We start from the raw sequence: 56,495 nt of genomic DNA on the forward strand, positions 1-56,495 counted from the left end.
CGTCCGCGTCGGGCGTCGCGGGGGCCTCCGCACGGGCCGCCGCACGCCGCCGCCACACCGTGACCCCGGCCATCAGCAGCAGGATCGCCCCGATGGACGTGCGCACCTCCGCGTCCCCGGCCCAGAGCAAGAACACCGTGCCCACCACGACCCCGGCCGCGACCGCCGGGAACAGCCGCACCAGGGTCCCCCAGTGGGCGTGCCGTCGGTAGGTGCGCACGGCGAGCAGATCGCCGACGATCAGCAGGGGCAGCAGCACACCGGTCGACTCCCGGGCCGGAAGCACCGCCGCGAAAATCGCGAGGCTGACGGTATTGGCACCGCTGACGGCGGTTTTCGAGAAGCCGACGAGTATGGAGGCCGCCGCGAGCGCGGCGAACTCCCAGAGGGTAACGGTGTACATGCCACCGAATGATTCCAGGCCACCGCAACCCCACCGGAGCCAGGGACCTCAGCGCACCCAGCCCTGGAGCGGCTCGGTGTCGAGCGTGACGCCAATGGGCGCGGGCAGCGTGAGCGGCTTGCCGAACGGCACGGTCTTGGTGCTCTCGTACCGGACCCCGTCGGGCTCGCTGAACACGGTGACCTCACCGGCCTCCCGGTCGACCAGCAGATACACCGGAATTCCCGTCTCGGCGTAGGCGCGCGGCTTCTCCACCCGGTCCCTCCGGTCGGTGTCGGAGTCGTACGAGGTGACCTCCACGACCATCAGGGCGGGATCGGCGTCGGCCCACTCCCCCTGGCCGACGAACGCGTCACCGTGGGCGAGGGTCCCGTCGGGGCGGGCGTGGCCGTTGCGGTACGTCTCGACCTTGAGGCCCTGGTCGTGCAGCCACAGGTCGGGATGGGCCTGAATGCAGATCCGCGCCAGCCACTGGATGATCCGCCCATGATCGCCATCCGGCACCGGCGTGACCCCGATCTTCCCGTTGATGAACTCCCACCGCACTCCCTCCGCCACGCGGGCCGCCAGCCGCGCGTACTCCTCGAACTCCTCCGGCAGCATCTGCGGACGATCGTGGGTCGCGGTCATGACCGGGAGCCTCCTTCGGGTGCGGTGCGCTCTCAGCGTAGTCGTTCTCAGGGCCCACCACCTGTGAGACTAAGGTGCACACATGGTGACAAGGCGAACCCGGGACGGGCTGCTGGAGCTGGTGGATTGGCTCGAGAGGGAGCACGGGCCGGTCACCGAGGAGGAGCGCGCCGCCGCTCAAGCAGAGCTGCGCGAGATCGACGCGGAACATGACCGGCACATGCGGGCGAACTCGCCCGCAGGGTGATACTGGCCGCATGGGCAGCCACGAGTTCGTGCGCGCCGGGGCCGGGCTCGGGTGCGGGCTTGGTGGGATGGTGGTGGGCGCTCACCTCCGAGCTGGTCACCTCCGGGGCGGAGGCGCTGGGAAAGCGGGCCGCCGAAATTCGGGAGCGGCTGTGTGAGCAGCGAACGTGGGCGGACCGGTTCGCCACGCTGGGCACGTATCTGCGGGAGCGCGCGGCGGCGGGCGAGGACGGGGCGCCGGTGCGGAGCGAGGTCGCCGAAGCGTGGACGTGGCTGGCCCGGCGACAGCCATCCGCCCTCATTCGTCCAGGTAGTGGAAGCCCGGCCGGGGGTGCATCAGGAAGTCGTGGTGCGAGATGTTCCACGCGTACGCACCCGCCATCGCGAAGGCGACGCGGTCCCCCACCCGTAGCTCGGGGACCGGGATCCGGCGGGCCAGCACGTCCTTGGGGGTGCAGAGCTGGCCGACCAGCGTGACCGGCTCCGACCGTACGGCCGGGCGCGCCCACGGCCGGGTCCAGGTGTCCCCGGTGTCCCCGGTGTCCATGGGGAGCACCTGGAACGGCTGGTCGTGCTGTTTGGTGGCGGGGGTGCGGAGGTGGTGGGTGCCGCCGCGCACCACCGCGAATGCCTCGCCCCCGCTGTGCTTGATGTCCAGCACCTCGGTGACGTACCAGCCGCAGTAGACGGTCAGCGCCCGGCCGGGCTCGATCCGCAGGGTCAGGCCGGGGTGGCGGAGGGCGAGGTCCGCCATGCCCTGTCCGTAGGCGGCCCAGTCGAAGCGGCGGTCGGGGTGGGCGTAGTCCACACCCATCCCGCCGCCGACGTTCACCTCGGTGAGGCCCAGCGCGTGGCGTTCGGACAGCTTCGCCGCCCAGTCGGCGATCGCGGCGGCCACGGCGACCTGCGCGGGGGCGTCGAGGCCGCTGGCGAGATGGGCATGGATGCCGCGCAGCCGGAGCGGGCCGCCGTCCGACAGCCGGAGCGGGCCGCCGCCCGCGCTCGCTTCGGCGAACAGCGGAAGGCAGCGCTCCACGGCCTCGGGGTCGAGGCCGAAGGGGCTCGGGCGGCCGCCCATGGCGAGCGCCGCGCCGCCCAGCTCGTCACCGGCCACCGGGAGATTGACGCGCAGGAGGACGTCCACGTCAGGGATCGCCGCGTCCTGCGCCGCCCCGGCCAGCAGCCGCAGCTCCTGCTCGCTCTCCACATGGAACCGCTCCACGCCCAGCGTCAGCGCCCGCCGCAGCTCCCCCTCGGTCTTGCCCGGCCCGCCGAAGGCCAGCGGCGCCCCGGGCACGGCCGCGCGGACATGCTCCAGCTCACCGCCGGAGGCCACCTCGTACCCGGTGACGTGGGGCGCGAGGGCCCGGAGGACGGCGGGCGCCGGGTTGGCCTTCGCGGCGTAGTACAGCTCGAGGCCCGGCGGCAGCGCGTCCCGTACGGCCCGCGCGTGGGCCCGGAGCGCGGTCAGGTCGTAGACGTAGGCGGGAAGGTCGTCGCCGGTCAGCTCCGTGGCGAGGGTACGGACGGCAGGGGTGATCAACGGCTGCTCCCGGGGTGGTGGACGACGTGGGCTTCTGGGGACACATGCGCCGCTGCCGACACATGCGCCGCCTCGGACACATGCGCCGCCTCGGACACGTGCGCCGCCTCGGACACGTGCGCCGCCTCGGACACGTGCGCCGCCTCGGACAGCAGGGCGGAGGCGAGCGGGCTGGCGATGCGGACATAGCCCGCGTGGCGGTCGGCCCGACGAGCCCAGCGGGTCAGGAGGTTGGCCTTGGCTGGCAGCGGCACGCCCGCCACGAGGGCGCGCAGCGCGGGCGGGTGGTCATGGGCCGCCGAGCGCTCGCACAGCACCCGGCGGACCGCCGACCACAGCGCGGGCTCCAGACGCGGACAGCGGTCGGCGAGGGCGGCCACCATCTCGGCGATGTGGTTGACCAGCAGGCAGTACACCACCCGGTCCCAGCCGCGTTCGCGCTCGTACGTCAGCGGGCGGGTCACCGCCTCGGGCAGCGCGGCGAGCGCGGCGGTGTGGCGCTCGGGCAGCAGCTTGGTGCCCTCCAGATCGCGGAAGATCACCTGCCGGGGGGTGCCGTCGGCGGGGTCGACGCCGATGACGACGTTCTGGAGGTGGGGTTCGAGGACCACGCCGTGGTCGAAGTAGGCGGCCAGCACGGGCGGTACGAGAAGGTTGAGATACGCCTGCCACCACGCGGAGAGCCGGTCGGGGCCGACATCGGGGAGAAGCCGGGAGATCTGGGCGCCGCTGGTCGGGTACTCATCGGCGACGGCCGCCGCGAGCAGCGCGGTCAGCCCCGGCCACAGCCGGGCGGCCAGCCCCTCACGGACGATCACTCCGAAGCCCTCGATGAGCTGCTGGTCGCCGCCGAGGTCCAGCGTCCGGTAGGCGGGTTCGCGCAGCAGCTCACAGCCGGGGAAGCGGGCGGCGAGGTCGGCGGCGACCGGCTCCAGCAGCCGGGTCAGGGCGACGGCGCCGGACAGCTCGTAGTCGGCGTTCTTGCGCAGGCAGTTGGTGATCCGCACATTGAGGCTGAACTTGAGGAAGTCCCGGCCGTCGTAGAGCGTGCGGACCGACGCGGTCGGCGCGAACTCCGCGCCGCCGGGCCCGAGGTCCAGCACGTCGTCCCGGGCGATGGCCGCCCGCAGCAGACGGTGCTCGCGCAGCATCGCGTACTGCCAGGGGTGCGCGGGCAACAGCCGGTAGCCCTCGGGGACGGCGGCCTGCCGGTCGAGCGCGGCGAGGGCTCCGGGCTCTTGGCCGACCCGTTCCTCGCGTACGTACTCCTCGCGTACGTACTCCTCGCGGACATGCTCCTGGCGTACGGCGAGGTGGTGCAGCGGGAAGCGCGCCCCGGCCTCGGGGGCGAACCGCGCCCAGGAGTCGGCGCTGCCGGTGCGGGCCTTGGGGGTGGGGTGGAAGCGGTGGCCGAAGAGCAGGGACTGCTCGGAGGCGAGGTAGAGGTCCTCGACGCCGCCGCCCACGGGCGGTGTGTCCCGGCCCTCCAGAGCCTCCCGGCCCTCCAGAGCTTCCCGGCTCTCCAGAGCCGCCAGGGCCGCCGTCATGCCCGCGTGGCTGGAGGCGACCTGGGCCAGGAACTCATCGTTGTGCACCCCCGTGCGCAGTCGCAGCTCCCGGCGGATGCGCTCGGCCAGCTCGCGCCAGGACACCTCGGCCCAGCCGCCCTCGCGCTGCTCGCTGACCGGCCCGGTGAAGCGGTGCGCCCCGATGAGGGAGGTGCGCCGCAGCCCGACGCGCAACAGCACCCCGCAGCGCGGCAGCCTCAGCCGCAGCCACCCATCGGCCACGACGGTCTGATGCTCCGGCCCCGACACCTCGCGGAGCAGACAGTTGAGCAGGGTGTGGGCGGTGGCGTGATCGGCGGAGGCCACGGTCGCGGCGGGCGAGGAGGTCATGGGCATGGGGCGGCTCCAGCGGGTGCGGAGGAGAGAGGGGGCAGGAGGGGCCTGGCGGTAACGGCAGGAGAAGCGCGGCGGAACGGCATGAGAAGCGCGGCGGTAACGGCAGGAGGAGCGCGGCGGTCATCTGCCGCTTCCCCGCAGCAGATAGTTGGGCCCGGTGACGTAGTGCTTGTTGACGTCCGCGGCGCCGGAGCGCTCCTTGGTGAACAAGGTGCCGGCGGTGACCATCGCCTTGACCGGCAGCCGGTCCGCGTCCAGCACCCGCCGCCGCAGCAGTGCGGCGGCGGCCCCGGGCCGGGTGACGGCGAGCCGGTCGACGGCGTCGGTGAGCCGGTCGCGCAGCCGCCCCAGCAGGGTGTCGAGCGGGGCCCGGCCGAGGCGGGCGAGTTCGAGGACGGGGGCGGCGGCGCACAGATGGACGGTGATGGTGGTGAACACATCGGCCACCGGCCCGTCGCCGGACGTCAGGATTCTGCGGTCGTCGAATCCGCACAGGTCGGCGGCCGGTCCTCCGCCGACCATGGCGGCGAGCCGTATCGCGTGGACGCGGGGGCCGTCGTGGTCCTTGATGAGCAACCGCAGCCGGGGCACGGCACCACCGTTGTCACCGCCGCTCTCGAAGACCAGGGAGACGTTCTGCTGATGGGACTCCAGCGCGATGCCGTACGCGAAGAGGGCGGTGTGGAAGTCGAACAGCAGGGTGAGGTAGTCGTCGAGCAGGGCGAGGACATCCCCGCCGTAGTGGCGCTCGGCGAGCCCGTCGATGACGAGCGTGCCGTCCGGGGCGCGGGCGAGCAGCCCGGCCAGCGGCACGACCGTGGCGTTCTCCAGGCCGGGCGGGTAGCGGCGGACGAGCGTGGCCAGCAGCTCGTGTCCGGCGTGGAGATGGGTGGTCTCGTCGGCGAGCAGCACGGTCGCGCCGAACCGCGGCTCGCGCGCGATCACCGCCTCCACCAGGCGCTGGGCCACCTCCCCGTCGATCAGCGTGCCGGGTTTGACCGAGCGCCGGTTGCGCATCCCCAGCGTGGAGGTGGTGAGCGGCAGTTTGAGGTGGACGAGGGGGTCATCGGCGACGGCCACGGTCCGCATGGAGAGGGTGGGCCGGACGTCCAGCAGAGGCCGGTCGGCGAGCCGGGCCTCGCCGTCGAGCCCGGCCGCGCGGAGCGCGGCTTCCAGCGGGCGGCCGACGGTGAGCGGATGCACGGGGAAGGCCAGCCGCCGCTCGTCGGAGGGCCGCCGCCCGCTTGCGAGGCCGAGTTGAGCGGGCGTCGGCCACCAGGCGGGCAGCCGCGCCGGGTCACCGTCCACCGCCTCGCGGGGGAGGACGAGCCAGCGCAGCGGGAAGGTGGGGTGGAACTCGGGTGCGTGGGCGCGTAATTGGTCCTCGGTGAAGACGGACCGGCCGCGGCTGGTGGGGTAGACCGGGTGGTCCCGGAAGGCGGCGAGCGTGTCGTACGCGACCGCCCCGGGCATCCCCGTCCACCGCCCCTCGCCGTGACGTGCGGCCAGCTCGGCGACGACGGCGGGGCGGATGCGGGTATGCAGCCGCATGGCGTCGAGGGCCTGTCGGCACTCGGTCACGAAGACGTCGTACAGCGGCCGGTCCTCGTCCGGCACGGCGGACCGGAGACGCGCGAGGACGGGGGCGAGGCCGGTGAGCGGCCGTTCGGCCGGGGCACAGTCCCTGGACACGCCGGCCGGGCCGGACGCGGACGGCGACTCGCCGTCGGCGGGTTCGGCGTCGGCGGGTTCGGCGTCGGCCGATTCGGCAACGGCGCGACCGGCGTCGGCCGGATCGGCAACGGCCCGATCGACGTCGGTCCGACCGGCGGGGGCCGGTTCAGCCGGGGCCGGTTCAGCCGGGGTCCGTTCGGCACCGCCCCGTTCGGCGTCCGCCCGATCAGCACCGCCCGGTTCGGCAACGGCGCGACCGGCGGGGGCCGGTTCGGCATCGGCCCGATCGGCCGGGGTCCGTTCAGATGTCGCGGGGGCGCACAGCCGCAGGGGGCGGCGACGGGCACGGATATCGCACTGGAAGCCCTCGGGTTCCACCGGCAGCAGCACGCTTTCGCCCCCCTCGAGCGCGATGCGCAGCCAGTCACCGTCGCTGCGCCGTTCCGGGGTGGCGCGGCTGCGCAGCTTGTAGGCGTCCTCTCGGAGGAGCGTGTCGAGCACCCGTCCGAGAAGCTCCTCTTCCTCTGTCACACGATCTCCCATCGGTGGGCCGCGAGGTACTGCGCCACCGCCGCGTCGATCCGCCCCTGGTCGGTGCCGGTGGCCCGGAGTACGCCGAGGAAGTCCCGATTGGTGCGGTGGAGCGGGTGTTCCTCGCCGACCCCGCGCAGCGGCCGGTAGTCCAGCCGTACGCCGTCGCGCTCGGTCACGCTCGCCGGAGGGGCGGAGGCGAGCCGCCCGGCGCGATCGGCCAGGACGTACTCCATGCGAACCCTGCCGTCGGTGCGCGCGCCGAGGTCGTCCGGCAGCGGCTCGCCCAGGTGCGTACGGAGGATGTACTCGAAAAGGGGGATGCCGAGGAGTTCGGCGAGGACGAGGTCGCACTGGTCGCCTATGGCACGGTAGTTGACCTCGATGAGGCGGGCCCGGTCACCCTGGACGACGTACTCGGTGTGGCACACGCCGAAGCCGACGCCCAGCGCGCGCAACTGCGCCAGCACCTGATCGGTGTGCGGCTGCGGGGGCGGGGCGGGCAGCAGGTGCAGACGTTCCTCGATGAAGTGCGGGGGCGGCGAGAGCTCGGTGCGGAAGCCGCCGAGGACGTGGAGGGTGCGGCCGTCGCCGAGGGTTTCGAGGGTGCGCAGCTCGCCGTCCAGGAACTCCTCGACGACCAGGGCCGCTCCGGGCCGCCGGGCCCGTATCTCGACGCAGCGCCAGACGAGTTCGTCCGCGTCGGCGACGAGGACGACGTCCTCGCTGGCCACGCCCTCGCGCGGTTTGACCACGCAGGGGTAGGGCGCGTCGAGTCCGGCGAGGGTGGCGGGTTCCTGTCCGGTGGCGAGTTCGGTGGACCAGACGGGGTCGGCGGACCAGACGGGGTCGGCGGACCGGAGAGGGTCGGCGGCGTCCGGGCCCGCGGCGGCGAGGGCGCGGCGCAGCTCGGCCTTGTTCTTGGTGCGCAGCGCGGCGCGCCAGTCCTTGCCCGGGAGGCCGAAGTACTCGGCGGCGAGGGCGGCCTGGGTCTGGAGGTGGTCGCTGTTGGTGAAGACGGCGTCGGGGCGGCCGTCGGCGGCGATACGACCGATGACCTCGGCGAAGTCCCGTACATCGCAGGGGACGATGTCGAGCGCGGGGAACGCGTGGTCCTGCCGTCCGTTGCCGTAGGCGCGTTCATGGGCCTCGGGCTGGTCGGTGAGCAGGGTGACCGCCAGACCGAGCCGGGCCGCCGCGGGGAGGAAGCCCTCGGTGACGGAGTCGGTGGGGTTGAGGGCCAGGAGGTGGAGCCGGGGCGGCGGCGCGGAGGCCGCCCGGGCGGCCGAGGGGGCCGGGACCGGGGCGGCCGAGGAGCCCCCGAGGGCAGGGGAAGAGGACGGCCGTGACGCCGCGTCGAGATCATTCTCGTTCACGGCCCGAGATTAGGTTAGGCATGCCTAAGACCGCTAATTCGACGTGCCGGTCCGCCCGTTTGGCCCTGATTAGCCGTCAACGACCGTCAACGGACGGCGTCAACGGGGTAGTCCGATGCGGCGATGACGGACGCGGCGCGCGGCGAGCCGCTCGTCCGGGTCCTGGGCGCGGAGGGCGGCGAGTTCGGCACCGAGGAGATGGCCGAGGTGGCTGAGAAAGGCGTCGGGAGCGCGGGAGGCGTCTCCAGCCCGGGAGCCGCCCCCGGAGCCGGAGACGTCCTCTTCCACAACGCGGTCGACGATGCCCTGGGCGAGGAGATCGGCGGAGCGTACGCCCTGGCGGGCGGCGACCTCGTACGCCCGCTCCGTCGTGCGGTGGAGAATCGCGGACGCGCCCTCCGGCGGCAGCGGCGACAGCCAGGCGTGGCGCGCGGCCACGACCCGGTCGGCGGGCAGCAGCGCGAGCGCGGCGCCGCCGGCGCCCTGGCCGAGCAGCAGGCAGAGGGTGGGCGCGGGCAGGGTCACCATGTCGGCGAGGCACCGCGCTATCTCCGCCGCGAGCCCGCCCTCCTCGGCCTCACGGCTGAGCGCGGCGCCCGCGGTGTCGATGACGGTGAGCAGCGGCAGCCCGATCTCGGCGGCGATGTGCATCCCGCGCCGCGCGGTCCGCAACCCCGCCGGTCCCAGCGCCTGCCCCTCCCTCGGCCCCTCGGCCGTATCGCCTTTGCGAGCGCTGCGCCGGTTGTGGCCGAGGACGACGCAGGGCGTCCCGCCGACCCGGGCGAGTGCGAGCAACAACCCGGGATCGTGCTCTCCGGCCCCCGTACCGCTGAGCGGACTCACGTCTTCGGCGGCGACCCGCAACAGATCCCGCACCCCGGGCCGCTCGGGCCGCCGCGAAGCCCGTATCGACACCTCCGCCGACGGCACGACGGCCTCCGGCCCCGTACTGTCGGACGCCGCGTCGGCCCGTTCCGTCTCCGGTGTCCCGCCGGGCGCGCTGCCGGGCGCGCTGCCGGGCGCGCCGCCGGGCGCGCCGCCGGGCGCGCCCCAGGCGTCCGCCGATGCGCGCGGGGCGGCCGCATCGGCAGCCGCCCGTGCTCCGCCCGGCGCACCAGGGCCCCGCGTGGGCTCGGTGGAGGCCCCGCCCGCATCCCCCGGCTGACCGGGAACGGGCCCGGCGGCCGGGGCCGGGGCGGGGGCGGGCGCGCTGTCGCCCGCGCAGAGAACCCTCAACACCCGTGCCGCCACGCCCGACAGGCGGCTCAGCGGGAGGACGGCGTCGATCAGGCCGTGGTTCATCAGGTTCTCGGCGTTCTGCACACCGGGCGGAAACTCCTCCCCGTACAGGGCCTCATGCACCCGCGGGCCCATGAAGCCGATCAGGGCGCCCGGCTCGGCGGCGGTGACATGGCCGAGGGAGCCCCAGGAGGCGAGGACGCCGCCGGTCGTGGGGTGGCGGAGGTGGACGAGATACGGCAGGCCCGCCGCCTTGTGGTCCGTGATCGCCGCTGCCACCTTCACCATCTGCAGAAACGCGACCGTGCCCTCCTGCATCCGGGTGCCGCCCGAGGCCGGGGCCGCGAGCAGGGGCAGCCGTTCCGCCGTGGCCCGCTCCACGGCCCGTACCAGCCGCTCCCCCGCGGCGACCCCTATCGAGCCGGCCAGGAAGCGGAACTCGCAGGCGACCAGCGCCACCCTGCGCCCCTCGATACGGCCCTCACCGGTGATGACCGACTCGTCCAGCCCGGTGCGCTCGCGTGCCCGCTCCAGGTCGGCCCGGTAGTCGGGGTCGTCCGTGGTGATCGCCACCGGTTCGTCCCAGCCGTGCCAGCTGCCGGGGTCGACGATGGCCTCGATCAGCTCACGGGCCGATGCGCGGGCGGCGCCACGGGAGGCGCCGGAGCCGCCGGAGCCGCCGGAAGAGTTCGTTGCGGTCATACGTGTCACCCTTCCACGCCATCGACCCCCCGCAATCATCGGCGAGCGATCACCTCGGGTACCCCGGAACCGGCCCAGTCTCAGCTCTGCCTGAGCTGCTCCTTAAGGGCGCCATAAGACCGGCGGGAGAGCCGTTGGGCGGGGCTAGCGTGCTGCGCGTCACCCCCCAACCACGTGACCTCCCGACCACGTGCCCCCGACCGCGTGACCTTCCAGCGCGTCCCCCCACAGAAGGAGCCCCCGACGATGACCGCTCGTGCGACCGCTCACCGCAGAACCGCCCGGCTCGCCGTGCTCGGCGTGGTACCGCTCGCCCTCACCGCGCTGAACGCCGACCCGGCCACCGCGCACGGTTCGATGCAGGACCCGGTCAGCCGGGTGTCGGCGTGTTTCGCGGAGGGGCCGGAGAGCCCGGACTCGGCGGCCTGCAAGGCGGCCGTCCAGGCAGGCGGCACCCAGGCGCTCTACGACTGGAACGAGGTCAACATCCCGGACGCCGCCGGGCGCCACAAGGAGATCATCCCGGACGGAAAGCTGTGCAGCGCGGGCCGCGACAAGTACAAGGGCCTGGACCTGCCGCGCGCCGACTGGCCCGCCACCGCCATGACGGCCGGTGAGCACACCTTCACCTACCGGGCCACCGCGCCCCACCGGGGCAGCTTCGAGCTGTACGTCACCAAGGACGGCTACGACCCGACGAAGCCGCTGACCTGGGCGGACCTGGAGTCGGAGCCGTTCGCCAAGGTCACCGACCCCACGCTGAAGGACGGGAGTTACGTCTTTACGGGCAACGTCCCCAACAAGTCGGGCCGCCATCTGATCTACAGCGTCTGGCAGCGCTCGGACAGCCCGGAGGCGTTCTACACCTGCTCGGACGTGACCTTCGGCGGAGGCGGAGGCGCGGCGACCAAGGGGGCCGGGACGAGCGCGAGTTCCGCACCCACCGCCGCCGCGCCCAATGACGCGCAGATAGCGGAGGGCGCCGAGAAGTCGACCGTCGATCACCACGGCCACGGCGGTGACGACGGCGCCGAGGCCAACCACCAGCCGAAGGCGGCGGACGAGAAGGGCACGGAGGCGAACCAGCCCGAGGCCAAGAGCGCCAAGGTCATGGCCGCGAATGACGAACCGCAGGACGGCAGCACCGCCGGCGGGCAGCGTCTCGCCGAGACCGGGGGCGACGGATCCACCGCCCCCATGGCCATCGGCGGCGCCGCGGTCCTCGCCGCGGGCGCGGCGGTGCTGTTCGCCGCCGCCAACCGCCGCAAGGCCGTACGCCGGGGCCGCGGCTGAGGCAGTAGGCCGTAGGCCGTAACGGCGACTAGCTAGCCTGAGCCGCCGCGGATGCGCAGCGGTGGGACGAGCCATCTCGCCCGCCCCACCGCTCGGGGGACCATCCCGCCTCCAGGCAAACTCCCGGACACGGACCGCACCAGGACCGATCGGCCCATCGGACCGGCGACAGCCGCCGGTCAGCGCACCACATACGCGGCGTGCCCTGCGCACACCAGGGGATCCCTACGCCTGCCGCGCCGCGATGCGAGGCTGTCGCCGTCACGGGGAAGCAATCCGATGGACGACGTCCGAAGTCGTCACCCCTGCGCCGGGGAGTACGCGTGCGGGTGCCCGGCGTCATCGAATACGCGCAGGAGAAGGTCCGGGCGCTCACCGGCCGGACAGGGGAGCCGGTCCTCTTCGCCCGCGTCAAGCTGACCCACCTGGCGAACCCCGCCATGGAACGACCGGCGCTCGCCCAGGCCAACCTCGACGTCAACGGACGCCCTGCCCGGGCGCACGTCGCCGCCACGACCGTCACCGAGGCCGTGGACCTCCTGCAGGACCGGCTCGCTGGGCGGCTGGAGCGGCTACCGCCTCGCCCAGGTGCACCCCCACCCCCACCTCGTCGGCCCTGTGGCGGTGCCGCTCACCGTCAGTGACCTGCCCGCGCCCCGGATGAACGTGGCCGGGGCGAAGCAGCGACTGGACCTCGCCGGCTTGCCGTTCGTGTTCCTCGCCGACGACACCACCGGGCGGGGAAACGTCCTGTACCACCGCTACGACGGACGCTATGGCCTGATCTCCCCTTCCGGGTAACGGCCCGCTTCACACCGCGCGGCATCCCCGCGTGCGTGGGTCCGGACTGCCGGCGGAGGGGCATCCGGCGTGGGTCCTGCGTGAGCGCGCCCAGCGCCTCCTCGTTCCTCCCCGGCCGCGCTCCCGCCCGCCTACGCTTCCTCGTCGGCCGCGCTCCCGCCCGCCTACGCTTCCTCGTCGGCCAGCGCCGCGTCGAGAGCCGCCGTCAGCCGCCGCACCCGGGCCTGCAGGTCCACCGCCTCCGCCAGGCCGAGGCCGCTGGCCTCGATCGCCTTCAGGGGTACGCCCCGGGCTCGCTCCTTCAGCGCCGTCCCCTCCGCCGTCAGCCGGACCGTGACCGAGCGCTCGTCGTGTGCGCTGCGCTCGCGCTGGACGAGTCCGGCCGTCTGCATCCGCTTGAGCAGCGGCGAGAGGGTACCCGAGTCCAGCCGCAGGAATTCCCCCAGCCGCTTGACCGGCATCTCCCCGTACTCCCAGAGCACCAGCATGGCCAGGTACTGCGGATAGGTCAGCCCCGTGTCGCTCAGCACCCGGCGGTAGAGGCCGTCGAAGGCGCGGGAGGCGGCGTGCAGGGAGAAGCAGAGCTGCCGATCGAGCCGGAGCAGTTCATCGGCGGACGGCGGCTCGGGGTCGGTGCTCCCGGTCGTGGGGTCGGTGGTGCGGTCGGACTGGTGTGACATGTGTCCAGCGTACCCTTTAGTTGTACACAACTTAATTGTGTGCTGTACTTCTGCTCGAAGGCGGGGCCACCCCGAGCCCCCGCCTCACACCGACTGCCTGAACACGAGAGGGATGGTCTTCATGGACGCGATCTACACCGCGGTGGCCACTGCCAACGGACGCGACGGCCGGGCCGTGAGCTCCGACGGACAGCTGGACCTGCCGCTCGCCATGCCGCCCGCCCTCGGCGGCAACGGCCAGGGCACCAACCCCGAGCAGCTCTTCGCCGCGGGCTACGCCGCCTGCTTCGCGTCCGCGCTCGGCCTCGTCGGCCGCCAGACCAAGGTCGACACCAAGGACATCTCCGTCACCGCCGAGGTCGGCATCGGCAAGGACGAGGCGGACGGCGGCTTCGGCCTCAAGGTGACGCTGCGCGTCGAGCTGCCGAGCGACCTGGAGAACGAGACCGGCCGCAAGCTGGTCGAGCAGGCGCACCAGGTGTGCCCGTACTCCAAGGCGACGAAGGGCAACCTCGAGGTCGAGCTCGTCGCCGAGTAATCGGACGACGGCCGCTCGTCGCCGGGGCGGTCGAGGGCGGGCTGGTCGCGGCGCGAGGCGGACCAGCCCGACGGGCGACGCGCCCTGCTCGTACGGACCGAGGCAGGGCGCGCCATGACGGGCGAACGTCAGTCGTCCGACGCACAGGTGGTCGGGGTGGCGTGATCCGGATCGAGGGCATTGACGGCCTCATGGAAGGCCAGACCGTCGGTCAGGCCGATGGCCAGATGCTCGGAGATGTCGGTCGCGCACAGATCCTGGATCACCACGTTCTTGACGTTCGGACCGGAGAGGAACTGTGCCCGGTAGGGGGTGGCGACCTCGTCGTACTTGGTCGCGATGACGGTGTAGCGCACTCCGGGGACGGTGTCGCCGCCCTCGTTGAGGCGCCGCAGGAAGTCCGAGCCGACCACCTGGTCCATCAGCCCCGGGGCGCCCTTGGCGATGAGATCGCCGACCCCGGGGAAGTAGTCCAGCAGCTTCGTCAGCCCGGACAGGGTGGTGCCGTGGTTGGTGGGGGCGATGCCGACCAGGGCGTTCACCTTCGGCGCGCCACCGAGGAACTTGAGGTAGTAGCGGGGCATCATCCCGCCCTGCGAATGCCCGACCACGTCGACCTTGGCGGCGCCGGTGGCGGCGAGCACCCGGTCCACATGGGTGGAGAGCTGCTTCGCCGACTGGTCGACCGCCCCGAGACCGTGGAAGAACGGCACGGCGGGCAGTTGACCGTAGTCGAGGGAGAAGACGCAGTAACCCCGCTTGACCAGGTAGGGCGCGAAGCCGAGCCAGTTGTCGACGGAGTTGCCGAGGGTGCCGTGCACCAGGACGACGGGGCGGGGGTGTTGGGCCGAGGGCTTGCAGGAGTAGTCGTTCCAGCCGCTGCTCACCCCCTGCGACGCGGTGTCCGTGGCGAGCGCGGCGGTGGGGGTCGCCGCGGTCGCCGCGACCGCGAGGGCCAGGGCGGGCAATAACGTACGGGGCTTGGTCTTCGTGGTCTTCCGGAATCGCCGGATACGCCTCCGGGGCAGCATCACATGAACTCCTCGCTGGTGGGGGAGAGAGTCGCGCTGAGGGTGCGCTGACGGTGCGCTTGCGCTGCGCCCTGCGATCCGGATCACAAGAAGTGGTGCGCTCAATCGAAATTACGCGCGAGTAGCAAAGGCATCCAGCCATGTGCCGGTGAAGGAATGTGTACACCCTTTTCACGCGACGTCCAGGAATCCGGCGGGTTACGTGACAACCAGGAAACTGGTGGGGTTACCCGACATCCGTGGTGCTGGTGAGATTACGCGACGCCGAGGAATCCGGCGGGGCATACGACGCCCAACAAACTGGTGAGTTAGGCGGGGTTACGCGACGTCGAGGAATCCGGCGGGCCGGACCGCGGAGATGCCGAAGCGGGCCCGGGCCCGGTCGGCGGCGGCCTCCAGACGGCGTGACTTCTCGTCCGCGGGGTCGAACGTGAGCTGATGAGAGGCGAGTTCGGCGTCCATCAGCCCCTCGACGCGCAGCGCCACGGACCGCACCCGGGCCCGCTGCAGCCCGAGCGCGTCATGCAGCGCGTACGCGGCCGCGGTCAGCGCCGGGGTGTGCGCGGTCGGCTCGGCCAGGGTGCGGGAGCGGGTGGTCGTGGAGCGGTCGGCGTAGCGTACGGTGACGCTGATCGCGGCCGCGACCTGCCCGCTCGTCCGCAGCCGGACACCGAGCCCGTCGGCGAGGGTGAGCAGCGCGCGGCGCCTGCGGACGGGGTCCAACTCGTCGTGCCGGAAGCGGTGTTCCGCGCCCATCGCACGGGCGGGGGCGTTCGGGGTGACCGGCGCCGGATCGATACCGCGCGCCCACGCGTGGACGCGGCGCGCGGTCGTCGCGCCGAGGATCCGCTGCAGGGTGGACAGCGGCGCGGCGGCGATCCGCGCGGCGCTGTCCAGCCCGTACGCGCTCAGGGTGCGCGCGGTCGCGGGCCCCACCCCGGGCAGGGCGATGGGCGGCTTGCGCGCCAGGAACGCGGCGACGGCGTCCGGATCGCCGGGAACGGTACGGACGGACCCGGCCGCTTGGCCGGACCCGCCACCGGACCCGCCGCCGGACCCGCCACCGGACCGGCCGCCCCTGGATGCCGGGGCGCCGGACTCCTGGGCCTCGTGGGCGGCCATACGGGCGAGCAGGGGGTTGGCGGCGACGCCGACGGTGCAGTCCACGCCGTACCGGGCCAGCGCCCGGACCCGTACGATCTCGGCCAGCCCCGCCGCGTCCCGCCCGAAGTACCGCAGCGCACCCCGCACATCCGCGAACGCGGCATCGGGCGGCAGCGCCTCGACGACGGGCGTCAGCTCGCCGAGCAGGGTGAGCAGGCCCTGGTAGACGTCCTCCCCGGGCGTGGGATGGAACCGCACGTACAACACATGCGGCACCTCGCCCTCTTGACCCGGCTCGTCCGGGACCCGGCCCCCGCCGCCTCCGCCCGCCTCAGCCGAACCCCCGCCGCCCGGGTCTCCGGCCCGGGACCCGGCGGACGAACCCTCGGCCACTTCGCCGCCACTGCCGACGCCACCCGAGGCCCGGTACCGGTCCCGGTCCTCGGCCGACGGCCCCTCGACCGTCGCATCCCCCAACTCGACAGCTCCACAAGGCAGTTCACTGGCGGCCGAGCCCGCCTCCCGATCACGGTCGGCCGCCGCGGCGACACCCCAGCGCGCGGCGGCCCGAACGCCGGGCGCGGCCACGACACCCGGCAGGGCGGTGCCCAACGGATGGACCGGGAGGAGGTGCTCGGACGTCATCCCGCGCTCCCCGGGCTCGCATGCCACAGCTTGCGGCCGGTGGCGGCCTGGTCGCCCGCGGGCTGGAGGTCGGCCCAGGGGTGCATGGCGTAACCGGTGGGCATCTCGATGCGGCGGCCGGAGTCGGAGTCGCGGCCGGAGTCGGAGTCGCGACCGGAGTCGGATCCCGCCTCGGCCGTCTCCGGCCTCGCCCCCGCCAGCTCCGCGGCGACCGCTTCGAGGCCGCCCTCCTTCCTGAGCTGGGCCAGTTCGGCGAGGTTCCACACGGCCGAGCCGACGACGCTGAGGCTGCGCGGGCCGCGCCGCTGGACCACTCCGCGCACGAGCAGCAGCCAGGAGTGGAAGACGGTGTGCGCGCACGCCGCGTGGCTGTCGTCGAAGAAGGCGCAGTCGACCAGCCCCGTACCGTCGTCGAGCGTGGTGAAGATGACCCGGCGCCCCGAGCGGATCGGCGGGGTCTGGGTGGCGGCCTTGGCGCCGGCGACGAGCACGACCTCCCCGTGCGGCGCGTCGCGCAGCCGCTTCGCGGGAATCGCGCCCAGCTCCTCCAGGAAGTCCCGGTGGTCGCCCATCAGATGGCGGGAGACGTCCATGCCGAGGATGCCGAGTTCGGCGCCGAGGCGTTCGTCCGCGTCGAGGTCGGGGAGCCCGGCGGGGGCGGCGGGGCCGGTTTCGGCCAGCGGAAGCTGGCCCTCGGCGTCGCGCCGGGCGGCGCCCCGCTGCTGCCGGTGCAGTTCGGCGATCTGCAGCAGCAGGTCGCGGCGGCTGGTGCCGAACGCGTCCAACGCGCCGACCTGGGCCAGCCGTTCGGCGACCGGCCGCCCGGGGTGGGCGCGCAGCCACAGGTCCTGGAGCGAGGAGTAGGGCTGTCCGGCCGCGATCCGCTCGGTCTCGGCCTCGCTGATGCCGTGGACGTCGCTCAGCGCCAGCCGGACACCGATATGGTCTCCGCTCCCCCTGTTGCGCCTGTCCTCCTTGTCGCGTCCGCCCCGAGAATCACCAGACGTCAGTTCGATTCGATAGGCGGCGCCCGACCGGTTCACATCCAGCGGCAGGATCGGCACCCCGCGCCGCCGCGCGTCCGCCAGCAGCAGCCGCTTCGGGTACATCCCGGGGTCATGGGTGAGCAGCCCGGCGTAGAAGGCGGCCGGATGGTGCGCCTTGAGCCAGGCGGACTGATACGTCGGAACCGCGAAGGCGACGGCATGCGCCTTGCAGAAGCCGTACGAGCCGAACGCCTCGACGATCTCCCAGGTGCGCAGCCGCACCTCCGGCGCATAGCCCCGCTTCTCCGCCTCCGCGTGGAACCAGGCGCGCACCCGCCCCTGCCGCTCGGGGTTGGACAGCGCGCGCCGCGCCTCGTCGGCGAGGTCCCGTTCACATCCGGTCATGATCGACACGATCTTGATGATCTGCTCATGGAAGACCACGACCCCGTGGGTCTCGCGCAGCGCGTCCTCCAGGTCCGGATGCGGATAGCGCGCGGGCTTGCGGCCGTGCCGGGCGTCGATGAAGGGCCGGACCATGTCGGCGGCGACCGGGCCCGGCCGGAAGAGCGATATGTCGACCACGAGGTCGTGGAAGGAGGTGGGCTGCAACCGGCCGAGGAGATCGCGCTGACCGGGCGATTCGATCTGGAAGCAGCCGAGCGTCTCGGTGGAGCGGATCAGGTCGTAGGTGGCCGGATCGCCGGGCCGGACCTGTTCGGGGTCGTCGATGTCCACGACCCGCCCGGTGGTCCGCCGGATCTCCGCGACCGCGTGCGCCATCGCGGACTGCATCCGCACCCCGAGGACATCGAGCTTGAGCAGTCCGAGCTCCTCCACGTCGTCCTTGTCGAACTGCGACATGGGAAAGCCCTCACCGCTGGTCGGCACGATGGGCGTACGGGCCAGCAGCCCGGCGTCCGAGAGCAGCACGCCGCAGGGGTGCATGGCGATGCCACGGGGCAGCCCGTCGAGCGCCTCGACCAGGTCCCAGAGCTTGCCGAAACGTTCCTGCTCGGCAGCGACCGCTCGCAGCTCGGGCAGTTCCGCGAGCGCCGCGCGGGCATCGCGGGCGCGGATATGCGGGAAGGACTTGGCGAGCCGGTCCACCTCGGCCGGGTCCATGCCGAGCGCCGCGCCCACGTCCCGTACGGCATGGCGCACCCGGTAGGTCTCGGGCATCGAGACGGTCGCGACCCGCTCCGCCCCGAACCGCTCGAAGATCGCGCGATAGACATCGAGCCGGCGCGCGGACTCCACATCGATGTCGATATCGGGCAGCGCGGCGCGCCGCACCGACAGGAAGCGCTCCATCAGCAGGCCGTTGGCCACCGGGTCGGCGTGGGTGATGCCCAGCAGGTGGTTGACGAACGATCCGGCGCCGGAGCCACGGGCGGCCACCCGGATGCCGAGCTCCCGGGTGTCGTCGACGACCTGCGCGACGGTGAGGAAGTACGAGGCGAAGCCGAGCCGTTCGATGGTGCGCAGCTCGTCCTCGAGCCGCTCCCAGCGCACCCGGTCCCGGTCGTACCCCCGCAGCACCATGGCGGCGGCGCAGTGCGACCGCAGCACCCGCTCGGCGCTCCGCCGCCCGACCCCGACCAGCCGGGGCTCGGGGAAGTGGACACTGCCCAGGCCGATGTGGTCCTCGGGGTCGACCAGACACGCGGCGGCGGTGCGCCGGGTCTCCTCCAGCAGGCGGTGCGCGGCGTCCCGCCGCATCCCGGCCGCCTCCACGATCCGCTCGGCCGCCTTCGCCATGTCCCGGGGCCCCTTGAGCCAGCGCTCACCGCTGTCGAGCGCCCCGGGGGTGCGCGGGTCGATGGGGACGAGCCGGCGGGCCGCGTCGAGGACATCGGCGACCGGCCCCTCCCCCGGATCGGCGTAGCGGGCGGCGTTGCTCAGCACGGCCGGGATGCCCTGGTCGGCGGCGAAGCCGACGGTACGGGCGGCGAGCCGCAGCGAGCCCGGTCCGGTGCCGGTGCGGCCGTGCCATACGGCTTCCAGCCGCAGCGCGTCGCCGAAGAGTTCACGCCAGGGGGTGATCAGCCGCGCGGCCCGGTCGGGGCGCCCGGCGGCCAGGGCCCGGCCGACGTCGGAGTCCGGGCCGAGCAGCACGGTCAGCGGGGCGAGCGCGCCGGGGTCGCTCACCAGGTCGCGCCAGTGCAGCAGGGGCGGCCCGTCGCCGTTCGTCCGGGCGGATCCGGAGTGGGTGAGCCCCGCATGGGCGGCGGAGACCAGCCCGCACAGCGCGGCCCAGCCGGCCGCGCCGTCCCGGGCGAGGAAGACCGCCCGGGGCGTGGACTCGTCGATGAACGCACCGCCGCGCACCGGCGTACGGCGCCGAACGGTGCGCCCCGGCTCCGGATCCTCCCTCCGTACGGCGAGGTCCACCCCGAAGAGCGGCCGCACCCCCGCGCGCTCACACGCCCGGGCGAACCGCACCGCTCCGGCGAGGCTGTCGCGGTCGGTCAGCGCGATCGCGTCCATCCCGCGCTCGGCGGCACGCTGCGCCAGCCGTTCCGGGTGCGCGGCCCCGTACCGCATGGAGAACCCGGACGCGGTGTGCAGATGCGTGAAGCCTGGCATCCGCACCTCCCGCTGCTCACACCCCCTGACCGACCCTGCTTGTCCCACGCCCCACCATAACCCCATTCTCGAACAAGCGTGCGAGTCGATCCGATCGCGCTTTCCCTCTCCACCATAAGCACCTAAAACACCCTTTAGTCCCGCGTGTCGCCTTGTGAACGCTCCGCGCGGAAGCCGGTCGTCGCATCCATGGGCCGGCCACCGGCCCGCGCGTATGCTGATCACCATGACGGAGGGATCCCTGCTCGATCTGCTACGGGAGCAGCGCACCGGCGCGCTCGTCACCCTCAAGCGCGATGGACGGCCGCAGCTGTCCAACGTCGCCTTCACCTATGACCCCGCGACGCGCCTCATCCGGATCTCGGTCACCGATGACCGCGCCAAGACCCGCAATCTGCGCCGCGATCCGCGTGCGAGCTTCTACGTCACCAGCGGGGACCACTCCTCCTATCTGGTCGCCGAGGGCGACGCCGAGCTGACGCCGGTCGCCGCCGACCCCCATGACGCCACCGCCGATGAGCTGGTGGAGGTCTACCGCGCGATCCAGGGCGACCATCCGGACTGGGAGGAGTTCCGCACCGCGATGGTGGCCGAGCGACGGCTGGTGCTGCGGTTGCGCGTGGGGCGCGGCTACGGCTGGGGCCGGCAGTCCGGGGCCCTGAGCGGAGAGCTGGACTAGGGGCCACCACCGGTCAGCTTGCCCCGGCAGGTTCTCGCTCCAGCGGGGCATGCGACAGCCCTCGCCCCAGAGACATCATGGACATCAGCCGGGATTGCCCACCTGAGCGCCCTTGAATCGATTGAGCACCTCGGGCACCTCGCTGAGCACGCCCTCCACCGGGGGCGCGAAACGGCACCGGGTCCCCTGAGGGGCGCAATCCGCGCGCCGCCGCGCACCCGGTCGCCACGCGGCGTTCCGCGCCCGGCCATCTCCCGCACGCGACAATAAGCCACCGAACGACTACTTGTAGCGACCGGAAGTGCTCGATCGACGTGCGTTCCTGACGCGCACCGCGTAAGACTCCGTCCGGTATCTGCAACGACGAGCAAGGGAGTGTTCGAAATGCGGAAGACTACTGGGGCGATCGGGCTCGGAGCCGCTCTGGCCGTAAGCGCCGTGCTGGGGATCGGCACGAGCGGCACGGCCAGCGCCCAGCCCGCCAAGCCGCAGAGCCTGTACCCGCCCTCCGCGCTGGTCCTCACCGTCGGCTGGGGGGCCGACGGGGCCACGACCGAGGTCCAGCGAGCGGTGACACTGAGCTGTCGCCCCACCGCCACCGGCACCCACCCGGCCCCCGCCAAGGCATGCGCCGAACTCCGCTCCGTGGGCGGCACGTTCGGCCAGCTGCGCACCGGCGCGGAGCCCGGCCGGGTGTGCACCAAGGAGTGGCACCCCATCACGGTCACCGCCGAAGGGATCTGGGACGGCCGCCGGGTGTCGTACGAGCACACCTTCGCGAACAACTGCTTCAAGAGCGCGGCCCCGACGATGGTCTTCGAGTTCTGACCGTCCGACCTCGGGCGCCGACCGGCTGAACGACCGCCGGGCACAGCGATGAGCACGACAGGCTGAGCGCGGCAAAGGGAAAGCCCCCGGACACCGTCCACGGGTGTCCGGGGGCCTGCTCCTGTTCACACGGAGCGGACCGCGGGAGCGAAACGCGTCCCAGGTCAGCCGATCTCGGCGCCGAACGCCTGCAGCGCCTCCGGCACCGGCTGGAAGAAGGTCTCGCCGCCCGAGGAGCAGTCACCGCTGCCGCCGGAGGTCAGACCCAGGGCCGTGTCGCCCGCGAAGAGCGCGCCGCCGCTGTCGCCGGGCTCGGCGCAGACCGTGGTCTGGATCAGCCCCTCGACCGTCCCCTCCTGGTAGTTGACGGTCGCGTTGAGGCCGGTGACCTCGCCGTCGTGCACCTGGGTGGTGGAGCCGCTGCGCGTCACCTTCTGGCCGACCGTGGCGTCACCGGCCTTGGAGATGGCCTGGGTGCTGCCGTTGTAGAGGTCGACCGCGCTCGGGTGGTCGGTGTCCTTGGTGTACTTGACCAGCCCGTAGTCGTTACCGGGGAAGTCGCTGCCCTCGTTGGTGCCGATCTCCTCGCCGCCCTGCGAGTCCGACCAGCTGCTGATGGCCTCGGTGCAGTGACCGGCGGTCAGGAAGTACGGCTGGCCGCCCTTGACCACGTTGAAGCCCAGCGAGCAGCGCCCGCCGTCGCCCCAGATGGCGTCGCCACCGGCGATGAAGGTGGAGAACTTACCGGCCGAGCGCTTCACCTCGACCTTGTCGCCCAGCGCGTCGGCGACCTTGTCGAGGGTGGCCATCCGGGCGCCCTTGACGGAGCTGTCCGCGGTGACGACGACCTTGTTGCTTCTGGGGTCCACCGACCAGGAGGTGCCGGGGATGGTGGCCTTCTCCTTGAGCGTCTGACGCGCCTTGCTCAGCTCGGCCAGGGTGTGCTTGACGACCTTGGCCTCGGCCCCGGCGTCCCGGACCTTGTCCACGACGCCCTTGTTGACCACGTTGACGACGAGCTTCTTGGTCTTGGCGTCGTAGTACGCACCCGCCGTGTCGCTCTTGAGCGAGGAGGTGAGGGTGTTGGCGAGCTTTCCGGCGGCGCCGACCGAGAGGGTGTCGGGCTGGGTCTCACCGGGGGCGGCGTTGGCGCTCTGCAGGGTGATGCCCGTGGCGACCAGGGCCGCGATGCCGGCTCCGGCTATGGCGACACGACGCTTGGGTATGCGGCGGTGCTTCAAGTCTCTGCCTTCCAGTGGGGGGTTGGGCCCGACGGCAGTGGGGTGCCAGGGCCCGGAGGGCGTAGTGACATGGCGCTTCTCCCCACCCAGGGGCGCGTTCATGCCAAATTGCGCCGCCGAGTATTCCCACCACCACCGGCCGCGCACAAGGGTGCGTTCACGTCATGGGCGTGAAATTTACCCGGCGCCCTCATGTCCGGACATGGCGGTGCCCGCACACCTTCTGGGTGTACGGGCACCGAATCAGGTATCCGGACAGGACGTCAAACCGGGCGAATCAACCCCGCGTGGATCCCTTGCCGAAGTCCCTCCGGCGAGAGCCCTCTTGGCGGATCCTCTTAGCGGATCAGATCACCTCCGGCGGGAGCGGCGGGCTTCACCTCACCGGTCCACGGCATGCGGCTCCGGCTCGCGCTCGGTGAGCGTCGGCATCGCCTGCCGGGCGGGCTGGGCCGGCTGCGCGGGCGCGGCCTCCCGCTCCGGGGCGGTGGCCGGACCGGCGGCCGGGGCGCCGCCCTCCGTCCCGCCCTCCGCCCGGGCCGCGGCCGGGATCTCCTGTGCGCCACGCTCCAGGAAGCGCAGCAGCTCGACCGGGATGGGCAGCACCAACGTGGAGTTCTTCTCGGCGGCGACCGCCATCACCGTCTGCAGCAGCCGCAACTGGAGGGCCGAGGGGGTGTCCGCCATCTGGGCGGCGGCATCGGCCAGCTTCCGCGACGCCTGCAGCTCCGCGTCCGCGTTGATGACCCGGGCACGGCGCTCCCGGTCGGCCTCCGCCTGGCGGGCCATCGACCGCTTCATGGTCTCCGGCAGCGAGACGTCCTTGATCTCCACCCGGTCGATATGGACGCCCCAGCCGACGGCCGGGCTGTCGATCATGAGCTCGAGGCCCTGGTTGAGCTTCTCCCGGTTGGAGAGCAGATCGTCCAGATCGCTCTTTCCGATGATCGACCGCAGCGAGGTCTGGGCCATCTGGGAGACGGCGAAGCGGTAGTCCTCGACCGCGATGAGCGCTTCGGCCGGGTCCACGACCTTGAAGTAGACGACGGCGTCGACCCGCACGGTCACATTGTCCCGGGTGATGCCCTCCTGGGCGGGCACGGGCATCGTCACGATCTGCATATTGACCTTCTGGAGCCGGTCGACCACCGGAGTGATCATGGTGAACCCGGGCCCCCGGATATCCGAGCGCAGCCTCCCGAGCCGGAAGACCACACCCCGCTCGTACTGCTTGACCACCCGGGCCGCGGCCAGCGCGCCAAGGGCGCCGAGGCAAGCCAGTACCACTATCAATGTCACGAGCGCATCGACCATCACGGCCACCTGCCGTCCGTATCGCGAACAATGCCCCTCATGGGTTACATGTCCACGATAGTCCGCCCGCCGGACAGTGGGGAGGGTCACGGAATAGCCCCTTCCGGAGGCACGGAAAGGCCCCCGGGGGCCCTGCCCGGAGGCACGGAAAGCCCCCGTCCGGTGGCCCGGACGGGGGCTCTCGTTCAGCCTGGCGCGGAGATGATCAGCGAAGGAACGGCGCCGATCAGTAGACGCTCACGCCGTACGCGTTCAGCGCCTCGACGACCGGCTGGAAGAAGGTGGTGCCACCGGAGGTGCAGTTGCCGCTGCCGCCGGAGGTGAGGCCGAGGGCGGTGGAGCCGGCGTAGAGCGGGCCGCCGCTGTCGCCGGGCTCGGCGCAGACCGTGGTCTGGATCATGCCGTAGACGATGTCGCCATTGCCGTAGTTGACCGTGGCGTTCAGCGCGGTGACCCGGCCGCTGTGGATGCCGGTGGTGGAGCCGCGCCGGGTGACCGTCTGGCCAACGGTCGGATTGGCGGCCGAGGTGATGTCCTGGCTGCCGACGGTGCCCTGGGGGGTGACCGAGCCGCTGTACTGGACCAGACCGTAGTCGTTGGTCGGGAAGCTGGAGCCGGCCGTCGGGCCGATGGTGGTGGTGTGGCCGGAGTTCGACCACCAGGTGCCCGCACCGTCGGTGCAGTGACCGGCGGTGACGAAGTAGTTGGCCCCGCTGCTGTTGCGCACGTTGAAGCCGAGGGAGCAGCGCCAGCTACTCGCGTAGATCGCGTCTCCGCCCGAGATCAGCTTCTGAATCTTGCCGGGGGTCCGCTTGATCTCGATCGCGTCGGCGCTCGCACCGGCGGTGTTCTTGATCTTGGCTATCTCGCCCTGGGACACCGTGCTGTCGGCGGTGACCGTGAGCTTGTTGGTCGCCTTGTCGACGTACCAGGCGGTGCCCGCGACATCGGCCTCGAGGACGGCGTTGCTCGCCGACTTGGCCTCCGCCGCACTGAAGGTGCGGGTGCCTTCGCTTCCGGCGTAGGCGGCGGGGGCGGCGAGTGCCGCTCCCGCCACCAGGGCGGAGGTCGCGGCGATCAGGGCGATGCGTCTCGCCTGCTTGCCGTGGGGGGCGTTGCGCTTGATCCTCAACTCTTCCTCCGGGGGAATCGGGGGTCCGCCTGGGTGGGCAGGCCCGTGAGGCGCAGTCAATGAGCACACCGACGACCGATACGACCCAATTCGGCGTGCCCCTGACAAGCGCTTCCGGAAGTATTCGTGGCCGCGGGCAGACCGCGCAAGAGGACAATTCGGAACAGTCGTCGGGCACATGCCACATAGCCCCGGCGGGTTCAGGCCGCCGGGGCTTGTGCTCCCATCCCCTGGGTAACCCCTGAGACGGACGCGCGGGCGATCGGGTTCCGCTATGGCGCCGACCGGTCACCTCCCCGCGGCCGGGCCGGTGCGAAGCCGCTCAGCCCCGCTCCCCCGGAAAGGGAAGTCCCAGGTGGTCACGGAGTGTCGTACCGGTGTACGCGGTGCGGAACACCCCCCGCTCCTGAAGCAGCGGCACCACCCGGTCCACGAAGTCATCGAGCCCGCCGGGGGTCAGATGGGGTACGAGGATGAAGCCGTCGGCGGCGTCGGCGGCGACGAATTCCGCCATCTGCGCGGCGACCGCCTCCGGGGTGCCGATGAACGACTGACGCCCGTTCGCCTCGATGACGGTCTGCCGGATGGACAGCCCTTTCTCCTCCGACAGCGCCCGCCACTTGGCGGCGACGGCCAGCGGATCGCCATGCCGCACCCGGCCCTGGGCCAGCTGCGAGTCGGGGTCGGGGTCGATGTCCGGAAGCGGCCCGTCCGGGTCGTAGCCGGACAGGTCCACACCCCAGATCTGTTCCAGGGTGAGCAGCGCGGTCTGCGGGGAGACCTGCTGGAGCCGGATCTCGGCGGCCTTCTCCTGGGCGTCGGCCGCGGTGTCGCCGAGGACCAGGGTCACCCCGGGCATGATCTTCAGCTCCTCCGGGGCGCGCCCGTACCGCGCGAGCCGCCGCTTGACGTCGGCGTAGAAGGCGCGCCCGGCCTCCAGCGAGCCGTGCCGGGTGAAGATGATGTCGGCGGCGGAGGCGGCGAACTCCCGTCCCTCGTCGGAGTCCCCGGCCTGGATCACCACCGGATGGCCCTGCGGTGAGCGTGGCACGCCGAACTCGCCGTCGATGGTGAAGTGCCGGCCGGTGTGGGCGAACGGACGGGGGGTGCCGTCCGGCGTCCAGGAGTCCCACAGCTCACGGGCGGTGGCGACGAACTCGGCGGCCCGGGTGTAGCGGTCGGCCCGGTCCAGGAAGCCGCCGCGCCGGAAGTTCTCGCCGGTGAAGGCGTCGGAGGAGGTGACCACGTTCCAGGCGGCGCGGCCCCCGCTGAGATGGTCCAGGGAGGCCAGCCGGCGGGCCAGTTCGTACGGTTCGTTGAACGTGGCGTTGACTGTGGCGGCCAGCCCCAGCCGTTCGGTGACGGCCGCGAGTGCGTTCAGCACGGTGATCGACTCGGGCCTGCCGACCACGTCGAGGTCGTGGATCCGGCCGTTGTGCTCCCGCAGCCGCAACCCCTCGGCGAGGAAGAAGAAGTCGAACAGCCCGCGCTCGGCGGTGCGCGCGAGATGCGCGAAGGAGTCGAAGTCGATCTGGCTTCCGAGAGCGGGGCTGCGCGAAGCGCATCGGCCGGGGGTGGTGGTCGGGCCGGCGGGCGGGACGGTCCAGACGGTGGTGTTGTTGACGCCCGGGAAGTGGGCGGCGAGATGGATCTGCTGGTGCTGCCTGCTCATCGGGCGGCCTCCCGCTCCAGGGCGTAGCGGCTGGCCGGACGGGAAAGCCCCAGGTGGTCGCGGAGTGTCGCACCGGGATAGCAGGTGCGGAACAGCCCTCGGTGCCGGAGCAGCGCCACGGTGCCGTTGACGAAACGTTCCAGGTCATGGCGTGGGGCGACGGGGGTGATGTGGAAGCCGTCCACCGCGTCGGCGGTGCCCCAGCCGGTGATCAGCTCGGCGAGCCCGGCCGGTCCCCCGCGGTACAGCGGAGGTCCGCCGGGCGTGTCGGTCAGCGCGACCGGCGCGTTCACGGCCGGGCCGGTCCCGGGCGCGCCCTCCCCGTCGGCCAGGTCCACCGCGACGGAGGCGAGCACGGTGAGCGCGCGGGCCTCCCGGCCGTGCGCCACCGCGCGGCGCCGCAGCTCGTCGCGGATGCGGCCCGCCTCCTCCGGGGAGGTGGCGCGGAGGTACACCACATCGGCGTGTCGGGCCGCGGTCTGCCAGGTCACCGGGTCGGTGGCGGCGACGGCCACCACCGGGTGGCCCTGCGGCGGCCGGGGCACGATGGCCGGGCCGCGCACCGAGAAGTGCGCGCCCTCGAAGTCCACGTAGTGCAGCTTGTCGCGGTCGATGAAGCGGCCGGTGGCGGTGTCACGGATCTCGGCGTCGTCCTCCCAGCTGTCCCACAGCCGGGCCACCACATCGGCGACCTCCCCCGCCTCGGCCCACAGCTCCCCGGCGGGCGCGGCGGGGCGGCGGCCCACCAGCCGGGCCTCCGCCTCCGTCGCCGACACCTCGACCCGCCAGCCCGCCCGGCCACGGCTGACCCAGTCCAAGGTGGCCACGGCGGAGGAGACATGGAACGGCTCGGTGTGGGTGGTGGTGACGGTCGGCACCAGTCCGATCCGCCCGGTGGCGGGCGCGACACGCGCGAGGACGGCGAGCGCGTCGAGCCTGCCCCGGCCCGGCCCCGGAGGGCCGAAGGTGTCGTCCAGGGTGATGAAGTCGAGCTGGCCCTCCTCGGCGAGGCGGGCCAGCTCCACGTAGTACGGCGCCTGGTACCGCCCGTCGCCGTCGATGGCGGCGGCCAGGTGCAGGGTGCCGGTCGGTACGGACATGGTCAGGGCCTTCCTGGGTCGGGGGTGGGGGGCACGGTCACGGCGTGGGCAGACCGGGCGGGTTGATCTCGGACTTCTTCACCGCCTCGCCGGCGAGCCCCCAGCGCTTGAGGACCTTGGCGTACGAGCCGTCCTCGATCACGTGGTCCAGGGCCGCGGCATAGGCGTCGACCAGCCCGCTGCCCTTCCTGGTGGTGGCCGCGATCTTGCCCTGCACCTGCTCGCCACCGCCCGAGAAGCGGCCGATGACCTGGGTCTGGCCGGCCGAGGCGACGTGGTAGGCGGAGGTGGGGTGGGGGCCGAAGTAGGCGTCGATACGGCCCGATTGGAGGGCGAGGTAGTAGTCGGTGTCCTTCTGGAAGTACTTGATGTCCACGGGCTTACGGCCCGCCTTCTGGTTCTGCTTGCTCCAGTCGACCAGGATCTTCTCCTGGTTGGTGCCGGAGGCGACCGAAACGGTCTTGCCCGCCACGTCCCGCGGGCCCTTGACCCGCCAGGAGGTGCCCTTCTTGGCCTCGAAGGCGAGGTCGTCCAGCCGATAGGTGGCGAAGTCGTACTTCTGCTTGCGCTCCTCGGTGACCGTCACATTGGAGAAGACGCCGTCGAACTTGGAGCTGTCGAGGCCGACGAAGAGGTTCTCCCAGGAGACCGCCTGGAAGTCGACCTTGAGCCCGAGGGTGTCGGCGACCAGCGTGGCGAGGTCGATCTCGGAGCCGATCCGGGTCTTGTCGTCGGTCGCGTAGAAGCCGAGCGGCGGGGAGGCGTCGGCGCTGCCGCCGATACGCAGGGTGCCGCGCGCGCGGATCGCGGCCGGCACCTTCGCCGCGATCGAGGCGACCTTCTTCCCTCTGACGCGGTGCTGGTCGGGGCCGATATTGATGCTGCTGGCGCCCTTCGTGCCCGTGGAGCCCACCGTCTCCCGGACATCGCCGTCGCCGCAGCCACCGAGCAGGGCGGCGGCGGTGAGGGCGGCGACGGCGGCGACGAGAGTGCGGCGGGTCTTCATAGGGGTGCTCCTCGCATGGGTGAACATCGGTGGCCTGGTGGACATCGGCCGTCTCGCGGACCTCGGTGATCTCGTGAACATCGGTGGCCTCAGAGGACCTTGGAGAGAAACGCCTTGGTGCGTTCCTGGCGTGGGGCGTCCAGCACCTCGCCCGGTGGGCCCTGCTCGACGATCCGGCCGCCGTCCATGAAGACGACGGTGTCGGCGACCTCCCGCGCGAAGCCGATCTCATGGGTGACGACGATCATCGTGGTGCCCTGGTGGGCCAGGCCCTTGATGACGTCCAGGACCTCGCCGACCAGTTCGGGATCGAGGGCGGAGGTCGGCTCGTCGAAGAGCAGCAGCTCGGGTTCCAGGGCGAGGGCGCGGGCGATAGCCACCCGCTGCTGCTGTCCGCCGGAGAGCTGCCGGGGGTACGCGGCCGCCTTGTCGGCCAGACCGACCCGGGCGAGCAGCCTCTCGGCGCTGTGGACCGCCTCTTTCCCGGGGCGGCGCAGGGCCGAGACCGGGGCCTCGACGATGTTCTCCAGCACCGTCAGATGCGGGAAGAGGTTGAAGTTCTGGAAGACGAAGCCGATCCGGGTGCGCTGCTTGAGGATCTCGCGTTCGCGCAGCTCGTAGAGGCGGTCGCCCTGGCGGCGGTAGCCGACCAGCGAGCCGCCGACGCTGATCCAGCCGCTGTCCACCTTCTCCAGGTGGTTGATGGCGCGCAGCAGGGTGGACTTGCCGGAGCCCGACGGCCCGAGGACGACGGCCACCTCCCCGGAGCGCACCTCCAGGTCGATGCCGCGCAGCACCTCCAGCGACCCGAAGCTCTTGTGGACGGAACGGATGTCGACCATGGCGGTCATCGGGTGGCTCCCCGTGAGAAGCGGCGCTCGACGTAGTACTGCGCGATCGAGAGCACGGTGGTCAGGATGATGTACCAGACGGTCGCGACCATCAGCAGCGGCACGACCCGGCCGTTGCGTCCGTAGATGACCTGCACCTGGTAGAAGAGCTCGCCGATCGCCATGACGGAGACGATCGAGGTGCCCTTGAAGAGCGAGATGACCTCGTTGGCGGCGTTCGGCAGGATCGACCGCATCGCCTGCGGGAGCACGATCTTGCGCAGTTGCCGCAGCCGGGGGATGCCGAGCGCGGCCGCCGCCTCCAGCTGTCCGCCGTCGACGGCGAGGACTCCGCCGCGCACGATCTCCGCCGCGTAGGCCGCCTGGTGGAGGGCGAGTCCGAGCACCGCCGCGCTCATCGCGCCGACCAGCCCCGCGGTGTCGAAGGAGAGGAAGCCGGGGCCGAAGGGGATGCCGAAGTCGAGCCGCTTGTAGAGATAGGTGAGGTTGAACCAGAAGAGGAGCTGGACGATGAGCGGGATGGAGCGGAACGCCCAGATGTAGGTGAAGGCGACCGACTTCAGGAAGGGGCTCTGGGACAGCCGCATAAAGGCGAGGACGATCCCGAGGGCGAAGCCGAGCGCGGTGCCGTAGAAGGTGAGCTGGATGGTGATCCAGACCGCCTTGAGGATGGTCCGGGAGGTGAAGAAGTCGGCGAAGACGTCCCACTCCCAGCCGGGGTTGGTGATCAGGCCGTGGGCGAACTGGGCCACCAGGACGGCGGTGACGGCAACGGCGGCCCAGCGCCAGGGGTTGCGTACCGGGACGACCTCGAGGGTGGAGTAGTCCTCGCGTTCTGCGCCGCTTTCGGCGGCTTTGTGGAGAGGTGGATCGGACGTCAGCGACATGGAGGGTCCTTCGAAGGGAGCGACGGGTTTCCCGGGGGGATGCTCAGGCGGTGAGCGAGGCGCGACAGGACAGGTCGCGCAGACACAGCAGCAGGGCCCGCGCGGTGGCGTCGTTCTGCCGGAACGCGGGGGCGTTGGTACGGGGCCGGGCGAAGGCGCCCGACGCACGGGCGTCGGTGTGCGGCCCGAGCGCGAAGCGGCGCGGATGCGGGCGGCCGGCCCGGTCCAGGATCCGGCCGTCGGCGGGGCTGACGGCGAGCAGTCCGGCCGGGGTGGCGGCGGCGCCGTCGCGGTGCAGGGAGCGCAGCAGGGTGTCGCGGGAGCGGTCCACGGTCGGCTCCGGCAGCCGGGCCTCGACCAGCGCACGGGCCTCGACGACGTGGCCCGGCACACTGGCCGAGCTCGCCCGGAACACCCCGCGCAGCGGATCGGCGGTCACGGTCGTCTCGGCACCGAGGAAGCGGACCACTCCGGCGCGGGAGAGCGCGAGCAACTGCTCGAGCCGTGGGCCGGGCGGGCCGGAGGCGAGGTAGCTGAAGAAGCCGTGCCACCAGCCGCCGATGTCGCCGAGCCGGATCAGCTGGCCGTAGACGGAGAGCAGGGCGAGGAAGACGGCCAGGTCAGGGCTGTGCGCGGGGTTGTGCCGACGGGCCAGGTCGGCCTCGATACGGGTGCGCAGCCCCTGCTGCAGGGCCTCGTGGCCGGGGAACCGCAGCCCGGCCAGGGGGTGGTCGAGGGCGTCGAGATCGAGCCGGTCGGCCGGGTCGGGGACGGCCGCGGCGACCAGGGCGTCCAGTTCGGGGCTGCCGGGCGGGCAGGCGGCGTACTTCTCCTCGAACGCGGGCCACTCCCCGGCCGTCCGCTCCGGATGGGCGGTGAACAGCCGGTGGTAGTGGGCGAATCCCAGCTCCTTGGCGATCAGCGGCCAGATGTCGCGCCGGAAGTCCGGACGTCCGGGAAGCGAGCGCAACGCGTCGACCTGCGCGGGGCCGAAGAAGCGCGGCACCGGGGGCCGCTCACCGCTCAACGAGTAGCCGATCTTGGCGTGATACGGAACGCCGCGCCGCGAACCGGCGTACAGCACGGGCTCGCGGCCCGAGGGCAGGTACGCCAACTCCCCGTCCGGGCCGCGCTCATAGCGTCCGCCGCGCCCCTCGGTGAGCAGCACCATCAGATCGACGAAGGCGAGGCCGAGGCCGCGCACGAGCACCGGCTCACCGGGGCACAGCACGCTCAGCTCGCTGTCGGCGGTGAACTCCGGCGGGAGGTGGACGAGTCCGTGCTCGGCGGCGAAGGCGGTGAGCGCCCGCTGCTCGGCGTCGGGTTCGGCGTCGAGGTGGCCGAGGGCGAGGACCACGGCGTCGGCGGTGAGCGGGGCGGTCCGCCCCTCCAGCCACACCTGCTGGCGTCCGTCGCGCGGCCCGGTGACGCGGACGGCCCGGTCCCGGTGCTCATGGACGGTGGTCCCGGGCGGCAGGCCGGCCACCGACCGCTCGTACACCCAGCGCAGATAGGCGCTCTGGAGGCGGCGGGTGGCGAAGCTCTGCCCGGTCAGGGCGGCGGCTTCGGCAGCGAGTTCGGGCGGCAGGGCGGGGCTGCCGGGTGGCGCTCCCTCGCGGATCCGGACGGCCCATTCGGCGAGGGAGGGGCCGGGGCGTATGGGTCCTTCGCGCTCCACCGACTCGTCGGTGAACATGGTGACGTCCTCGGCCATGGAGTTCATCCACAGCAGCGGGGACTGGTCCGGGCGCCAGATGCGGCCGCCACCGGGCGGATGCGGATCGACCAGGTGCAGCTCCAACGGGGCGCCGCCGCCGTGGAGTTCGGGGGCGTTGGCGGCGAGGCGCTCGATCAGACCGGTGGCACGCGGGCCCGCGCCGACGATGACGATCGTGGCGGGTGATCGGGAAGGCTGGTCCGGGTTCGGGGACATGCGAAGGCTCCGTGAGTTCAGAAGTGAACACACGCATGGCCTTCACACACGGCCGAGCCCCTCGGCTCGGCGGACGAGCCCCTCAGCTCGACATGGGGCTGAGGTTAAGGCGTCCCCACGGTGCGCTGTCAAGGCTGTCCGAACTGTGAGCAGCGCGTCTCACCGCGGTTGACGCGGAAGCGGATGGCTGCTCCACTTGGCCCATGGACTCAAGGCAGCGACTGGTCACGCGCGACCACATCGACTTCGGTCGAGTGTGGTCGTCGTCCTGTTCGGGCTGACCGCCCGCCTCCGCTGCCATAGGGGATTTCCGTCCCCCAGCGCTTCGAGGCTTCGCCCGCGCCCGCCGAATTCCCTCCCCCCGGCGTGGCCGCAGCACTTCCGCGTCGTCACGCGCCTTCGGCCTTCCCACACGCACACACGCTTCCGCGTTCCACCCTCCCCTCGGGCGCCCCTCCCCTCAGGCGCTCCGGCACCACCTGCCCCGTTCCCCCGCTCCTCATAGCCCGGTGCCCTGAAGGGGCGCGGGAACCGCGCGATCAGCCACGACGCCGCCGTAGACAACCGACGGCATTTCAGGGCACCTCCAGTGGCGCGCTCAGCAGTCGCAGCCGCAGTCACAACCATCACAGCAGTCGCAGCTACAGCAGTCGCCGCAGTTGCTGCAGCAGTCACAACAGTCACAACAGTCACCGCACTTATGGCACAGGCCCTCGCGCGGCTGCCCGCTCCACGGGTCGTGGTACGGATCCCGGCAGCACACCTGGCAGGTGCAGCAGAGCCCGGTCCACACCAGACAGCCCGCGAGCAGCCCCCGGCGGCGCCCCGGCGGCTCCGGCGGGGCGCCGCCGGGGCCTCCCGGGGTGATCCACGGCGACTGCGGCGGCCCGTAGGAGGACTCCGGGGTGCCGGAGCCATGGCCGGGGTGGGCACAGCCGGTGGTGCCGAAGGTGCGGTCGACCGCGCGCTCCAGCTCATGGGCCAGCAGCACATGGGCGAGCCGGCCGGAGCCCTTGCTCGCGAATGCGGTGTCCTTGAGCGCCAGCCGCACCCCGTGCACCGCGTCGTCGCACAGCCTGCGGACCTCGGCGAGGTCGGCTCCGGTGGCCGCGATCGGGTTCCAGGCACCGGTCTCGGCGTCCTCGGCCAGGTCCTCCACCGCGTCCAGCAGATGCGCGAGCCGCCCGAAGAGCCCGCCCGCCTCCTCCAGCGGGGCCCGGTTGCCGGGCCGCCCGGCCAGGACGGCGGTGTGCCCGAAGGCCGCGGCGGTCGCGGTCTCGGTGGGCTCGGTGATGGTCAGCAGCGGGGTGCCGGGGCCCGCGTGGGACTCCAGCTCAGCCTGCCGGCCGACCGCGTCGAGCAGCAAGGTGGTGTCGAAGCCGAGCGCGGCGCCGCTGCGCTCCCCCGCCCGGTCCCACCGGCCGGCCACCCGGCGGGCGGCCGCGGCGACCGGCCGCCGGGCCAACGCCCCGTCGCCGTCCGCGACATGGTCCCGTACCTTCGCCGAGGCCAGCACCAGCGAGACGGTGGCCGCCAGCCGCGCCCCCTCGCCCTGGGCGACCGACGCCGTCCGCATCCCGCGCAGCGGACAGGGCCCGGCGGTGCGCCGCCAGCCGTCCGACCGTCCGGCCTGGGCCTCCACCAGCACCGATATCACCAGGCCGTCGTAATTCGTGGCGACGCGGGCGAACTGTCCGTGATCACCCCGCAACGCGAGGCACAGCCCGCACAAATGCGCCATCCACTCGGTGCGCAGGTTTTCCGACAGCCGATGCCGACAAGGCCGGATAATGCCAAACACCACGAACCCCGTTCACCCGTATGTCCCCGACGTCACCCGCCCGGCCGCGGCGGAGTCTACCCATCGCTCCGTCAGCCTCCATAAGCAGGTGGAACTCTGATATGGCGCCAGCCGTTGTGCACCAGTAACGTCACGAATCCCCTGTGCGGCCGCAATCCACGTGGCAGACCATCCGCATCATGGACGACCATAGAGGGGCGGACGGTACACACCATCAGGGAGAGGAGGCGTCTATGGGATCGGTACGCAAGGCAAGTGCCTGGCTTGGCCTCGTCGACGACAGCGATGACGAGCGCTACTACGACGACGACTACGCCGAGGGGTCCGAGCCCGGCGACTCCTGGATGACCGACCCGCGGGCGCGGGCGGCCGACGAGACCGCGCAGGACCACAGCGCCCGGATCGCCACGGTCACCCCGGACGGGTTCCGGGATGCCCGCGGCATCGGCGAGATGTTCCGGGAGGGCGTTCCGGTCATCGTCAACCTCACGACGATGGACTCGGCCGACGCCAAGCGCGTGGTGGACTTCATGGCCGGGCTGATCTTCGGGCTGCGGGGCTCGATCGACCGGGTGGCCAACCGCGTCTTCCTCCTCACCCCCGCGGACTACCAGATCGTCAGCGGCCCGGCCGGCCACGCCACGGGCTTTTTCAACCAGAGCTAGGCCCGGACAGGGCCTGGCGCCCGGGGCCGCTCACCGGAAGGCGTCGATTCCGGTGAGCGCCTTGCCCAGCACCAGTTGATGCATTTCGACGGTGCCCTCATAGGTGAGCACCGACTCCAGATTCGTGGCGTGCCGCATCACCGGATACTCCAGCGAGATCCCGTTGGCGCCCATAATCGTCCGGGACGTACGGCAGATCTCGATCGCCTCGCGCACATTGTTCAGCTTGCCGAAGCTGACCTGCTCGGGGCGGAGCCGCCCCGCCGCCATGCGCCGCCCCAGATGGTGGGCGAGCAGGATCCCCTTGTGGAGTTCCAGCGCCATATCGGCCAGCTTGGCCTGGGTGAGCTGGAAGCCCCCGATCGGCCGGCCGAACTGCTCGCGGTCGCGCGCGTAGTCCAGCGCCGCCTCGAAGGCGGAGCGGGCGGCCCCCATCGAGCCCCAGATGATGCCGTAGCGGGCGTGGCCCAGACAGCTCAGCGGCCCCCGCAAGCCGGTGACCTCGGGCAGGACCGCGTCGGCCGGCAGCCGCACCTCGTCCAGGACCAGCTCGCTGGTGACCGAGGCGCGCAGCGACCACTTGTGCTTGATGTCGGGGGCCGAGAAGCCGGGCGCGTCGGTGGGGACGACGAAGCCGCGGATGCCCTCGTCGGTGCGGGCCCACACCACCGCGACCCCGGCCACCGAGCCATTGGTGATCCACATCTTGCGGCCGGTGAGCACCCAGTCCGAGCCGTCCCGCTTGGCGTAGGTGCGCATGCCCGCCGGGTCGGAGCCGTGGTCGGGCTCGGTCAGCCCGAAGCAGCCGATGACCTCGCCGGAGGCCATCCGGGGCAGCCACTGCTGCTTCTGCTCCTCGGAGCCGAAGCGGTGGATGGCGTACATGGACAAGGAGCCCTGCACCGACATCAGGGAGCGGATCCCGGAGTCGGCGGCCTCCAGCTCCAGACAGGCCAGGCCGTACTGGACCGGGCTCGCGCCCGCGCAGCCGTAACCGGTGAGCGACATCCCGAGCGCGCCGAGGGAGCCGAGCTCCCGGGCCAGCTCCCGGATGCCGGGCACCTCGCCGCGCTCGAACCAGTCGGCGACATGCGGCAGCACACGGTCGGCGGCCCACTGCCGCATGGTGTCGCGGACCGCGAGGTCCTCGGGGTCGAGAAGATCGTCGAGCCCCAGCGGGTCACGCGGATCGAACGACGGCAGGGTGCCAGCGGACATGGGTGGCGGCCTCCGGTGGATGCGGGTCCGGGTCGCGGGCGGATACCGGTCGCCGGGGCGCGTCCTTCGCCCGGCGGCCGAGGTGATCAGTCCGGTCGATCCGACGCTATGGCCGGGTAACCCCTGACGTCCAGACCCGCACACACCTCGCCACCAGGACACGGGCAGCACGCGGGCAGGTCCGGAGCCGGACTCGGGCAGGCCGTAGCGGGGCGCGGGCAGGGCTGGTGCTGGAGAGTCGCGCGGGACCCGGGCGGGGTCGGTCAGGACTCGGCGACGACGGTGGCGCGGTCGCGCCGGGCCGGGGTGTCCGTACCGCCCTGTGCGCGCTGGTCGGGGCCCTGGGCGGACTCCTCGTCGTCGGCGGCGCACTCCATGGCCTTGGGCAGCCGCAGGGCGGCGAGCGCGCCGACCAGCAGCAGACCGGCGCTGACCGCGAGCGTGACATGCAGACCATGGACGAAGGCGCCGCGGGCGGCCGAGCGCAGGGCCTCTCCGGCGTGGCCGCCGAGCCGGTCGGAGACCTTGTACGCGGCGCCCAGCGACTGGCTCGCGTCGGAGCTGGCCGAGGCGGGGACGCCGGACACCGAGGAGACGCCGGGCTTGTAGGTGGCGTTCATCACGCTGCCGAGGAGGGCTATGCCGATACCGGCGCCGAGCTGGTACGAGGTCTCGCCGATGGCGGCCGCGCCACCCGCGGAGTTCACCGACGCCTCGTTGAGCATCGACTCGTACGCGCTGAAGAGGGTGGTCTCCAGGCCGAAGCCCAGGACGATGAAGCCGCCGACGAGCACGGCGGGCCGGTCGGACTGGCCCATGGCGGTGAGCGAGAGAACGGCGAGCGCGGTGAGCGCGAAGCCGATCGCGACCATGACCCGCGGGCCGAGCCACTGGAGCATCCGGGACCCCACGAGCCCGGCGGCCATGGCGGCGAAGGTGAGCGGCAGCAGCCGCAGACCCGTCTCGAGCGGGGTGAGCCCGAGCACGAGCTGGAGGTACTGGGCGGCTATGAGCTCCAGGCCGACGAGCGCCAGCAGGGCGAGCACGATACAGCCGACGGAGATCGAGAACGCGGGCCGGGCGAACAGCTTGAGGTCGACCAGCGGATGCGTACGGCGGCGCTGGCGGCGCACGAAGAGCACCAGCAGGACCACCCCGAACAGCAGCGGGACGGTGGTCACGGCGTCCAGCGGATCCGCGCCGCTGCCCATCCGCTTGACGCCGAAGACGACGCAGAACAGCCCGCACGCGGCCATGACCGCGCCCAGCACGTCCCAGGGCCCGTTCCGGTCACCGGTGGACTCCGGCAGCAGCCAGCGGCCGACGGGCAGTGCCACGATCATCAGGGGCAGGTTGACCAGGAAGACCGAGCCCCACCAGAAGTTCTCCACCAGGAAGCCGCCGAGCAGCGGACCGACCGCCGCACCCACGGCGGCGACCGCGCTCCAGACGCCGATGGCCAGCGCCCGCTCCCGGCGGTCCGGGAAGACCTGGCGCAGGATCGACAGCGTCGCGGGCATGATCATCGCGCCGCCGACGCCCAGCAGGGCGCGGGCCACGATGAGGATCTGGGGGGAGGGAGCGAAGGCGGCGAGCGCGGAGGCGGCGCCGAAGAGCCCGTAGCCGAGCAGCAGGACGCGCCGTCTGCCGACCCGGTCGCCGAGGGTGCCGAAGAGGATCAGCAGCGAGGCGCAGACCAGTGGGTAGATGTCCACGATCCACAGCAGTTCCATCGCGCCGGGGCGCAGATCCTCGGTCACGGCGGGGACCGCGACATGCAGCACGGTCGCGTCCACGGCGACGAGCAGCAGGCTGACGCAGAGCACGAGGAGTACGACCCAGCGGTTCGCCCCGCCGCCCGCCTCGGTGCCGCGCCATTGCCGGGGAACGCCCGCCGTCCGCCGAGTGCGGGCCGTGGTCGTCCCGGACATGTACGCACCTCCCTGGGTCTTGCGCTCGCGGTCCGCCGCCGGAGGGGCGGTACGTCACGTCGTAGGGACGTCCGGGTGACCCCGGTGGCGAAGGCGCGAGTGAGAGGTCAGGGTACGCGAGTCCCCGCGCGGGCCGTGTGCCGCAGGTCATGTTGGGAGCACACCGCGGAGGGTTACGGAGGCGTACGTTCCGGACTTCCCCTTTTGTCCCCCGTCTCTCTGCCGTCCCTCCTGTGGCCCCCCGGCGGCCGTCTCGTGTTCGTCCTCCGTTGTCCACAGCCCCCACGACCCCTCCGCCGAGCGTTGTCCACAGCCCCCCGCGGGCGGTCCTGGCCATCCTCGATAATCGTCGCCGTGACTGATCTCGCCCAGGCCGGCACCGCGCCGCTCAGCGACGACGGACGACCGGGCCGCGCCGCTCGGGCCGCGCTGCGCCGGGCCGCTCCGGCATTGCTCGCCTACGCGGGGACGCGCCTGCTCGGGCTGGTGGTTCTCGCGATCTGGGGGGCCTTCGCGGACAAGAGCGCGCACCAGCTCCTCTCGGCGCGCTGGGATTCGCTGTGGTACGCCCGCATCGCCGAGGAGGGGTACGGCCACACGGTCCATCTGCCCGACGGGGCGGTCCACTCCAACCTGGCGTTCTTCCCCCTGCTCCCCGCGCTGGAGCGAGTGATATCGGCCATAGCCCCGCTGGACGCGGCCGACGCCGGTCTGCTGGTGAGCTGGGTCACGTCGCTGTTCGCCGCCTGGGGGATCTTCGCGATCGGCGATCTGCTGTACGGACGGCGGGTGGGCCTCACGCTGGCCGTGCTGTGGGGCGTGCTGCCGGTCGGGATCGTCCAGTCGATGGCGTACTCGGAGTCGCTCTTCACGGCGCTGGCCGCCTGGGGGGTCCATGCGGCGCTCACCCGGCGGTGGCTGTGGGCGGGGCTGTTCGCGGCGCTGGCGGGGCTGACCCGGCCGGTGGGGGCGGCGGTGGTCGCGGCGCTCTGGGTGGCGGCCGCGGTGGAGCTCCTGCCCGAAGGGCGCTGGCGCCAGGCGTGGCGCACCCGCCCGCCCGTCGCCCACCACCACCCTCAACGGAGGCGCTTCGCGCCGCCACCTCTCCGCCTGCTCGCCGGCGTCGTGCTGGCGCCGCTGGGCTGGCTGGGGTATGTGGCGTGGGTCGCCGTCCGGACCGGCAGCGTCACCGGCTACTTCGACGTCCAGAACGGCTGGGGGAACGGCTTCGACGGCGGCCTGGCCTTCGCGGGCTTCATCGGAGGACTGCTCATCAAGCCGCCCTTCGTGGGCGGGCTCGGGCTGCTGCTCGGCGTCGGGGCGCTGATCTGGCTCGCGATTCGCTGTGTGCGGCAGCGCCAGCCACTGCCGCTGCTGGCCTACGGAGGGGCGGTGCTCGTCCTGGCGCTGGCCGCGAAGGGCTACTTCGGCTCGAAACCCCGGCTGCTGATACCTGCCTTCCCGCTGCTGCTGCCGATCGCCGTCGCCCTGGCCCGGCTGCGCCCGGTCCGCACCGCGCTGGTCCTGGGGTCGGCCGGGCTCGCCTCGGCGGCGTACGGGGCCTTCTGGCTGCATGGCTCCGGACCGCCATGATCCGGCCACCCTTTCCGGCCGGGCCGGACCCCGTGGACGATCACCCCCGGCCGCCCGGCGACGCCTGGGGAAACTTCCGGGAACGGCCCGGCTAATGGGCGATAAACACGCCCTGTAAGAATTCCATAAAGTCCCTGAGACACGCCCATTGGAAGACCGGGAGCAGAAAAGTTCCCGGAGCTCACGCATTCCTTGGAAAGGGCGCGGCCAAAAGCCGTGGACGAGACGCACTCCACATCACATCGTCATCACAAAGCGACCTGATCGACTGAACCCGCCTGTCACGCAATGTAACGTCGATTAGGTGCGTACCGAAGACAAGCTCCCCGCGTCCGAGGAGCGAAGGCCCGATCTCGCGCGACCGCGCATGACCCGAACACGCTTCTGGCTGCTCGGGACCACGCTGGCGGTCTACGCGGCGACCGTGATCGGCGTGCTCACCACCTCATGGCTGGTGAAGCTCGACTGGCAGATCATGCTCTTCCGGCCCTACAAGCAGTGGCCCGAGTTCCACACCTTGCTGGACTACTTCGTGGTCATGGGCCAGCGCGGACCCACCGCGGTGGCCGTCGCCGCCTGGCTGGGATGGTGCTGCTACCGGCAGCGGACCCTGCGCCCGCTGCTGGCGCTGGGCACCTCCCTGCTGCTGCTGAACGCCACCGTGGGCGCGGTGAAGATCGGCTTCGGCCGGCTCGGTCCGCACTACGCGACCACCGTCGGCTCCAATGAGATGTGGGGCACGGGCGATATATTTCCTTCGGGTCACACCGCGAACGCCGTGGTCACCTGGGGGATTCTGGCCTATCTGGCGACCACCCCCGTCGCGCGCCGGGTCGCCTCGCTGATCGCCGCGGGCTTCGCCTTCGGGGTCGGCATGACCACCGTCTACCTCGGCACCCACTGGCTGAGCGATGTGGTGCTGGGCTGGGCCGCCGGAGTGCTGGTGCTGCTGGCGCTGCCGTGGCTGGAGCCGGCCATGGCCCGAGCCGAGGTGCTGCTGCTGATCCTGTGGCACCGGATGCGCGAGGGCCGGGCCCCCGCGCCGGTGCCGTCCGGCCGGCCGGTCACCGGGACCCCGCTGGCCACCCCGCGCGCCGCCCGCGACGACGAGCTGCCCGCCCGCGAGCCGGTGGCCGTGGTCCGGCCCGGCGTCGCCACCGTCCGCGGCCCCGACACGCGACCCCACCACCCGGTCCGCCAGCACACGGTGCGCTCCGAGCGCACCCCGGTCACCCCGGTCGGCAGCCGCCGGCCGCCGCACGCCGACCGGGTGCCGCGCGCCACGACGCCCTTCGGCCCGTCCGGCGCCTCCCGCGGCCGGACCGCCACCGGAGGCTGAGCCACCCACCACGCCGCGGGGCGGTACGCACTCCCTCCCCCGCGCCGACCGGCCACACCACGGCCCCGGACGCTCTCGTCGGAGTGTCCGGGGCCGTGGTCGTGTCCGCGCCGGGCGCACCGGCCCACCGGCGCGGATCCGGGCCGGTCAGCCGCGCCAGCAGCGCTTCACGGTGCCGTCGTCCACCTCGAAGTCGATCCGCCCGCGCAGGTATTCCATCGTGATGATCGCGCCCGGCGGAAGCGTCCGTACGGTGCTCCAGCCGTGTGCGCGCGCCCTCTCCTCGGCGGTCCGGGCATCGAGTCCCACATAGCTGTCGAGGTCGTCGTCGGGTTCGGCCGGATGGTTCGGTACAGGTCCCATGACGCCACCGTAGGTCGCTCCCCACGCGGGGCAAACCCAGAGTGGCGAAGGACTGCCCCTGCCTCATACCTCTCACGGCCGCCATTCGTCACACTTGTGTCACAGAAAACACGCCCGGGTTTGTGGGCGACTTCATCACTCTTCCGGGGCTTGTGTTGACCCCTCGAAGATGATTGCGAGTTTTCGTCGATATCCCGCGTCAAACGACCGGCTGCGGTATGGGTGGCGGGAGGCCGCCGAGATCTTTCGAGCAATTCGCACAGCGGCCGGAAAAGCGCTGCCCGGACCCCTCCGGAGCGCACAATTCCACCACAAATCGCCGGGACCTCGGGGCCGAACCTCGAGGTTTACGCCCACCGGGACGCGGTACCCGCCGCCACCGGAGCCCACATGACTGACAGATCAGACGAAACCCCCGAGAAGACGGCGGCCGGCGGTCCGAGCCCGCTGGCACTCCTGCGTGCCGCCCGTGAACAGCTCGTCGAGCTGACGGGCCTGTACCCCGAGGCCCTCCCCCGTCTGGAGCGGACCGACGAGGGGTGGCTGCTGGAGGCCGAGGTGGTGGAGCTGGCCCGGGTGCCGGAGACGATGAGCCTGATGGCCCTGTACGAGGTGACTCTCGACCCGGACGGCCTGCTCACCGGATACCGCCGCCTCCGCCGCTATGAGCGCGGCCGGAGCGACCGCCGCTGACGGCGGCGAACCGGACGCCCACCGACACGAGAGGAAACACCCGACATGACCACCGTTGTCCCGGCACAGCAATCCAGGGGCGGAGGCGGCACCAGCGGCCTGTACGACGTCCTGGAGCTCATCCTCGACCGCGGCCTGGTGATCGACGCGTTCATCCGCGTCTCCCTGGTCGGCATCGAGATACTCAAGATCGACATCCGGATCGTGGTGGCGAGCGTCGACACGTATCTGCGTTTCGCCGAGGCGTGCAACCGGCTCGACCTGGAGTCCGGCCCGAACAAGTCCCCCGGCCTGCCCGAGGTCGTCGAGGGCATCACCGAGAACGGGGCGCGGAGCAAGACCAAGGGCGCCCTGTCCGGCGCCGGCGACACCGTCTCCAAGGCCGCCCAGTCGGTGGCCGACGCGATCCGGCCGTCGGAGGAGGACGAGGAGGAGCCTCGCCGCCGGCGTCCGGCCCGTAAGGCGGCGCCGAGGAAGTCCGAGGAGTCCGCATGACCACGTATGTGTACGGCATCGCGCGCGGTGAGGTCCGGGACCTGGGCGATCGGCTGCTGGGCATCGGCGACCCCCCGCTGCCGGTCCGGGCGCTGAACCAGGGCGAGCTGGCCGCGATCGTCAGCGACTGCCCGCCGGAGCTCAAGCCCCGGCGCCGCGATCTGCTGGCCCATCAGCATGTGCTGTCCGAGGTGAGCGACTCCCGCCCGGTGCTGCCGATGCGCTTCGGCAGCGTCTCCTCCAGCGACGACGACGTCCGCAGCGTGCTGGCCGAGCACGCCGACCGCTACCAGGACCAGCTGAGCCGGCTGTCCGACCGGGTCGAGTACAACGTCAAGGTCGTACACGACGAAGACGCGGTGCTCCACCAGGTGCTCGCCGAGGAGCCGGAGCTGCGGGTGATGGCGGAGGCCAACCGGGCGGCCGGCGGCGGCACCTACGAGGAACGGGTGCGCTTCGGCGAGCTGATGGCGAGCGCCGTGCGGGCCCGTGAGGTGCGGGACGCCAAGCTGGTGGAGGAGGCGCTGGCCCCGGCCGCCGAGGACGTGCGCCCCGGCCCGGAGAGCGGCGGCTGGTTCCTCAGCCTGTCCCTGCTGCTCGCCAAGGACGGCGCCGATCCGCTGCTGACGGCGGCGGCCGACGTGGAGCAGACCCACCCCTGGCTGAGGCTGCGGATCAACGGTCCGCTACCGCCGTACAGCTTCGTCGAGTCCTGATGCTGATGATCGGCTGGGTGCTGAGGCAGGTCGTCGCCGCCGCGGAGCGGGAGTACTACGACCCGGCCAACATCCAGCGCGCCCTGGCCGAGCTGGAGGCCCAGCTCGACCAGGGCGTGATCGACGGACGAGAGTTCGAGCGGCAGGAGGACGCGCTGCTCGACCGGTTGGAGGAGGCACGCCAGTGGGCGAACGGGACTCTGTGACCACCCGGGGCGGTGTGGCCCCGACGGCCGGCGCGTATGGCTCACCGGCGGCGTCGTTCGGCTCCTCGGGGTCGTACGGGCTGGCAAGCCGTGGTGAGGGCGGGGCCAACCTCGCCGACATCCTGGAGCGGGTGCTCGACAAGGGTGTGGTGATCGCGGGCGATATCCGTATCAACCTGCTCGACATCGAACTTCTCACGATCAAGCTCCGGCTGATCGTGGCCTCGGTCGACAAGGCGAAGGAGATGGGCATCGACTGGTGGGAGCACGACCCGTCGCTCTCGTCACGCGCCCGGTCCGAGGTGAACGGCCAGGAGAAGACCGAGGTGACCAGCGGGGAGATGCGGGAGGGCGCCGAATGACCGAAGGACTGCGGTACGCCTACGCGGTCGTGCGCGACACCGCCGCGCCGGAGGCCGCCCTGGACGCCCTCACCGCCCTGGAGGACGTGCCCGGTGTCGCGGGCGAACCGGTGGTGGCCGTGCGCCATCAGGGGCTCGCCGTGCTGGCGGGCGCCGTACCGGCCGAGGACTTCGACGAGGGCCCGCTGCGGGAGCGGCTGGAGGACATGGCCTGGCTGGAGAAGGTGGCCCGGACCCATCAGCGGGTGGTCGACACCGTCGGCGCCGATTCCTGTGTCATCCCGGTCCGGCTGGCCACCGTCTGCCAGGGCGAGGAGGGGCTGCGGCGGATGCTCGCCGCCGGCCGGGAGCGGTTCGCCTCGGCGCTGGACCGGCTGGAGGGCCGGGTCGAATGGGGCGTCAAGGCGTACGCCGCGACGCCCGCGCCTCCGGAGCCACCCGCGCCGGAGCCACCCGCGCCCCAGGAACCGCCCGCGCCCAACGGGCCGCCCGCCGGAACCCCGAACACCCCGGGCGGCATGTCCGGCCGCGACTATCTGCGCCGCCGCAAGGCACAGCGACAGGCGGCCGAGCGACGCTGGGGCGATACGGAGGAGGGCGCGCGGCTGGTGCACGACACCCTCAGCGGGCTGGCCGAGCGGGCCCGGCTGCATCCGCCGCAGGACCCCCGGCTGTCGGGGGTCTTTGACCGCAATGTGCTGAACGCCGCGTATCTGGTGCGGCGCGAGGACAGCGCCGCCTTCGCCGAGCGGGTCGGTGAGCTGGCCGGACGGACGACCGCGCTGCGGATCGAGCTGACCGGCCCCTGGGCGCCGTACTCCTTCACCGCCCCGGACGAGAACGCCGCGACCGGCGAGAACACCGCACCGGACAGGGCGAAGAGCGCGGGGGCCGAGGGATGACGATGGCCCCGGAGGGCCCGTTGGCCCATCAGCAGATCGCCCTGGTGGACGTGCTGGACCGGCTGCTCGCCGGCGGCGTGGTGATCACCGGTGATCTGACCCTGCGCATCGCCGACGTCGATCTGGTCCGCATCGATCTGCGCGCCCTCATCAGCTCGGTCAACGCCAATGTCCCGTCCCCCTGGGAGGAACCGTGAGCCGCAAGGTGGAGCTGGACCAGGACACCGTCGAACGCGACCTGATGAAGCTGGTCCTGACCGTCGTGGAGCTGCTGCGCCAGCTCATGGAGCGGCAGGCGCTGCGCCGGGTGGACGAGGGCGATCTGACCGAGGACCAGGAAGAGCGGATCGGGGTCACGCTGATGCTGCTGGAGGACCGGATGGGCACGCTCTGCGAGCGCTACGGCATCGCGCCCTCGGATCTCAATCTGGACCTTGGGCCACTCGGGCCGCTGCTGTCCCCGAGGGAGTGACGCTCCGGGCGGCTCCGCGGGTCGCGGCGACCACCGCGCGATCATGGCGATACCCGCCCAGGACGCAGAGGAGCCCCGATGGCGACAGACACCGCGCGGGCCGCCGGTCCGGCAGGGGTGACGCGGCAGGGCAGCGTGCTCGTGGAGTGGCTCACCACCACCGACCACAAGAAGATCGGGCATCTGTATCTGATCTCGTCGTTCGGCTTCTTCCTGGTCGGCGGCGCGCTGGCGCTGGTGATGCGCGCCGAGCTGGCCCGTCCGGGCCTCCAGGTCGTCTCGCGGGAGCAGTTCGACCAGGCGTTCACCCTGCATGGCACGATCATGCTGCTGCTCTTCGCGACCCCGGCCTTCGCGGGGTTCGCCAACGAGATCATGCCGCTGCAGATCGGCGCACCCGATGTGGCCTTCCCGCGCCTCAACATGCTGTCGTACTGGCTGTATCTGTTCGGCGGGCTGATGGTGCTGACCGGTCTGGTGGTGCCGCAGGGCGCCGCGGCCTTCGGCTGGACCGCCTATGCCCCGCTCAACAGCGCGATCCGCTCCCCCGGTGTCGGCGCCGATCTGTGGATCATGGGGCTGGCGCTGTCGGGCTTCGGGACGATCCTGGGCGCGGTGAACTTCCTGACCACCATCATGACGATGCGCGCGCCGGGCATGACGATGTTCCGGATGCCGATCTTCACCTGGAACACCCTCTTCACCTCGATCATGATCCTGATGGCGTTCCCGGTGCTGGCGGCTGCGCTGCTGGCGCTGGAGACGGACCGGCGGTTCGGGGCGGTGGTCTTCGACGCCCAGTACGGCGGGCCGCTGCTGTGGCAGCACCTCTTCTGGTTCTTCGGCCATCCCGAGGTCTACATCATCGCGCTGCCGTTCTTCGGCATCATCACCGAGATCATCCCGGTCTTCTCGCGTAAGCCGATCTTCGGCTATGTGACGCTGATCGGCGCGACCATGGCCATCACCGGGCTGTCGATGGTCGTCTGGGCCCACCATATGTTCGCCACCGGATCGGTGCTGCTGCCCTTCTTCTCCCTGACGTCGTTTCTGATCGCGGTGCCGACCGGGGTGAAGTTCTTCAACTGGATCGGCACCATGCTGGGCGGCTCGGTGTCCCTGGAGGCGCCGATGCTGTGGGCGGTCGGCTTCCTGGTGAGCTTTCTCTTCGGTGGGCTCACCGGCGTCATCCTGGCCTCGCCGCCCATGGACTTCCATGTCACCGACACCTACTTCGTCGTGGGCCACTTCCACTACGTGGTCTTCGGGACGGTCGTCTTCGCGATGTTCGCGGGGTTCTACTTCTGGTGGCCCAAGTTCACGGGCAAGCTGCTGGACGAGCGGCTGGCCCGGATCCACTTCTGGACCCTGTTCACCGGCTTCCACACCACCTTCCTGGTGCAGCACTGGCTGGGGGTGGAGGGGATGCCGCGCCGCTACGCCGACTATCTGGCGGCGGACGGCTTCACCGCGCTCAACACCGTCTCCACGATCGGCTCCTTCCTGCTGGGCCTGTCGACCCTGCCGTTCCTCTACAACGTCTGGCGGACGGCCACGTACGGAAAGAAGGTGGAGGCCGACGACCCCTGGGGGTTCGGCCGCTCCCTGGAGTGGGTGACCTCCTGTCCCCCGCCCCGGCACAACTTCACCACGCTGCCCCGGATCCGCTCCGAGTCACCGGCCTTCGATCTGCACCATCCGGAGGTGGCGAGCCTTGAGCAGGAGAAGGACCAGCAGCTCAAGGCGCGGGGCTCGATCAGCCCAGGGCCCGATCCAGGCGGTCCCTGATCTCCCGGATGTAGTCGTTCAGCTCCACCGGGTCGCGCACCTCGAAGTCGAAGCCGCTCAGCGCGATATGGAGCACCAGCAGCTCGGGGCTGGAAGCGCCGGTGCGCAGCAGACAGCTGTGCTCGTCGACGGCCTCCAGCACCCCCACCAAGGGCGAGAACCGCTCGGCCGCCCGCTCGGCGGGCACCCGCAGCAGCACGGTGGCCCGCTGGGAGTAGACCGAGGTGGTGATGCCCCGGGCCACATAGCCGGCGATGTCCTCGGCGGGCGGCCGGCGCGGGGTGAACCGGGGGCCGTGCGGCGGGGTCGGGGTGATCCGGTCGACCCGGTACGTACGCCAGTCGGCACGGTCGACATCCCAGGCCACCAGGTACCAGCGGCGCTGCGCGGCGACCAGCCGATGCGGTTCGGCGGTACGGCGGGTGAGGGCACCGCCGTGGTCGCGGTACTCGAAGCGCAGCTGATGGCAGTCCCGGCAGGCGGCGGCCAGCTCGGTCAGCACCCCGGGGTCCACCCCGGGCCCGGGGCTCCAGCCGGACAGCGGCACGGTGAAGGCGCTGAGCGCGCCCACCCGGCGGCGCAGCCGGTCCGGCAGCACCTGCTCCAGCTTGGCCAGGGCCCGTACCGAGGTCTCCTCGATGCCCTCGACCCCGCCGCCCGCGGCCTGGCGCAGCCGCACCGCGACCGCCACCGCCTCCTCGTCGTCGAGCAGCAGCGGCGGCAACTGGGCGCCCGCGCCCAGCTGATAGCCGCCGCCGGTGCCCGGCGTGGAGTGCACGGGATAGCCGAGCTCGCGGAGCCGGTCCACATCGCGGCGCACGGTGCGCGGGGTGACCCCGAGCCGGTCGGCGAGATCCGCGCCGGACCATTCGCGGTGGGCCTGCAACAGGGAGAGCAGGCGGAGCAGTCGGGCCGAGGTCTCCAGCATGCGGCCGAGTCTGCCACTGCTTGCGGACAGTCCCGGTCCGCGAAGCTCCCCTGCTCGCCTGGCTGCTCCGCTGGGATCAGGCGGGTGCCTCGATCCGCACCGCCAGGTCGTTGTCCCGGGTGTAGTACGGCTGGGCCTGCGCCTCCCCGTGCCGACCGGTCACCGTGCGCGGCGGGTAGGTGAAGATCTCCTTCTTGTCCGCGACATCGTCCAGGATCCGGGCGAGCCGGGCCGGGGCCATGGCCTCGTCCACCGGGCGCAACCACAGGTCCCAGACGTGCGCGCCGCCGTCCCAGCTCCGCGCGAGCTCCGCGTAGGAGAGCGTGAAGGAGAAGTCCGGGCCGTCCACCACCAGCGGCGCCGTCCACACCGGGGCGGCGCCCCGGCGGCAGCGGGCCTCGACGACCGCCTCGGCCAGCCACTCGGACGGGTACGCGACGCGGTAGAGCCGCCCCCGGACGGCCATCGTGTCGTCCTCCAGCCGTATCTCCCCGGCCTCGGCGTGGGGCGCCCGCCGCCAGCTGCGCAGCGAGAGATTGCCGTGCTTGGTGGCGTAGGGGATGCGGACGGACAGCGGGGAGGTGCTCGGCCCCGGCCGGCGGTCGACGAGCGAGCGCAGATCGTTCAGGCCCGGGGCGAGCCGCTGCGGCTCGGTGTCCCGGTAGGCCACGTGGACGTCCCAGCGGCCCTCGGGCAGGGCGACATTGCTGGGCAGGGCGGCCTGCAGCCGGCCGTCCGCGGTGGGGCCCAGCGGCAGCCGCACCTCCCCGTCGGGGGTGTCCGCCGCGCCCCGGCGGACCAGCACCAGCGCACCGCTCCAGTCGTCGTGGCCGCCCGGGCCGGACCGGGCCCCGTCGGCGATGTGGAAGGTGAGCCCTCCGGCGGAGTCCGCCACGCAGTCGGCGCGGACAGGGGCGGCCTCGGGGGCCTCACTCATCCTGTCCTCCTCGACGTGCTGCGCTGCCTGTGCCGTTGCACTCATGCGACACGCACCTTCCGCAGGGAGTCCTTGGTGGCGAACGCGCCACTGAGCAGGGAGCCGCGGGCGCGGTGCAGGGAGCCCCGCAGCCCACTGCGGCCGATCAGACCGGAGAACAGCGTCTCGTAGCGCCCGGCCACCCGGGAGGGGTCGAAGCGGGCCGAGTCCTTCAGCGCCGCCTGTCCCATCTGCTGGCGCAGCTCGTCGTTGTTGATGAGGTCGAGCAGCGCGGCGGCGATGGCGTCGGTGTCGCCGGTGGGCACGAGCCGGCCGTCCACCCCGTTGTCGATGATCTCCGCGGGCCCGTGCGGGCAGTCGGTGGACACCACGGGAAGGCCGCAGCGCATCGCCTCCACGATGGTCATGCCGAACGACTCCAGGCTGGAGGTGACGGCGGCTATGGAGCCCTTGGCCCACTCGGGGTCGAGCGGATTGGCCGGGCCCATCAGGAAGACGTGGTTGTAGAGGCCGAGTTGGTCGATGAGGGCGCGCAGCTTGGCGTGCTGGGCGCCGCCGCCGTAGATCCGCAGCCGCCAGTCGGGGCGGGCCGCGCTGACCTTCGCGAAAGCGTGTATCAGCAGGTCGTAGCGTTTCACCGGGGCCAGCCGACCGGCCGCGACGACCCACTTTCCGGTGCCGTCTGCGGGCTCGAGGCCGGGCTCGGGCACGCTGTTGGGGACCGCCTCGACCCGGACGCCGGGCAGCCGCATCTGGTCGCGGTAGGTCCGTGCGTCGGCCTCGGTCACGGTGGTCACCGCGTCCAGCCGGGGATAGACGGCGCGCAGGGCCCGCTTCAGCCCCTTGGAGTGGGTGCCGAGCGTCAGATGCTCCTGGCCGACTCGTACCGGACCGCGGCGGGCCTGGCGGGCGATGTGGACATTGAGCCCGGGGCGGGTTCCGACAACGATATCGGCTTCGAGGCCGCGGAGATGGTCCCCGATACGGCGGTCGGTGAGGGCGCTGTACTGCTTGTAGCGGCCCTCGGACGCGGGGAAGACCTCCGCCGGGCGACTGTGGTCCGGGTCGGCGCCGTCGTAGGAGGGGCTGTTCTTCCGGATGTCCACGAGATGGCTGAGCCGCACCCGCGGACCGGGGTCGAAGATCGGCTGGTCACGGTGGCGGAACACCGACACGATCTCCACATCGTGCTGCTCTCCCAGGGAACGGGCGAGGTTGTACGTGGTCCGGATCGTCCCGCCGATCCCGTACGCGTTGTGAATAAGGAAAGAGATGTGCATCCGGCCCCGTATCCCATGGCTTCCCCGCGGACGGGTGTGTCGTCCGCCTACCACGGTGTAAGACTGAGAAAGGTGGCACAGGGTTGGGTTTCATCACCTTTTTGTGCCCCAACAGATGCGCAATCGGTAGGAAGTCGGGGGAACTTCCCGGCCCGACGGCACATCAGACCCCGGGGCGGCCGGGCCGCGTGACCCCCGCCCCGCATGGCCCGTTGTCTACGTATGAGCCGGGGACCCACCCCGCGCACCCACCGAGACCGAGGAGCCACCCGTGCCGCGCATGCTCGACGTCAGCAATGACGTACGCGCCGAGATCGGCGACGAAGAAGCCGACCGGCTGCTCGCCGGGGACAACGCCCCGGGCGCTTACGACTGCACGTCCTGCCGCACCCCCGGCAACACCGAGCAGGAGCTGACCAGCACCGTGCTCTTCGTGGGGCAGGAGACGGCGGTGCTGGCCTTCGCGCACGCCACCTGCGTCCCCTCCCAGGTCGTCCCGGTCTCCGAGGACCAGTTGCGGGGTGCGGTGCGGTCCATCACGGGTGAGGACACCGCGCCGTCGTACGCGCCGCCCGTGCCCGCCGCCGCGCATGCCGCGGCGCCGCACTTCCCCGCCCCGGCCGCCCCACCCGCCTACCCCGCCCCGGCTCCGTCGCCCGCGTCTCCCGCCACCGCCTCCCACACCTCGGCGCCGTCCGGCCACGCACCGGTGCCCCAGCAGGCGGTGCTCGGGGTGACCAGCGGGGTGGTGCTGGTGGGTCGGGAGGCGTGCCCGGCACTGGTGGTGGAGCCGACCGCGCCGATCGTCCGCCCCGGTTCACCCGGGCACGGCGACGAGTTCCTCCAGCTCCTCAGCGAGCAGGGGTTCGCCCCGGTGGTCGACCTGAGCCGACCGCCCGCGCCCAACCCCGGCTGGTCGGTGCTGCTGGCCATGGGGCGGCTGCACGCGGTGCTGATGCCGGCGCCGGGCGGCGGCCGCCCGGTGGCCTGGTGGCAGGCGCACAGCCCGATGCCGCTCAGCGAGGGCTGGCGCGGCGCCGTCGGCCGCACCCGGAAGGTGCTGATCTACGCCGCGGCCGCGGGCACGATCGGCACCCAGCCGCGCGAGGACCAGCTGCGCGCGGCGCTGGACCGGGCCGCGGCGCGCGGGGCGCTGGTCGGTGCCTCGATGCCGCTCGCGGGCACATGACCGCCGCCGTCCCGGACCTCCCACCGGACCTCGGCGACCCTTGGTGGGCAGCCCATTCGCCACCGATGCCGCATCCGACGGGCGGCCGGGTCGTTGGCACATACGTGCACGCATACGACCTCTCCTACCGATCCCCGTCATACGGCTGCATTCCGGCCATGCGCCCCGCCCTGGAGGCCGCGCACGATCCCTGGCGCCACTCCGCCACGCCGATCTACGACGCGTTGTACGCGGAGTACCGCAGGCTGTTCCGGGCGCTGCCCGGCGACCGCTCGGACGAGGAGAACATGGAGTTCGTGGCGTTCGCCGCCATCGGCCAGCCCCGGGGCCTCGTCAGCGGCGGCCACGGCCGCCCGGACAGCCACAGCGGGGCCTGGCACACCGACGAGCTGTACTACCGCGGCTATCTCCCCGCCCTGCCGCCCGGCCGGGGCGAGGAGCAGGGCCACGCCTACTGACGTGGACACCTACTGACGTGGACGCCTACTGACGTGGTGCCGTCATGCGCGCCCGGCGGGCCGGGACCGACCCGCCGCTGAGCGCGCCGAGCGCCGCCGCCCCGCCGCCGGACAGTGCGTCCGGGGCCGGGATGGCGTCAACCACGCGCCGCCGCCGTTACCTCTTGCGGCCGCGCTTTTCGCGCACCCGCACCGAGATCTGCAGGGGCGTCCCCTCGAAGCCGAACTCCTCGCGCAGCCGCCGCTCGATGAAGCGGCGGTAGCCCGCCTCCAGGAAGCCCGAGGCGAAGAGCACGAACCGCGGCGGCCGGGTGCCGGCCTGCGTCCCGAACAGGATCCGCGGCTGCTTGCCGCCACGGATCGGATGCGGATGGGAGGCGACGATCTCGCCGAGGAAGGAATTGAGCCGCCCGGTGGGGACCCGGGTCTCCCAACCGGCCAGCGCCGTCTCGATCGCCGGGACCAGCTTCTCCATATGGCGGCCGGTGCGCGCCGAGACATTGACCCGCGGCGCCCACTGGATCTGCCCCAGCTCCGTCTCGATCTCGCGCTCGAGGTAGTAGCGGCGCTCCTCGTCGAGGGTGTCCCACTTGTTGTACGCGATGACGAGCGCGCGCCCGGCCTCGACGGCCATCGTGATGATCCGCTGGTCCTGGACGCTGATGGACTCACTGGCATCGATCAGCACCACCGCGACCTCCGCCTTCTCCACGGCGGCCGCGGTGCGCAGCGAGGCGTAGTAGTCGGCGCCCTCCTGGAGGTGGACCCGGCGGCGGATACCGGCGGTGTCGACGAACTTCCAGGTGATGCCGCCGAGTTCGATGATCTCGTCGACCGGGTCGCGGGTGGTGCCCGCCAACTCGTTGACGACCACCCGCTCCTCGTTCGCGACCTTGTTGAGCAGCGAGGACTTGCCCACGTTCGGGCGGCCGACCAGGGCGATCCGGCGCGGTCCGCCGAGCGTCGCACCGAAGGTCTGGGCCGGGGCCTCGGGCAGCGCCTCCAGAACCGCGTCGAGCATGTCGCCGGTGCCCCGGCCGTGCAGCGCGGAGACCGGGTACGGCTCGCCGAGGCCGAGCGACCACAGCATCGCGGCGTCCGCCTCGCCGCTGGGCCCGTCAACCTTGTTGGCGCACAGCACCACGGGCTTTCCGGCCCGGCGCAGCAGCTTGACCACGGCCTCGTCGGTGTCGGTGGCGCCCACCGTCGCGTCCACGACGAAGACCACCGCGTCGGCGGCCTCGATCGCGAACTCGGCCTGGGCCGCCACGGACGCGTCGAGACCGAGCACGTCCTGCTCCCAGCCGCCGGTGTCGACCACCTTGAAGCGGCGGCCGGACCATTCGGCCTCGTAGGTCACCCGGTCGCGGGTGACGCCGGGGCGGTCCTCCACGACCGCCTCACGGCGGCCGAGGATCCGGTTCACCAGGGTGGACTTGCCGACATTGGGGCGGCCGACGACGGCCAGCACCGGCAGCGGGCCGTGCCCCGCCGCGGCGAGGTCGCCCTCGACCTCCTCCAGGTCGAAGCCCTCTTGCACGGCGAGCTCCATGAACTCCGCGTACTCGGCGTCGCCAAGCTCCCCGTGCTCGTCGCCGCCGCTGTGGATCTGGTCGTTCATGAAGATTTCCTCGTCGTCCCTCAATACCGCGGCCGCCCCTGAGGGCTCGCGGATCTCATGTCTGGTCTGGGCGGCCGGTCAGCCGCCGGGCGGTGCCCAGATGCGCGCCCAGCCGCTTCTGGATACGCTCGGTGGCCTGGTCCAGGGCCGCCCGCGTCCGCCTGCCGCTTCCGTCTCCCGCCTCGAAGGGGTCGCCGAACACCACGTCGACCCTGCTGCGCAGCCGGGGCAGCGCCCTGGCCCGCCCGTCGCCACCGCGCGGGGTGGCGGTGCCGAGCACCGCCACCGGCACGATCGGCGCACCGGAGCGCACGGCGAAGTACGCGAGCCCCGAGCGCAGCGACGCGAAGTCGCCCTCGCCGCGGCTGCCCTCCGGGAAGATCCCGAGGACCCCACCGCGCGCCAGCACGCCCAGGGCCTGGCCGATCGCGCCGCGGTCGGCGCTCGAACGGTCCACCTTCAGCTGCCCGATACCGCGCAGGAACGGGTCCAGCGGGCCGACGAACGCCTCCTTCTTGACCAGGAAGTGCACCGGCCGCGGCGAGGTGCCGATCAGCATCGGGCCGTCGATGTTGTGGGAGTGGTTCCCCGCGAGGATGACGGGCCCGGCGGACGGGATCCGCCATGCGCCCAGCACCCGGGGCCGCCACAGCCCGTACATCAGGCCGATGCCGATCCGCCGCGCCACGACGGCCCCGGCCGCGCTGGGAAGCGTCGCGTCGATGGCGCTCACGCGACCGTCCGCTTCTCCTCGACGAGAGTGACGACGCACTCGATGACCTGGTCGAGGGTGAGTTCGGAGGTGTCCACCTCGACCGCGTCGTCCGCCTTGGCGAGCGGCGAGGTCTTACGGCCGGAGTCCAGGGCGTCCCGCTTGGCCAGGGCTGCCTGGGTGGCCGCCAGGTCGGCGGCCTCCTTGCCCTTCAGCTCACCGCTGCGGCGGGCCGCCCGGACCTCCGGGGAGGCGGTCAGGAAGATCTTGATGTCGGCGCCCGGGAGGACCGTGGTGCCGATGTCCCGGCCCTCGACCACGATGCCGCGCGGCGCCTCGGCGGCGATGGTCCGCTGCAGCTCGGTGATCACGGCCCGCACCTCGGGCACCGCGCTGACCGCGCTGACCCGTGAGGTGACCTCCTGGGTGCGGATCGGCCCGGAGACATCGGTGCCGTCGACGCTGATCGTCGGGGCGGCCGGGTCGATCCCGGAGACGATGTGGGGCTTGGCGGCGGCGTCGGCCACGGCGACGGCGTCATCCACGTCGATGCCGTTGGTCACCATCCACCAGGTGATCGCCCGGTACTGGGCGCCGGTGTCCAGGTAGCCCAGGCCCAGCTTGGCGGCGACGGCCTTCGAGGTACTGGACTTACCCGTGCCTGCGGGGCCGTCGATCGCGACAATCACTGCTGCCGGGGCGGTCCGGGCGGCGGTTTCCACGGTGACAGACACCTTTCGTGTGCACGGGGCTGAGTTGAACGGGCCATGTGAGCCTCGGACAAGGTTACTGGCTTCCCACGGGCGGCTTCGCACCCCTGTGGACGGCCTCGGTCCTCCCGGGGGCACCCGGCGGCCGGCTCCGCCGCTACTGCCGGATGGACCATCCCCGCTCCCGCAGGGCCTTGGTGAGCCCCGGGGCCGCCGAGGGCTCGACCATCAGCTGGATCAGCCCGGACTGCTGGCCGGTGGCGTGCTCGATCCGGACGTCCTCGATGTTGACACCCGCCCGGCCCGCGTCGGCGAAGATCCGGGCCAGCTCGCCCGGCTGGTCGCCGATGAGCACCGTCACGGTCTCATAGACGGCCGAGGCGGCGCCGTGCTTGCCCGGCACCCGCTCGCGCCCGGCGTTGCCCCGGCGCAGCACGTCCTCGATACCGGCCGTGCCGTCGCCGCGCTTGGCCTCGTCGGCGGACTGGAGCGCGCGCAGCGCCCGCACCGTCTCGTCGAGGTCGGAGGCGACGGCGGCGAGCACATCGGCGACCGGGCCGGGGTTGGCGGAGAGGATGTCGATCCACATGGCGGGGTCGGAGGCCGCGATCCGGGTCACGTCGCGGATGCCCTGCCCGCACAGCCGCACCGCCGTCTCATCGGCGTCCTGCAGCCGCGCGGCGACCATGCTGGACAGCAGGTGCGGGGTGTGCGAGACGAGCGCCACCGCCCGGTCGTGGGCCTCGTCCTCCATCACCACGGGCACGGCCCGGCACAGCGCGACGAGCTCGAGCGCGAGGTTGAGCACCTCGGTGTCGGTGCCGCCGGTGGGCGTGAGCACCCAGGGCCGCCCCTCGAAGAGGTCGGCGGTGGCGGCCAGCGGCCCGGAGCGCTCCCGGCCCGCCATCGGATGCGTGCCGATGTAGCGGGTCAGATCGCAGCCGAGGGCCTCCAGCTCGCGGCGCGGGCCGCCCTTGACGCTCGCGACGTCCAGCACCCCGCGGGCCATGCCGCGGCGCAGTACATCGGCCACCGTCCCGGCCACGTACGCCGGCGGCACGGCGACGATCGCCAGGTCCACGGGCCCCTCGGGCTCGCCCTGTGTCCCGGCGCCGAGCGCCTCGGCGGTGCGGGCCTGGTCCGCGTCATGGTCGGCGAGGTGCACCTGGACGCCGCGGCCGGCCAGGGCCAGCGCGGCGGAGGTGCCGATCAGGCCGGTGCCGATGACGAGCGCGGTTCTCATTGGGCGATGTCCTTGCGGAGGGCGGCGGCGGCGCCGAGGTAGACATGGGCGATCTCGGACTTGGGCAGGGAGGTCTCGATATGCGCCAGGACGCGGACGACACGGGGCATCGCCCCCGCGATGTCCAGCTCCTGGGCGCAGATCAGCGGCACGTCGGTGATGCCCAGCTTGCGGGCGGCGGCCGCGGGGAAGTCGCTGTGCAGATCGGGGGTGGCCGTGAACCAGACGCTGATCAGATCGTCGGGGTCGAGGGCATTGCGCCCCAGGACGGCCGTCAGCAGCGCGGAGACCTGCTCCTGCATGTGCTCCGGCTCG

General features: G+C 72.3%; 52 protein-coding genes and 1 pseudogene (2 of these 53 running past the window's edge). 21 read left to right on the plus strand and 32 right to left on the minus strand.

The annotated features are described in order from the left end of the window. Positions 1-403 carry the 5' portion of a sulfite exporter TauE/SafE family protein gene (locus tag AS97_RS12530; protein ID WP_210564901.1) on the minus strand. It extends 362 nt beyond the left edge of the window, so the window shows 403 of its 765 coding nt (coding positions 1-403); the start codon lies at positions 401-403; its stop codon lies off the left edge, out of view. Positions 404-451: 48 nt separating this feature from the next. Continuing rightward, the gene (locus AS97_RS12535; protein WP_125757481.1) at positions 452-1,033 is read right to left on the minus strand and encodes a Uma2 family endonuclease; all 582 of its coding nucleotides are present in this window, start codon (positions 1,031-1,033) and stop codon (positions 452-454) included. 82 nt (positions 1,034-1,115) lie between these two features. Between AS97_RS12535 and AS97_RS12540 the strand changes: the two genes are divergently transcribed. Next, positions 1,116-1,280, plus strand: a complete 165-nt coding sequence (locus AS97_RS12540) for a hypothetical protein (RefSeq protein ID WP_312846957.1) — start codon at positions 1,116-1,118, stop codon at positions 1,278-1,280. Between the two features lie 297 nt (positions 1,281-1,577). Here AS97_RS12540 and AS97_RS12545 read toward each other — a convergent pair whose 3' ends face one another. The 5 genes from AS97_RS12545 to AS97_RS12565 form a co-directional block, all read right to left on the minus strand. Continuing rightward, a complete protein-coding gene (locus AS97_RS12545; protein ID WP_125757479.1) occupies positions 1,578-2,822 on the minus strand; it encodes a type III PLP-dependent enzyme in 1,245 nt (414 codons plus the stop codon). Further along, entirely contained in the window at positions 2,819-4,726 is a 1,908-nt protein-coding gene (locus AS97_RS12550; RefSeq protein WP_247204345.1) for an IucA/IucC family protein, read from the minus strand. Before AS97_RS12550 ends, AS97_RS12545 begins: the two co-directional genes overlap by 4 nt. Positions 4,727-4,846: 120 nt before the next feature. After that, on the minus strand, positions 4,847-6,931 hold the full coding sequence (locus tag AS97_RS12555) for an IucA/IucC family protein (protein WP_210564902.1): 2,085 nt from the start codon (positions 6,929-6,931) through the stop codon (positions 4,847-4,849). Further along, positions 6,928-8,175: an ATP-grasp domain-containing protein gene (locus AS97_RS12560; RefSeq protein WP_210567198.1), complete on the minus strand. Its 1,248-nt coding sequence runs from the start codon at positions 8,173-8,175 to the stop codon at positions 6,928-6,930. Before AS97_RS12560 ends, AS97_RS12555 begins: the two co-directional genes overlap by 4 nt. Positions 8,176-8,406: 231 nt before the next feature. Continuing rightward, entirely contained in the window at positions 8,407-10,248 is a 1,842-nt protein-coding gene (locus tag AS97_RS12565) for a carboxyl transferase domain-containing protein (protein ID WP_210564903.1), read from the minus strand. Between the two features lie 246 nt (positions 10,249-10,494). On the opposite strand from AS97_RS12565, the gene AS97_RS12570 reads away from it, so the two are divergent. The 3 genes from AS97_RS12570 (at position 10,495) to AS97_RS48555 (ending at position 12,342) form a co-directional block, all read left to right on the plus strand. Then, positions 10,495-11,541: a lytic polysaccharide monooxygenase gene (locus AS97_RS12570; RefSeq protein WP_086709901.1), complete on the plus strand. Its 1,047-nt coding sequence runs from the start codon at positions 10,495-10,497 to the stop codon at positions 11,539-11,541. 323 nt (positions 11,542-11,864) lie between these two features. Next, positions 11,865-12,185, plus strand: coding sequence for a hypothetical protein (locus AS97_RS12575; RefSeq protein ID WP_125758671.1), 321 nt, complete (start codon positions 11,865-11,867; stop codon positions 12,183-12,185). After that, positions 12,166-12,342: a sigma 54 modulation/S30EA ribosomal C-terminal domain-containing protein gene (locus AS97_RS48555; RefSeq protein ID WP_260613239.1), complete on the plus strand. Its 177-nt coding sequence runs from the start codon at positions 12,166-12,168 to the stop codon at positions 12,340-12,342. Before AS97_RS12575 ends, AS97_RS48555 begins: the two co-directional genes overlap by 20 nt. A gap of 164 nt (positions 12,343-12,506) precedes the next feature. Here AS97_RS48555 and AS97_RS12585 read toward each other — a convergent pair whose 3' ends face one another. Beyond that, positions 12,507-13,022 carry a MarR family transcriptional regulator gene (locus AS97_RS12585; RefSeq protein WP_059146919.1) on the minus strand — a complete coding sequence of 172 codons (516 nt, stop codon included), beginning with the start codon at positions 13,020-13,022 and terminating at the stop codon, positions 12,507-12,509. Between the two features lie 121 nt (positions 13,023-13,143). Between AS97_RS12585 and AS97_RS12590 the strand changes: the two genes are divergently transcribed. Continuing rightward, complete coding sequence (locus AS97_RS12590; RefSeq protein ID WP_059147019.1) at positions 13,144-13,560, plus strand: organic hydroperoxide resistance protein; 417 nt, start codon at positions 13,144-13,146, stop codon at positions 13,558-13,560. 128 nt (positions 13,561-13,688) lie between these two features. Here AS97_RS12590 and AS97_RS12595 read toward each other — a convergent pair whose 3' ends face one another. From AS97_RS12595 to dnaE, 3 genes are all read right to left on the minus strand, one after another. After that, positions 13,689-14,591, minus strand: a complete 903-nt coding sequence (locus AS97_RS12595; protein ID WP_185929932.1) for an alpha/beta fold hydrolase — start codon at positions 14,589-14,591, stop codon at positions 13,689-13,691. A 318-nt stretch (positions 14,592-14,909) separates the two neighbouring features. Continuing rightward, the gene (locus tag AS97_RS12600) at positions 14,910-15,971 is read right to left on the minus strand and encodes a helix-hairpin-helix domain-containing protein (protein WP_059147018.1); all 1,062 of its coding nucleotides are present in this window, start codon (positions 15,969-15,971) and stop codon (positions 14,910-14,912) included. Between the two features lie 365 nt (positions 15,972-16,336). Then, positions 16,337-19,915: a DNA polymerase III subunit alpha gene (gene dnaE / locus AS97_RS12605; RefSeq protein WP_210564905.1), complete on the minus strand. Its 3,579-nt coding sequence runs from the start codon at positions 19,913-19,915 to the stop codon at positions 16,337-16,339. 226 nt (positions 19,916-20,141) lie between these two features. Here dnaE and AS97_RS12610 point away from each other — a divergent pair, with 226 nt between their 5' ends. Both AS97_RS12610 and AS97_RS12615 read left to right on the plus strand, forming a co-directional pair. Continuing rightward, positions 20,142-20,594 carry a PPOX class F420-dependent oxidoreductase gene (locus tag AS97_RS12610; protein ID WP_236669879.1) on the plus strand — a complete coding sequence of 151 codons (453 nt, stop codon included), beginning with the start codon at positions 20,142-20,144 and terminating at the stop codon, positions 20,592-20,594. Positions 20,595-20,978: 384 nt separating this feature from the next. Then, the gene (locus AS97_RS12615) at positions 20,979-21,422 is read left to right on the plus strand and encodes a subtilase-type protease inhibitor (protein WP_059146915.1); all 444 of its coding nucleotides are present in this window, start codon (positions 20,979-20,981) and stop codon (positions 21,420-21,422) included. A gap of 164 nt (positions 21,423-21,586) precedes the next feature. Here AS97_RS12615 and AS97_RS12620 read toward each other — a convergent pair whose 3' ends face one another. From AS97_RS12620 to AS97_RS12665, 10 genes are all read right to left on the minus strand, one after another. Further along, entirely contained in the window at positions 21,587-22,663 is a 1,077-nt protein-coding gene (locus AS97_RS12620; RefSeq protein ID WP_125758668.1) for a S1 family peptidase, read from the minus strand. Between the two features lie 381 nt (positions 22,664-23,044). Continuing rightward, entirely contained in the window at positions 23,045-23,977 is a 933-nt protein-coding gene (locus AS97_RS12625; RefSeq protein ID WP_059147017.1) for a slipin family protein, read from the minus strand. 226 nt (positions 23,978-24,203) lie between these two features. Beyond that, positions 24,204-25,109 carry a S1 family peptidase gene (locus tag AS97_RS12630; protein ID WP_059146913.1) on the minus strand — a complete coding sequence of 302 codons (906 nt, stop codon included), beginning with the start codon at positions 25,107-25,109 and terminating at the stop codon, positions 24,204-24,206. Positions 25,110-25,431: 322 nt separating this feature from the next. Next, entirely contained in the window at positions 25,432-26,781 is a 1,350-nt protein-coding gene (locus AS97_RS12635; RefSeq protein ID WP_059146912.1) for an NtaA/DmoA family FMN-dependent monooxygenase, read from the minus strand. Continuing rightward, positions 26,778-27,881 carry an LLM class flavin-dependent oxidoreductase gene (locus tag AS97_RS12640; protein WP_210564906.1) on the minus strand — a complete coding sequence of 368 codons (1,104 nt, stop codon included), beginning with the start codon at positions 27,879-27,881 and terminating at the stop codon, positions 26,778-26,780. Before AS97_RS12640 ends, AS97_RS12635 begins: the two co-directional genes overlap by 4 nt. A gap of 37 nt (positions 27,882-27,918) precedes the next feature. After that, positions 27,919-28,887 (minus strand): ABC transporter substrate-binding protein, encoded by a 969-nt coding sequence (locus AS97_RS12645; protein ID WP_086708689.1) that lies wholly within the window; start codon positions 28,885-28,887, stop codon positions 27,919-27,921. An 89-nt stretch (positions 28,888-28,976) separates the two neighbouring features. Beyond that, positions 28,977-29,729, minus strand: coding sequence for an amino acid ABC transporter ATP-binding protein (locus tag AS97_RS12650; RefSeq protein WP_185929933.1), 753 nt, complete (start codon positions 29,727-29,729; stop codon positions 28,977-28,979). A gap of 5 nt (positions 29,730-29,734) precedes the next feature. Then, the gene (locus tag AS97_RS12655; protein ID WP_210564907.1) at positions 29,735-30,625 is read right to left on the minus strand and encodes an amino acid ABC transporter permease; all 891 of its coding nucleotides are present in this window, start codon (positions 30,623-30,625) and stop codon (positions 29,735-29,737) included. Positions 30,626-30,668: 43 nt separating this feature from the next. After that, the gene (locus tag AS97_RS12660) at positions 30,669-32,558 is read right to left on the minus strand and encodes an FAD/NAD(P)-binding protein (RefSeq protein ID WP_210564908.1); all 1,890 of its coding nucleotides are present in this window, start codon (positions 32,556-32,558) and stop codon (positions 30,669-30,671) included. A gap of 598 nt (positions 32,559-33,156) precedes the next feature. Continuing rightward, positions 33,157-34,359, minus strand: a complete 1,203-nt coding sequence (locus tag AS97_RS12665; protein WP_210567199.1) for a DUF5685 family protein — start codon at positions 34,357-34,359, stop codon at positions 33,157-33,159. Positions 34,360-34,592: 233 nt separating this feature from the next. On the opposite strand from AS97_RS12665, the gene AS97_RS12670 reads away from it, so the two are divergent. Further along, positions 34,593-35,024, plus strand: a complete 432-nt coding sequence (locus tag AS97_RS12670; protein WP_059146905.1) for a cell division protein SepF — start codon at positions 34,593-34,595, stop codon at positions 35,022-35,024. Positions 35,025-35,054: 30 nt separating this feature from the next. Here the strand turns inward: AS97_RS12670 and AS97_RS12675 are convergent, their stop codons facing one another. Beyond that, positions 35,055-36,242, minus strand: a complete 1,188-nt coding sequence (locus AS97_RS12675; protein WP_059146904.1) for an acyl-CoA dehydrogenase family protein — start codon at positions 36,240-36,242, stop codon at positions 35,055-35,057. A 263-nt stretch (positions 36,243-36,505) separates the two neighbouring features. Further along, entirely contained in the window at positions 36,506-38,173 is a 1,668-nt protein-coding gene (locus tag AS97_RS12680) for an MFS transporter (protein ID WP_210564909.1), read from the minus strand. Positions 38,174-38,527: 354 nt separating this feature from the next. Between AS97_RS12680 and AS97_RS12685 the strand changes: the two genes are divergently transcribed. Together AS97_RS12685 and AS97_RS12690 are read left to right on the plus strand one after the other, a co-directional pair. After that, on the plus strand, positions 38,528-39,766 hold the full coding sequence (locus tag AS97_RS12685) for a hypothetical protein (RefSeq protein ID WP_210564910.1): 1,239 nt from the start codon (positions 38,528-38,530) through the stop codon (positions 39,764-39,766). Positions 39,767-40,070: 304 nt separating this feature from the next. After that, the gene (locus tag AS97_RS12690; protein ID WP_063804950.1) at positions 40,071-41,105 is read left to right on the plus strand and encodes a phosphatase PAP2 family protein; all 1,035 of its coding nucleotides are present in this window, start codon (positions 40,071-40,073) and stop codon (positions 41,103-41,105) included. Between the two features lie 147 nt (positions 41,106-41,252). Here the strand turns inward: AS97_RS12690 and AS97_RS12695 are convergent, their stop codons facing one another. Further along, entirely contained in the window at positions 41,253-41,468 is a 216-nt protein-coding gene (locus tag AS97_RS12695; RefSeq protein WP_059146900.1) for an I78 family peptidase inhibitor, read from the minus strand. A gap of 390 nt (positions 41,469-41,858) precedes the next feature. On the opposite strand from AS97_RS12695, the gene gvpO reads away from it, so the two are divergent. From gvpO to ctaD, 9 genes are all read left to right on the plus strand, one after another. Further along, positions 41,859-42,161: a gas vesicle protein GvpO gene (gene gvpO, locus AS97_RS12700; protein ID WP_059146899.1), complete on the plus strand. Its 303-nt coding sequence runs from the start codon at positions 41,859-41,861 to the stop codon at positions 42,159-42,161. Positions 42,162-42,206: 45 nt separating this feature from the next. Further along, complete coding sequence (locus AS97_RS12705; protein ID WP_059146898.1) at positions 42,207-42,656, plus strand: gas vesicle structural protein GvpA; 450 nt, start codon at positions 42,207-42,209, stop codon at positions 42,654-42,656. Continuing rightward, a complete protein-coding gene (locus tag AS97_RS12710; RefSeq protein WP_086709560.1) occupies positions 42,653-43,372 on the plus strand; it encodes a GvpL/GvpF family gas vesicle protein in 720 nt (239 codons plus the stop codon). Before AS97_RS12705 ends, AS97_RS12710 begins: the two co-directional genes overlap by 4 nt. Further along, positions 43,372-43,578, plus strand: a complete 207-nt coding sequence (locus AS97_RS12715; protein WP_125760565.1) for a gas vesicle protein GvpG — start codon at positions 43,372-43,374, stop codon at positions 43,576-43,578. The genes AS97_RS12710 and AS97_RS12715 overlap by 1 nt, the downstream gene beginning before the upstream one ends. Before the next feature lie 80 nt (positions 43,579-43,658). Continuing rightward, on the plus strand, positions 43,659-43,940 hold the full coding sequence (locus AS97_RS12720; RefSeq protein ID WP_059147016.1) for a gas vesicle protein: 282 nt from the start codon (positions 43,659-43,661) through the stop codon (positions 43,938-43,940). Then, positions 43,937-44,842 carry a GvpL/GvpF family gas vesicle protein gene (locus AS97_RS12725; RefSeq protein WP_086709561.1) on the plus strand — a complete coding sequence of 302 codons (906 nt, stop codon included), beginning with the start codon at positions 43,937-43,939 and terminating at the stop codon, positions 44,840-44,842. Before AS97_RS12720 ends, AS97_RS12725 begins: the two co-directional genes overlap by 4 nt. 2 nt (positions 44,843-44,844) lie before the next feature. Beyond that, positions 44,845-45,039, plus strand: coding sequence for a gas vesicle protein (locus AS97_RS12730; protein WP_086019646.1), 195 nt, complete (start codon positions 44,845-44,847; stop codon positions 45,037-45,039). Between the two features lie 44 nt (positions 45,040-45,083). Beyond that, positions 45,084-45,314, plus strand: coding sequence for a gas vesicle protein K (locus AS97_RS12735; protein ID WP_232546884.1), 231 nt, complete (start codon positions 45,084-45,086; stop codon positions 45,312-45,314). Between the two features lie 78 nt (positions 45,315-45,392). Then, positions 45,393-47,102: a cytochrome c oxidase subunit I gene (gene ctaD / locus AS97_RS12740; RefSeq protein ID WP_059146894.1), complete on the plus strand. Its 1,710-nt coding sequence runs from the start codon at positions 45,393-45,395 to the stop codon at positions 47,100-47,102. Here the strand turns inward: ctaD and AS97_RS12745 are convergent. From AS97_RS12745 to AS97_RS12755, 3 genes and pseudogenes are all read right to left on the minus strand, one after another. Next, positions 47,074-48,030, minus strand: a pseudogene (locus AS97_RS12745) (YafY family protein); the annotation flags it as partial. The gene ctaD and the pseudogene AS97_RS12745 overlap by 29 nt on opposite strands. Before the next feature lie 76 nt (positions 48,031-48,106). Further along, entirely contained in the window at positions 48,107-48,967 is an 861-nt protein-coding gene (locus AS97_RS12750; protein ID WP_125760563.1) for a hypothetical protein, read from the minus strand. A gap of 41 nt (positions 48,968-49,008) precedes the next feature. Continuing rightward, a complete protein-coding gene (locus AS97_RS12755) occupies positions 49,009-50,247 on the minus strand; it encodes a glycosyltransferase family 4 protein (protein WP_059146891.1) in 1,239 nt (412 codons plus the stop codon). 280 nt (positions 50,248-50,527) lie between these two features. Between AS97_RS12755 and AS97_RS12760 the strand changes: the two genes are divergently transcribed. Continuing rightward, entirely contained in the window at positions 50,528-51,436 is a 909-nt protein-coding gene (locus AS97_RS12760; RefSeq protein WP_210567200.1) for a hypothetical protein, read from the plus strand. A gap of 158 nt (positions 51,437-51,594) precedes the next feature. Further along, positions 51,595-51,894 carry a hypothetical protein gene (locus AS97_RS12765; RefSeq protein WP_079059637.1) on the plus strand — a complete coding sequence of 100 codons (300 nt, stop codon included), beginning with the start codon at positions 51,595-51,597 and terminating at the stop codon, positions 51,892-51,894. 157 nt (positions 51,895-52,051) lie between these two features. On the opposite strand, the gene der is transcribed toward AS97_RS12765, so the two are convergent. The 5 genes from der to aroH form a co-directional block, all read right to left on the minus strand. Continuing rightward, positions 52,052-53,515 carry a ribosome biogenesis GTPase Der gene (der, locus tag AS97_RS12770; protein WP_059146888.1) on the minus strand — a complete coding sequence of 488 codons (1,464 nt, stop codon included), beginning with the start codon at positions 53,513-53,515 and terminating at the stop codon, positions 52,052-52,054. 55 nt (positions 53,516-53,570) lie between these two features. Next, positions 53,571-54,248, minus strand: a complete 678-nt coding sequence (locus AS97_RS12775; protein ID WP_185930246.1) for a lysophospholipid acyltransferase family protein — start codon at positions 54,246-54,248, stop codon at positions 53,571-53,573. After that, a complete protein-coding gene (gene cmk / locus AS97_RS12780) occupies positions 54,245-54,949 on the minus strand; it encodes a (d)CMP kinase (protein WP_059146887.1) in 705 nt (234 codons plus the stop codon). The genes AS97_RS12775 and cmk overlap by 4 nt, the downstream gene beginning before the upstream one ends. Positions 54,950-55,094: 145 nt before the next feature. Next, the gene (locus AS97_RS12785) at positions 55,095-56,180 is read right to left on the minus strand and encodes a prephenate dehydrogenase (RefSeq protein WP_059146886.1); all 1,086 of its coding nucleotides are present in this window, start codon (positions 56,178-56,180) and stop codon (positions 55,095-55,097) included. Further along, on the minus strand, positions 56,177-56,495 hold the 3' portion of the coding sequence (aroH, locus tag AS97_RS12790; protein ID WP_059146885.1) for a chorismate mutase. It continues 44 nt past the right edge of the window; the window shows 319 of its 363 coding nt (coding positions 45-363); its start codon lies off the right edge, out of view; the stop codon is at positions 56,177-56,179. Before aroH ends, AS97_RS12785 begins: the two co-directional genes overlap by 4 nt.

Origin of the sequence: Streptomyces sp. AgN23, from assembly GCF_001598115.1 — a bacterium.
GTDB lineage: Bacteria > Actinomycetota > Actinomycetes > Streptomycetales > Streptomycetaceae > Streptomyces > Streptomyces antimycoticus.

What these genes read in the sequence shown, in the direction of transcription:
- AS97_RS12535 (WP_125757481.1), bottom strand. Translation starts at nt 1,033, where the DNA reads ATGACCGCGACCCACGATCGTCCGCAGATGCTGCCGGAGGAGTTCGAG.
- AS97_RS12540 (WP_312846957.1), top strand. Translation starts at nt 1,116, where the DNA reads ATGGTGACAAGGCGAACCCGGGACGGGCTGCTGGAGCTGGTGGATTGG.
- AS97_RS12550 (WP_247204345.1), bottom strand. Translation starts at nt 4,726, where the DNA reads ATGCCCATGACCTCCTCGCCCGCCGCGACCGTGGCCTCCGCCGATCAC.
- AS97_RS12565 (WP_210564903.1), bottom strand. Translation starts at nt 10,248, where the DNA reads ATGACCGCAACGAACTCTTCCGGCGGCTCCGGCGGCTCCGGCGCCTCC.
- AS97_RS12570 (WP_086709901.1), top strand. Translation starts at nt 10,495, where the DNA reads ATGACCGCTCGTGCGACCGCTCACCGCAGAACCGCCCGGCTCGCCGTG.
- AS97_RS12585 (WP_059146919.1), bottom strand. Translation starts at nt 13,022, where the DNA reads ATGTCACACCAGTCCGACCGCACCACCGACCCCACGACCGGGAGCACC.
- AS97_RS12590 (WP_059147019.1), top strand. Translation starts at nt 13,144, where the DNA reads ATGGACGCGATCTACACCGCGGTGGCCACTGCCAACGGACGCGACGGC.
- AS97_RS12595 (WP_185929932.1), bottom strand. Translation starts at nt 14,591, where the DNA reads ATGCTGCCCCGGAGGCGTATCCGGCGATTCCGGAAGACCACGAAGACC.
- dnaE (WP_210564905.1), bottom strand. Translation starts at nt 19,915, where the DNA reads ATGCCAGGCTTCACGCATCTGCACACCGCGTCCGGGTTCTCCATGCGG.
- AS97_RS12610 (WP_236669879.1), top strand. Translation starts at nt 20,142, where the DNA reads ATGACGGAGGGATCCCTGCTCGATCTGCTACGGGAGCAGCGCACCGGC.
- AS97_RS12615 (WP_059146915.1), top strand. Translation starts at nt 20,979, where the DNA reads ATGCGGAAGACTACTGGGGCGATCGGGCTCGGAGCCGCTCTGGCCGTA.
- AS97_RS12625 (WP_059147017.1), bottom strand. Translation starts at nt 23,977, where the DNA reads ATGGTCGATGCGCTCGTGACATTGATAGTGGTACTGGCTTGCCTCGGC.
- AS97_RS12635 (WP_059146912.1), bottom strand. Translation starts at nt 26,781, where the DNA reads ATGAGCAGGCAGCACCAGCAGATCCATCTCGCCGCCCACTTCCCGGGC.
- AS97_RS12640 (WP_210564906.1), bottom strand. Translation starts at nt 27,881, where the DNA reads ATGTCCGTACCGACCGGCACCCTGCACCTGGCCGCCGCCATCGACGGC.
- AS97_RS12645 (WP_086708689.1), bottom strand. Translation starts at nt 28,887, where the DNA reads ATGAAGACCCGCCGCACTCTCGTCGCCGCCGTCGCCGCCCTCACCGCC.
- AS97_RS12650 (WP_185929933.1), bottom strand. Translation starts at nt 29,729, where the DNA reads ATGGTCGACATCCGTTCCGTCCACAAGAGCTTCGGGTCGCTGGAGGTG.
- AS97_RS12655 (WP_210564907.1), bottom strand. Translation starts at nt 30,625, where the DNA reads ATGTCGCTGACGTCCGATCCACCTCTCCACAAAGCCGCCGAAAGCGGC.
- AS97_RS12660 (WP_210564908.1), bottom strand. Translation starts at nt 32,558, where the DNA reads ATGTCCCCGAACCCGGACCAGCCTTCCCGATCACCCGCCACGATCGTC.
- AS97_RS12670 (WP_059146905.1), top strand. Translation starts at nt 34,593, where the DNA reads ATGGGATCGGTACGCAAGGCAAGTGCCTGGCTTGGCCTCGTCGACGAC.
- AS97_RS12675 (WP_059146904.1), bottom strand. Translation starts at nt 36,242, where the DNA reads ATGTCCGCTGGCACCCTGCCGTCGTTCGATCCGCGTGACCCGCTGGGG.
- AS97_RS12680 (WP_210564909.1), bottom strand. Translation starts at nt 38,173, where the DNA reads ATGTCCGGGACGACCACGGCCCGCACTCGGCGGACGGCGGGCGTTCCC.
- AS97_RS12695 (WP_059146900.1), bottom strand. Translation starts at nt 41,468, where the DNA reads ATGGGACCTGTACCGAACCATCCGGCCGAACCCGACGACGACCTCGAC.
- gvpO (WP_059146899.1), top strand. Translation starts at nt 41,859, where the DNA reads ATGACTGACAGATCAGACGAAACCCCCGAGAAGACGGCGGCCGGCGGT.
- AS97_RS12705 (WP_059146898.1), top strand. Translation starts at nt 42,207, where the DNA reads ATGACCACCGTTGTCCCGGCACAGCAATCCAGGGGCGGAGGCGGCACC.
- AS97_RS12710 (WP_086709560.1), top strand. Translation starts at nt 42,653, where the DNA reads ATGACCACGTATGTGTACGGCATCGCGCGCGGTGAGGTCCGGGACCTG.
- AS97_RS12715 (WP_125760565.1), top strand. Translation starts at nt 43,372, where the DNA reads ATGCTGATGATCGGCTGGGTGCTGAGGCAGGTCGTCGCCGCCGCGGAG.
- AS97_RS12725 (WP_086709561.1), top strand. Translation starts at nt 43,937, where the DNA reads ATGACCGAAGGACTGCGGTACGCCTACGCGGTCGTGCGCGACACCGCC.
- AS97_RS12730 (WP_086019646.1), top strand. Translation starts at nt 44,845, where the DNA reads ATGGCCCCGGAGGGCCCGTTGGCCCATCAGCAGATCGCCCTGGTGGAC.
- AS97_RS12735 (WP_232546884.1), top strand. Translation starts at nt 45,084, where the DNA reads ATGAAGCTGGTCCTGACCGTCGTGGAGCTGCTGCGCCAGCTCATGGAG.
- ctaD (WP_059146894.1), top strand. Translation starts at nt 45,393, where the DNA reads ATGGCGACAGACACCGCGCGGGCCGCCGGTCCGGCAGGGGTGACGCGG.
- AS97_RS12750 (WP_125760563.1), bottom strand. Translation starts at nt 48,967, where the DNA reads ATGAGTGAGGCCCCCGAGGCCGCCCCTGTCCGCGCCGACTGCGTGGCG.
- AS97_RS12755 (WP_059146891.1), bottom strand. Translation starts at nt 50,247, where the DNA reads ATGCACATCTCTTTCCTTATTCACAACGCGTACGGGATCGGCGGGACG.
- AS97_RS12760 (WP_210567200.1), top strand. Translation starts at nt 50,528, where the DNA reads ATGCTCGACGTCAGCAATGACGTACGCGCCGAGATCGGCGACGAAGAA.
- AS97_RS12765 (WP_079059637.1), top strand. Translation starts at nt 51,595, where the DNA reads ATGCGCCCCGCCCTGGAGGCCGCGCACGATCCCTGGCGCCACTCCGCC.
- der (WP_059146888.1), bottom strand. Translation starts at nt 53,515, where the DNA reads ATGAACGACCAGATCCACAGCGGCGGCGACGAGCACGGGGAGCTTGGC.
- AS97_RS12785 (WP_059146886.1), bottom strand. Translation starts at nt 56,180, where the DNA reads ATGAGAACCGCGCTCGTCATCGGCACCGGCCTGATCGGCACCTCCGCC.